Source organism: Vallitalea longa, assembly GCF_027923465.1.
Lineage (GTDB): Bacteria > Bacillota > Clostridia > Lachnospirales > Vallitaleaceae > Vallitalea > Vallitalea longa.
Map to the genome: position 1 here is coordinate 1 of NZ_BRLB01000014.1, position 57671 is coordinate 57671.

Here is a 57671-nt window from a genome sequence, read left to right on the forward strand (position 1 = left end):
AATATTAAAATATTACAGGGTAGGGCTTACCCGTAGAGCTTGGTAATAATAGTAACCATTAGGTTACTACGTCCCAAGAAGCCCCCTCAAAACCGTTTTATAGGTTTAGTGGGGGAGCATGTCACTAGAACGAGGATGGAGATAATTACTTAGAACGGAGAATAATATGAAATCAAGACAAAAAACAATTGCATTCATAGCTATAATTCTAATCGTAGGTTTTATAATGTTTATTATTAAACCTAAAATAATTGAAATGAAATTTGATAGGTATGATAAACAATATTTACAATCTTACATAACAATATTAGATTCATGTGATATAGACAATATACAGGAAACTTTATTAACAACTACTAATAAAGACATTATGGATAAGATGAAAGTTGCACTAAATGAAATGAATAGACTAAATCCAAAAAGCAGATTCTTTGCTTTACTATCTGATAACAGTGATTATGAGGATTTAAAATGGTGTTATGATTCCTTAGAAAAAAATCCAGATAAAGAGACACTAGGTAGCATTGAATCAGTAATAAGCGGATTGAAATCATTAGCAGAACTAACTATAAAGAGACCAGATTATTTCAGATGATAAAAACCAAATTGCATAAGTTATAATCTCAAAATCTTGAGTGATTACATAGCCCAACTAGGTAAATGACTTATAATCTTTAATAATATTTATGGATTCACAGATTAATATTTAAGAAAGGAGAATATTGGCAATCTATGATGTTGTTGAGGATTCTTCTTATAGAGCATTCGAGATTAAATTTATAGCATATGATTATTTTGTCATTGTTTTCAATTATGATGTTGATATAATGGATGTTCAATTGAACAAGGTAAGGTTACATATATACCATTAATTAAAGGACAAAATTGTTTTTCAGATGTAGTTTTAGGAGATTACTTTAAACCCTTTAAACAACAAATAGAGTTACGTATTCCTGATAAGTTTTTAGATAATTACTTAGAACGGAGAATAATATGAAATCAAGACAAAAAACAATTGCATTCATAGCTATAATTTTAATCGTAGGTTTTATAATATTTATTATTAAACCTAAAATAATTGAAATGAAATTTGATAGGTATGAAAAACAATATTTACAATCTTACATAACAATATTAGATTCTTGTGATATAGACAATATACAGGAAACTTTATTAACGACTTCTAATGAAGACAATATGAATAAGATTCTGTTAGCGTTAAATGAAATGAATAGATTAAATCCAAAAGATAAATTCTTTCATTTAGTATCTGCTAACAATAATTATGAAGATTTGAAATGGTGTTATGATTCTTTAGAAGAAAATCCAGACAAAGAAAGTCTAGGTAACATTGAATTAGTAATTAGCGGTAAGAAATCATTAGCAGAATTAACTATAAAGAAGCGATTTAAAATAATTAATCAATGATAAAAAAACAAAATACATAAGTTGTGTAGGAGGATAAAATGAAAAAATACATTATAATTTTTATCATACTAATTATAATATCATTACCAATCTGCATTAAATACACTAACTTATTCCATAAAATAATACCTAGCTACAACACGCTAGAAGACGCTAAAAATGACAACTGTGTTGTTTTAGAAAATTTGGACATAACTTCAGGCCAATCTATTTGGCAGAACTTCATTAAAGATACAGAAGAACAAAAAACAGGTACCGTCAGATTAGTAAATTATCTTACGCTTGGAGATCCATCAGGATATTCAAAAGAGTGCTATGAAGAGATGAAGGATAAATATCCAGTCCTTTATGTTAAAGATTTACACTATGATAGTGAAAAATATACTCTATCTTGCTACGAGGATGATACTGAAATAAAATATGAATACAAGTATTTACTTAGATATACTGGTAAACCTAGAAAAGGAGCCACATTCTCTGAATATGAATATTATGTATTGATAAATGAGGATTCATATACATGGAAAGAAATTGAGCATGGCATGTTCAGTTCTAATATGAACGATTATATTGATTTCAAGCTAGTGTATTCAGACTTAACCTTTGAGAAAGAAGAATAATATAAAATAAATACTAAAAAAATCTTATGCTTCTATAACATCTCCTATCGTGTTTATTGTTCGGATAGGGGATTTTTATATATAAAATTGTACTTATTAGACCACGAAATTATCAATTTTTTCTAAATAAAAATAACTCCTCTTGTAATAATTACAAATAAAGTATAAAATAAAACTATCGTATTAGAATTACTATTTGTAATTATGTGATATAGGAGTGAATTTCGTGGGGATACATGAAATAAATAAAAGTGAATTTAATATAGAAAAAGAATTGACAATATACCATAAAGGGTATCAGAATTGCTCAAAAGGAAGTAATTTTGGACCATTTATCAGGGACCATTACATAATTCATTTTGTAATAGAAGGTAAAGGAATATTCAGAACAAATGATACTATATATAACTTGCACGAGAAGCAGGCTTTTTTAATATGCCCAAATGTATTAACATATTATGAAGCTGATAAGAAAGCTCCATGGAATTATTATTGGATAGGTTTTCATGGAGAAAATGTGAAAGGTGTACTTGATGCCTGTAACTTATCTTATGAAAATCCTATACTATCATTCGATAAAAATAAAATCATAGAAATAATCGTAAAATCAATATACAATCTGGAAAATACCAGAATCAATTTTGAATTAAGGAGTAAAGGATTATTGTACTTACTAATGGATGAATTAACAAATATCAGCGATAAAAAAATCCCAACCATGAATGATAATACAAGTGAAGTCTATGTCCAGAATGCTATAAGCTATATCAAAAGAAATTATAGTGAAGATATTAAGATAAAAGACATAGCTAACTTTCTTAATCTCGATAGAAGCTATCTAACTAGAATTTTCAAAGAAGTATTATGTATGACACCTCAAGATTATCTTATACATTTTCGCATAGAGAAGGCAAAAGGTCTATTAAGATCAACAGATCTTTCAGTAAGCGCTGTAGGAAGATCGGTAGGTTATCCGGATCCATACTATTTCTCTAAGATATTCAAGAAAATGGTAAATCTAACACCTAAAAGTTATGGAAGAATCTAATATATCTGTGTAACTGATATTTCAGTTATACAGATAAAATTTTATCATTACGCATAAATATGGAAAAAACATTATTTATATGCTATAATTCACACAAGAATCAAAGGAAAGTTGAAAGGAATGTAATAAATGGGGAAGAAATTAGTACTGGCAGAGAAACCTTCAGTAGCGAGAGATATAGCTAAGGTTTTGAAATGCAGTTTGAAAAGAGATGGATATATAGAAGGAGAAAATTACATAATAACATGGGCTGTAGGTCATTTGATAACACTAGCAGAACCAGACGATTATGATGAGAAATTCAAGAAATGGAGATATAACCAGCTGCCCATAATTCCAGAAAACATTCAGCTAAAACCTTATCCGAATACAGAAAAACAATTAAAGATTATACAGAAACTATTAGGTAGAAACGATGTAGAATCTATAATATGTGCAACAGATAGTGGAAGAGAAGGAGAGCTGATTTTTAGATATATATATGACTATATTGGATGTAAAAAAGATTTCTCAAGGTTATGGATATCAAGTATGACGGATGTAGCCATTAATGAGGGATTCAGTAAATTAAAGGATGGTCACGAATACGATAATCTATATTACAGTGCCAAATGTCGTTCAGAAGCAGATTGGCTTGTTGGAATTAATGCTACCAGGGCTTATACGACAGTCAATAATGTATTACTTAGTATTGGACGAGTTCAGACGCCTACATTAGCTCTTATAGTCAATAGAAATAATGAGATAGATAATTTTGTACCAAAAGATTATGTAGAAGTATATGCGGTTTTTGAAGATAATTTTCGAGCAATATGGTTTAATGAAAAACCATCAGATACAAAAATATTCGATAAACAAAAAGCAGAACAGATAGTTAATAAAATAGTTGATAAAGATGGTGTAGTAAAAGAAGTAAATAAAAAATTAAAGAAAATGCCACCACCTTTATTATATGACTTGACAGAACTACAAAGGGATGGAAACAAAAAATACGGTTATACCGCTAAGAAAGTACTAGATATTGCTCAGAACTTATATGAAAAGAGAAAACTAGTTACATATCCAAGAACAGACAGCAGATATCTTAGTGATGATATGAAACAAAAAGTCAAGAGTACCATGAAAAAAATCAATATTCCACCTTATAATAAAGCTATTGAGCCACTACTTGCAAAAGGCCAATTGAAGTTCAATAAAAGGATTATCAATAATAGTAAAGTAACCGATCACCATGCTATTATCCCAACAGATGTGGTGCCAAGAATAAATAATCTTTCAAAAGATGAACTCAATATATATAATTTAATCGTTAAAAGGTTTATTTCTGTATTTTATGATTATTATAAGTATGAAACAACTGAAATAATATTTGATATAGAAGGTGAAAGCTTCATTTCTTCGGGTAAAGTAATTGTTGATAAAGGTTGGAAGGCACTATATACAGCTACTAAAGATGATAAAGAGCAGATAATGCCTAAGTTAAAAAAAGGTGATATCAAAAAGGTAGTGGACACAGAGAAATTGAATAAACAAACTACTCCACCAAAACCATATACAGAGAGTTCATTACTTAGTGCTATGGAAAATGCTGGTAGATTCACTGATGATGAAGTATTGAAAGAACACTTGAAAGAATCTGGTTTCGGAACACCTGCGACAAGAGCGGGGATAATAGAAAGACTCATACAAGTTGAATACATAAAGCGAAAAGGAAAGACATTAATTCCTACTAAAAAAGGATGTCAGCTCATTAAGATCATTCCAGAAGAATTAAAATCTCCAGAAACAACTGGAAAGTGGGAGAAAGGTTTGACTAGCATCAATAAAGGCAACATGGAATCTAATCGTTTTATGGGTAGTATTAAAAGATTCGTAGTGTATCTTGTTAATTCAGCTAGTAAAAGCAAAGGAAAGGTTGCATTTGAACAAAAGCCTATTCCAGAAAACAAGAAAGTCAAATTAAAAGGATTAGGGACATGTCCAGTATGTAAAAAGGGTAAAATACTGGAGAATAGTAAAGCTTATTATTGTAGCGATTGGAGAAATAATTGTAAATACAAAATATGGAAGAATACGTTAGAACGATATGGTAAAAAAGATATTACGAAAGAATGTATAGAGCAGTTAATGAAAGAAGGAAAGATTGAGAACTTTAATGTCACTCTTCCCCAGACTGGAGAGAAATGTATAGCTACTTTGGTGATTAATAATAATACAGGTCTGGAACTTCAAAATATAAAACGTATAAGTCAAGAGTAAGGATGATTATATGCATTTAAAAGACTATTTAAAAAACAAGATTCTAATTGCAGATGGTGCTATGGGTACCTATTATTCTAAGAAAACCAATAAAAATACAACAGTGTCTGAATTCGCTAATATTAATGATAAGAAAATTATTGAAGCTATTCATAATGAATATATTGATGCAGGAGCTAAATTAATTAGAACTAATACTTTTTCAGCTAATACTGTTAGTTTGAAGTGCAACAGGAATGAGTTAAGGGAAATTATTACAGAAGGTTATAATATTGCCATGAATTGTACTATGGATAAAGATGTATTTGTAGGAGCATCCATAGGTCCCATTCCTGAAAAATTAGATTCTGAAAAAGAAAGTATTCTAGATGAATATTATTTTATAATTGATACTTTAATTAGTCTAGGTGCGGATATATTTATTTTTGAAACTTTCTCAAATATTAATTACATCAAAATCTTAACAGAATATATATTATCCAAGAATCAACAGGCGGAAATTATAGCTCAGTTCAAAGTCAATTCTTTTGGATATTCCAAGGATGGAATAAGTGCCAGACGCTTAATTGAAGAAGCAAGAAAAATTAAAGGGCTTGTTGCTTATGGATTCAATTGTGGAATTGGTGTCAGACATCTGTACAAAGTCATAAGGCTATTAGACATAGAAAATGAAAATATCGTAGCTATACCTAACGCAGGTTATCCTGATAAGATATACGAAAGAACGGTTTATAGAGATAATGCGAAATATTTTGGAGAAGCTATTATCGATATAAAAAAATTAGGAGTCAAAGTTATTGGTGGATGTTGCGGAACGACACCAGATCATATAAAAGAAATTGTCAATTCATTAGATGGAGATTATGAACCTTCATCTATATCCCATAGGAATGCTATAAAGAAGACAAGAAATATAAATGCTGTACCTAACAGATTTTATAAGAAATTACAGGAGGATAGATTTGTTGTTGCAGTAGAATTAGACCCTCCTCATAATGGAAATGCTCAGAAAATCATGGAGTGTGCACATCGTTTGAAAGCAGAAGGAGTAGATATAATTACTATAGCAGATTCCCCACTTTCAAGACCTAGAGCAGATTCTATTATAATGGCTAATAAAATAGCGAAAGAGGTTGGTATTGATGTAATGCCACATATCTGCTGTAGAGATAAAAATGTTATAGCGTTAAAATCAGTTATCATGGGTGCACATATAGAAAAGATCAGAAACCTATTGTTAGTTACAGGTGATCCTATTCCAAGTGAAGAAAGAATTGAGACTTCTAGTGTTTTCAATGTCAATTCCATCAAGCTGATGGAATTAGTGAAAGAATTGAATGTTGATTATGACAAAGATGATTCAATCATATATGGAGGAGCACTTAATCCTAATTTGACTCATGTGGATAAAATTATCAAAAGGATAAAAAGAAAACAAGAAGCAGGAGCAAAATATTTATTGACACAGCCTGTATATAATGAAAAAGCAATCAATAATCTGAAAATGATAAAAGAAAATACTGATATAAAAATATTAGGTGGTATTATGCCTATTGTAAGTTACAGGAATGCACAGTTCCTTAATAATGAAATAGCGGGTATAGAGATTCCTGATGATATCTGCAATATGTTCAGTAAAGACATGACTAGGGAAGAAGCGGAGAATGTTGGTGTAAGAGTTGCCGTAGATATGGCGATGAATATAAAAGACATCGTAGATGGAATATATTTAATGACACCTTTTAATAGAGTGGAAATGGTTAGTAAAATAGTAAAATGTATAAGATGAGTTTTTTTACCTGCATCTGATTGAAGGTGGGAAAGTTTAATGATAATAACTTACGTATAAATTTTGAAAGGTTTGATTTCACATGACAAAAAAAGCATTTAGAGAGTATCTGAAAAATAATATATTAATACTAGATGGAGCTACTGGTACAGAATTACAGAAAAAAGGTATGCCTAGAGGGGTATGCCCTGAAAAATGGGTTATAGAGAATAAAGAAGTCATTATGGATATTCAAAGAGGATATGCTGAAGCTGGTTCAAAAGTAGTGTATGCTTGTACTTTTGGCTGTAACTCAATAAAATTATCGGAATTTGATTTGCAAGATGAATTAGAGAAGATGAATAAAGAGTTAGTCAGAATATCGAGAGAGGCTGTTGGTAATGATGTATGGGTTGCAGGAGACTTAAGCCCAACAGGAGCACAGATATTTCCTCTAAGCAACTATCATTTTGAAGATATCGTCAATGCTTACAAACCTCAAGTGAAAGCTTTAGTAGAAGCAGGTGTGGACCTGTTCGTTATAGAAACTATGATGAATGTAAATGAGGCTAGGGCTGCACTAATAGCTATAAAAGAGACATGTGATTTACCAGTAATGGTCAGTATGACATATGAAAAAAACGGATATACACTCAATGGAACAGACCCAGTGACTGCATTAATTACATTACAGAATCTAGGAGCTGATGCAGTAGGTTGCAATTGTTCAACAGGACCTGACGATATGACCAACATTGTAAAAGCAATGAAGCCATATGCAAAAGTACCATTGATTGTCAAGCCTAATGCTGGATTGCCGAAATATGAAAAAGGCGAAACAGTTTTTGATATGGATGAAGAAGAATTTTCTGATTATGGAACATTATTAGTAGAAGCAGGAGCAAACATCATTGGAGGTTGTTGCGGTACAACTAAAGCATTTATAAGTAAGCTGAAAAACAAAGTAGAAGATTGTGAAATTAAGCTATGGAATGAAAAACAAGGAAGTGTACTTACTTCAGAACGTAAACGTGTTTTTATAGGTGAAGATAATCCTACTATCATTGTAGGTGAAAGAATTAATCCAACAGGCAAGAAGAAATTACAAGAAAATCTACGCAATGGAAATATGGATTATGTAGTTTCTTTAGCTTATGAACAGATTGAAAAAGGTGCTACTGTACTTGATGTGAATGTAGGGATGAATGGAATTGATGAAGTAGGTATAATGAGGCAAGCTGTAGAGCAATTATCAACTTATGTAAAAGTTCCTCTGTGCATCGATTCTTCTACTATAGAAGCTATAGAAGCAGCTTTAAGGATATATCCTGGTAGAGCTTTAGTGAATTCTATATCCCTTGAAAAGCATAAAATAGATAGATTACTACCTATTGCAAAAAAATATGGAGCCATGTTCATTCTATTACCACTTAGTGACAGCGGTCTACCAAAAGATATAGATGAGAAACATAATATAATAAACGAAATATATTCACATGCAGAAAAACTAGGTTATCAAAAGGAAGATATCATAGTTGATGGATTAGTTACTACGATAGCTTCTAATGGTAATGCAGCAGAATCAACTCTGGAAACCATAAGATGGTGTTCTGATGATTTCGGTACGGGAACTATTGTTGGATTATCCAATATTTCTTTTGGTTTACCAGAGAGAAAATTGATTAATACAGCTTTCTTGGCTATGGCTATTGGAAAAGGCTTGACAATGGCTATTGCTAATCCTTCTGATGAGTTATTGATGAATATAAAAAAAGCATCAGACGTATTAGCTATGAGGGATAAAGATAGCCTTACGTATATTGATTCATTTGGTAAGCAAGATAAAATTAAGGTAAAAAAAGAAATAGGTCAAACAAAATCTGAAATGAATAATGGTAATGAGATTGACGTTAAGCAAACCATATACGAAATGGTTGTGAATGGTGAAAAGGAGACAATAGTAGATTACGTCAAGAAATCTCTTGATTGTGGAGATATACCCCAGGTTATAATTAAAGAATACCTCATTCCTGCTATAGCAAAAGTAGGAGAATTGTTTGAAGACAAGACATATTTCTTACCTCAATTAATTATGAGTGCTGAAGCAATGAAGGTAGCAATGGATTATTTGGACCCATTACTAGAAAAGGGAAAAGACAATAATATAGAACAAAAGAAAAAGATAGTTATTGCTACGGTAAAAGGTGATATTCATGATATAGGTAAAAATTTAGTGGCATTGATGTTAAAAAACTATGGGTTCGATGTTATTGACTTAGGTAAAGATGTACCGAAAGAAGTAATTGTAGATAAAGCAAAAGAAGTGGATGCAGATATCATCGCTCTATCGGCTCTTATGACCACTACCATGTTAGAAATGGAAAATGTCATTAAACTGGTAAAGGAAGAGAATCTAAGAGCGAAAGTTATTATAGGCGGAGCAGTAATAACTGATGAATATGCGAAGGAAATAGGAGCAGATGGTTACAGTGAAGATGCCAATATGGCGGTAAAATTGGCTAAGAAATTAACTAGAGATTAAGAAACAAGACATCTTTTTTCTTGATGATATATCAGGAAATGAGGTGTCTTTTTATATTATTATTCTATAACCAAGTTAAACGAATTTCATTATGAGTTTAATTTGGTTTCCCATTCATGTTTTCCATAATCCGTTTTTGTCATAAATATCATTATCATGAATAATTCTTATGAAAACAAGTCATACTTATTTTAGTATAAACTTATAAGTTTATATTATGTCATAGTAGCAAGAAGGTAGGGAAAAATGTATGAATAACCTTATCCCATTAATAATTATAGGTATTTTTTTTATAGGAATTATTATAATAGGAAAAATTGCCAGTATGAAAGTGAAGAATTCTGACGATTATTTAGTTGCAGGAAGAAGTGCACCTCTAGCGCTTATCGTAGGTACGTTATTCGCCACTTTTTGGGGCGGTGGTACTATTATCGGTGCTACAGGTGCGGCTTATAACGAAGGTGTTTTTGGAGTTATAGAAGATCCTTTTGCAGCTGGACTTGCTTTAATAATTATAGGAATATTTTTTGTTAAAATTTTAAGAAGACTGAATATTAAATCTATTGGAGAATTATATACAATGCGATTCGGAAAAGCTACAGGCTATCTAGCATCTTCTCTAATGATTCCCACCTATATCATATGGACAGCAGTACAATTACTAGCTATTGGTAAAATACTTAATATATTATTTGATATAAATTTCAATATAGCTTTTTTGATAGCGACAGCAGTTGTGGTTTTATTTACTTATATGGGAGGACTGGTAGCTGTAGTATGGACGGATACAATTCAAATGATAATCATTTTTATTGGTCTTATAACCATCTTAGTAATCGGTTTCAGAACTTCTGGAGGTATTGACAACGTGTTTGCGAATGCACCTGAAGGATTTTGGAATTTCTTACCAAGGGGTAAAGGCATAGTTCCTTGGATAAGTTATCTTGCAATGTGGGCAGGAATGGCATTAGGTAATGTTCCAAGTCCTGATATTGCACAGAGAGCTTTTATGGCAAAAGATGAGAATACTGCAAAAAAAGGTATGATAATGGCTGGAGTGTTATATTGGATAATTGGTTTTATACCTATTATCATTGCACTGATTGCTATTACTATGGTAAATACGGGAATTATTGATCATAGTCTTTTTCAGGGAGATAGCGAATTACTTATACCTTATTTGGCAAAAGAACTATTGAATCCTGTAGGATTAGGTTTTTTTGTTGCATCATTGTTAGCGGCTATTTTATCTAGTGCAAGTACGTCACTTTTTGCTACAGCTGTATTATTCTCTAATGACATATACCAGCCTTTATCTGCAAATAGAAGGAAATACAAAAAAATTAAAGATGAAGATAAAATGATTCTAAGGATAACTAAAATATTTGTAGTTGTCGTTGGGTTATTGTCAGCTATAGTTGGCTTAACCAGTACTGATATTTATGATTTGACGATATTTGCTTTTACTTTACAGTTTGGAGTTCTATTCTTTCCTTTTGTATTAGCCTTGAAAGCCAGATGGGTTAACACATATGGTGTTATTTCTGGAATGCTGAGTGGTTTAATGGTTAACCTCATCGGTTGTATAACACAATTATCTATAATACCTGAACCATGGGAATTCTTTACTCTTGTACCAGCTCTAGTAAATCTAACCGTTACAGTAATAGTTTCTTATTGTACTAGAAAAAAAATTAATAACAATGGATTATTAACAGATAATAATTATGAAAAGTAATAGGTATTAGATTAAAAATAAATATTAAGAAATGAAAAGGAGTGTATTATTATGAAACAACCATCATCAAGTGCAACTAATTTGAACAAGACAAACCTAAAACATTTTCTTACAACACAGGATTACACCAAAAAGGAACTTGAAGATATACTTTCACTAATGGGAATGTTAAAAGAAGCTAGAAAAGATAATGCAATACCACAATTGTTTAAAGGAAAATCAGTGGCTATGATTTTTGAACAACCTTCAACAAGGACAAGGGTTTCTTTTGAAACGGCGGCATCATTATTAGGAGGACATGCACTTTTCTTGTCACCAAAAGATATTCATCTTGGAGCGAAAGAAAGCTTAGAAGATACAGCTCGTGTTTTAGCTAGAATGGTAGATGTCATCATGGCAAGAGTCAATCTACATGAAACAGTAGCAACTCTAGCAAAATATTCTTCAGTACCAGTAATTAATGGACTCTGTGACTGGTTGCATCCAACTCAGATCATGGCGGACTTATTTACTATGATGGAACATTTACCAGAAGGTAAAAAGTTATCTGACTTGACAGTAGCTTTTGTTGGTGACGCTACTAATGTAAATTCATCACTTATGTTTGCTTGTACTAAATTCGGTATGCATTACAAACATATAGGTCCAGAGAAATTCCAAGCACCACAATCATGGCAAGATATAGCTAACAAAAATATTAAAGAATCAGGTGGCAAACTTACTGTAACTGATGATATAGAAGAGGTAAAAGGTTGTGATATTATCATTGCAGATAGCTTTTATTGGTTTGGTCAAGAAGAAGAAAAAGAAATTAGACTGAAAACATTTATTCCTAAATATGTGATAACAGAAGAATTGATGGAAAAAGCAGGAAAAGATGCTATATTCATGCATTGTCTACCAGCTAATGACCAAAGGGAAGTAACTAGAGAAGTAATGGAAGGCGATAGATCGGTAATTTTTGATGAAGCTGAAAATAGATTAACTGCTCAGATGGCTCTTTTAGTATATCTTACTTTCAGATTTAATGAAGAACCTACACAAGAAAAGATAAAATGTCATGACGATAAAATAAGAAATTTCTTAAAATCAATCTAACAATGGACTATATTGAAGGATTACACAGATAAGGAGGAAAATATGGCTAAAAAGATAGATAGTACACCAAAAAAAGACGGATTCAGGATGCCAGGTGAATTTGAACCACATAAAGGATGTTGGATGGTTTGGCCAGAAAGAACTGATAACTGGAGACTAGGTGCGAAACCTGCTCAAAAAGCTTACGCTGATGTAGCTGAAGCTATTGCTAAGTATGAAAAGGTAACAATGTGTGTATCAGAGAGACAGTATAGCTCAGCTAGAGAAGTTCTTAGTGATAATATCAGAGTTGTCGAAATGTCTAATGACGATGCTTGGATGAGAGATATAGGACCGACTTTCGTTGTTAATGATGAAGGAGTTGTACGAGGGATAGATTGGCGATTTAATGCATGGGGAGGTCTGGTTGATGGATTATATTTCCCGTGGGATAAAGATGATGAAGTAGCTGGAAAAGTGTGTGAAATAGAAGAATTGGACTATTATAGCTTGGATGATTTCATATTAGAAGGTGGTTCAATCCATACAGATGGTGATGGAACAGCTATTGTTACTGAGATATGTTTGCTTCATGAGAGTAGAAATCCTCATCTGTCAAAAGAAGAAATAACTAATGTTCTAAAAGAATATCTAGGTGTAGAAAAAGTGTTATGGATTCCATATGGTATTTATCTTGATGAGACAAACGGGCATGTGGATAATATTGTTCACTATTGTGCACCTGGTGTTATTGTATTAGCTTGGACAGATGATAAAGAAGACCCTCAGTATGAATTATCAAAAGCAGCTTATGATCGTTTAGTTAATGAAGTAGATGCGAAAGGTAGAAAATTGGAGATTCATAAATTGCATATACCGGATGAAGTTTTGATTACGAAAGAAGAGAGTGAAGGTGTTGATAGTGTAGATGGTACATTACCAAGAGAAGAGGGAGATAGACAAGCTGCTTCATATGCTAATTTTTATATAGGTAATGACTCGATAATTTTACCTCTGTTTGGTGACAAGGTTCATGATGATATGGCAATGGAGACTTTACAGAAAGTGTTTCCTGATAGAAAAATAGAAGGAATATATGCAAGAGAAATAATATTAGGTGGAGGAAATATTCACTGTATTACGCAACAACAACCGTTATAAATAAAATAGGGGTAAAGCAATTCTATCCCTTTAATAAAAGGAGCGGAGATTATGGCAGAAAAGAAAGTTAGTTTGTTTAAAATGGTTTCATTTACAGTATGTGGAATAGTTGTTCTAGATACATTTGTAGCTCCAGCTGCAATGGGAGTTTCATCTATAACAATATGGATACTGACGGCTATTCTATTTTTCATTCCATATGGGCTTATTAACGCTGAATTAGGAGCGGCATATCCAGAAGATGGAGGTATCTTCGCATGGGTAAGGAGAGCTTATGGAGATTTTCAAGCAACACTTGTGGCTTGGTATTATTGGGTTAATGTTGCTTTTTGGATGCCAGCGGTTTTTATAGCTTTCAGTACTTGGTTTTCAATGGCATATGTACCTAATATGGATTTGTGGATATTGGCGGCTTTAGCTATCATCATGTGTTGGATTATCGTATATATCGGTATAAGAGGTGTTGATTTCAGTATAAAAGTAACTAATATTGCGGCTATTTTAAAAGTTGCTGTGCTAATTGTTTTCGGTGTTTTAGGTGCTGTATATGGAGTACAAAAAGGTTTTGCTAATGATTTTTCTATTTCCAATTTTGCACTTGAATTTGATTTCAATACAATTTCATTCAGCTCAGCAATAGTATATAATCTATTAGGTTTCGAGTTGATTAGTTCTGTGGCTTCCAGTATAGAGAATCCAGAGAGGAACATACCTAAGATGACAATCTTAGCAGGAATACTGATAACAGCATTATATGTGATTGGTACTTTTGGTGTGTTAGCAGCTATTCCAGCAGGAGATATACAACCTCTTGATGGCTTCATTCTAGCTATAAAAGAGTTATGTAGTATTTTTGGAAATGCACAGACAGCGGTATTCAATGTTATTGTTGCTGTGGCATTATTTACTCTTGTCTCTAACATGATTTCGTGGACTCTAGGTGGAGTGGAAGTTCTGGACCAAGCTGAATTTACTAAGAAGACAAAGTTATTAGGTCACAGACATAGAAAATATAATACACCAGACTACTCATATGTATTGATGGGTGTCATTTCTACAGTTTTAATTGTATTGAACTTCTTATTATCAGGAAGTGCCAATGATGCATTTTGGACAATACTATCCTTTAGTTTTTTGATATTCTTCTTGCCATATTTATGGTTATTCCCATCAGCTGTAAAACTAAGAAACAAGGATACTGATGTAGAAAGACCATACAAAGTGCCTTTAGGGAAATTTGGTTTGTATCTTTCAAGTATACTTGGATTTTTATTTATTGCTCTAGGGGTAATATTGTTGTTTGTAACAGGTGAAGGATGGGATTCATTATATCATCTGACACTAATCATCGGATTTATCCTGACAACATTATTTGGTGTATATCTCTATAGAAAAAGCTTGGATTAGAAATCACAGTTGAAAGTGAGTTGAATTAGAATGCATTATAAAAATGCTTTACACAGAATAGTAATTGCGCTGGGTGGAAATGCTCTAGGAACTACACCAGAAGAGCAGCAAGAGAAAATAAGTAAAGCTGCGGAAGCTCTAGTGGAATTGATTGCTCAAGGGAATGAGATAATTATCAGTCATGGTAATGGACCACAGGTGGGAATGATCAATCTAGCATTTGAAGAAGCATCTAAAGTCAATGACAAAGTAGTACCTGTTAAACTTCCAGAGTGTACTGCTATGAGTCAGGGATATATAGGATATCATCTTCAAAAAGGTATTAAAAAAGAGTTGACTAAAAAGAAGATGCCTTGGCATGTTGCTACAGTTGTGACACAGATTATAGTTGATAAAGATGATGAAGCTTTCAATAATCCCACTAAACCTATAGGTGGTTATTATACTAAAGAAGAAGCTACAGAATTGATGGAAAAGGATAAAGACCTTATTATAAAAGAAGATGCTGGTAGAGGTTATAGAAAAATGGTAGCTTCTCCAAAACCAGTTGATTTGGTTGAAAAGGAATCAATAATAAATATGTTGGATAATGAATTCATAGTAATTGCTTGTGGAGGAGGAGGCATACCTGTAGTTAAAGATGGTGAAGGTGATTTTAAAGGTGTAGAGGCTGTCATTGATAAAGATTATGCTTCTGCAAAATTGGCTGATACCGTTGATGCTGATTATCTCTTCATATTGACTGCTGTTGATAACGTATGTCTCAATTATGGAAAACCTAATGAAAAATCCCTGAGTGATGTATACGTAGAAGAAGCAGAGAAATATATAGAAGAAGGACATTTTTCAGCAGGAAGTATGCTACCAAAAGTAAAAGCAGCTATGGAATTCGTAAAAGGTAAAGAAGAAAGGCGTGCAGTAATAGCTTCACTAAAAAATGCTCCTTATGTTATAAAAGGTGAAAGTGGAACTGTCATACACAGTTAAAAATAGGAGCTTGTTTATAAATATTCACTAGCGTGCATAAAATTACCATAATTGTAATTAAAAATAAATATAGAAAAAACATCAATTAAAGCTTGACATGGATAGTTTATCTTGGTATAATACTATCAATCAAAAGAAATTGTCAGATAAATGCAGTGATAGAGACGTATAATTTGCATATGTGGTTTCAGAGAACTGATGGTTGGTGAGAATCAGTACTACTGTAAAAATATACATCGCTCTTGAGCAGGACCATTGAAAATAGTAGGTGGTTACCGGGGAGCCCCGTTATAGGCTAGGGTTTGTTAGAACCTGTATAGAGTGGTCTTTGATTGTAAAGACAATTAGGGTGGTATCGCGTGGTTTCCTCGTCCCTACAGTTTAGTCTGTAGGGGCGTTTTTATATATAAAATTAGGCTACATATCAATAACAATGAAACTTACGGGTACGAAACTTTCACTGAAAAAGGTAGTAGTTTAATTTGATTATTTAGCACAATAACTTAATAAACCAACAAACTAATTATTTGGTTGATTTAGTAGACATTGGAAGGAGGAATATTTATGAATAGACACGTATTATCAGTTTTAGTTACTAACCATTCTGGGGTCCTGAGTCGAGTCGCTGGATTGTTTAGCAGAAGAGGATACAATATTGACAGTTTGTCTGTTGGAGTAACTGAAAACCCTGAGTTTTCCAGAATGACGATTGTAGCTAGAGGAAATGACTTGATTATAGAGCAGATAACAAAACAGCTAAATAAATTAGTTGATGTTTATAATATAATAGAGCTGAAACCAGGAAATTCCGTATATAGAGAATTAGCTTTGGTAAAAATATCAGCAGAAGATAAAAACAGAGCAGCTATCATTGAAATAGCTGGAATATTTAGAGCTAACATAATAGATGTTTCAAGTGAAACACTTACTGTTGAAATAACAGGAGACCAGAATAAAGTAGAAGCATTTCTTAATCTAGTAGAACCTTATGGAGTTAAAGAAATTGCTAGAACTGGACTTACTGCACTTGGACGTGGTAGCAAAGAAATAAAACAATACATTGATTAGCTAAGGTAAAGGCTAAAATATCATTTATTATATATTGACAGATGTCCCAATAGAACATATGTATTAGATATAAGTTAAGTTATATTTTAACCATCCCTAACTCAAATATAAGAAGAAAAAATAGGAGGAAATTAAAATGGCAAAAATGTTTTATGAAAACGATTGTAACTTATCATTATTAGAAGGAAAGACTGTAGCAGTTATTGGATATGGAAGTCAAGGTCATGCACATGCACTTAATCTTCATGAGTCAGGTGTGGATGTAGTAGTTGGTTTATATGAAGGAAGCAAATCATGGAAAAAAGCTGAAGAAGCTGGTCTAAAAGTAGCAGTAGCAGCAGAAGCAACTAAACAAGCAGATGTAATCATGATTTTGGTTAACGATGAAAAACAAAGTCAATTATATAAAGAAAGCATAGAACCTAATTTAGAAGCTGGAAACTCTTTAGTATTTGCTCATGGTTTCAATATTCATTATGGACAAATCGTTCCTCCAGCAGATGTTAATGTTTTCATGGTTGCTCCAAAAGGACCAGGACATACAGTTAGAAGTCAATACTTAGAAGGTAAAGGAGTTCCTTGTTTGATAGCAGTATATCAAGATGCTAATGGTGCCAAAGATCTATCACTTGCATATGCAGCTGGTATCGGTGGAGCAAGAGCAGGTATTCTTGAAACAACTTTCAAAGAAGAAACTGAAACAGATTTATTCGGAGAACAAGCAGTACTTTGTGGTGGAGTATCAGAACTTATCAAAGTTGGATTCGAAACACTTGTTGAAGCTGGTTACCAACCAGAAAGTGCATATTTCGAATGCTGCCATGAAATGAAACTTATCGTTGATTTAATTAATCAAGGTGGTTTATCATATATGAGATATTCAATTAGTGATACTGCTGAATATGGAGATTATGAAGTAGGTAAGAGAATTATTACAGACGAGACTAAGAAAGAAATGAAAAAAGTACTTGGAGAAATTCAAGATGGTACATTCGCAAGAAATTGGATTTTAGAAAATAAAGCTAATCGCCCAGCATTTTTAGCAACAAGAAGAATGCAGGCTGATCATCAAATTGAAAAAGTTGGAAAAGAACTTAGAAAAATGATGAGCTGGATGAAATAAGTAATAAAAACTTATATGGTCGGTTTATTAACCGACCTTTTTATTAAAAAAAATCAGTGTAGAATTGTACAAAACTAACAATAAATACCGAAAAAAGTTTGATGAAAATGTTGAAATGTACTAAGATGATTTATTTGAAATATGCATTAAGTTGTCTATTATATAGGAGGGAATATCAGTTGGAAAAAAATATAAAAATCTACGATTCTACCCTTAGAGATGGTGCTCAAGCTGAGGGAATATCGTTTTCAGTAGAGGATAAATTGAAAATTGTAAAAGCTCTTGACGAACTTGGTGTTTCCTACATTGAAGCAGGCAACCCCGGTTCAAACCCTAAGGATTTGGAATTTTTTAAACGTGTCAAAGAAATTGCATTAAATAACACTAAATTAACTGCTTTTGGAAGTACAAGACGAAGAAATATAAAAGTCCAAGATGATGCTAATGTAAAATCACTACTTCTAGCTGACTCACCAGTGGTTGCTATTTTCGGTAAGAGCTGGGATTTTCATGTAAAAGATATCATAAATACTACATTAGAAGAAAATCTTAACATGATTAAGGATACGGTAGCATTCTTCAAAGAAAAAGGAAAAGAAGTCGTGTATGATGCTGAACATTTCTTTGATGGTTATAAAGCCAATCAAAAGTATGCTATGAAAACATTAGAAGCAGCTGTTGATGGTGGAGCGGACAGTATAGTTCTCTGTGATACTAATGGCGGTTGTATGCCTAATGAAATATACGAAATCACTAAATCAGTTGTAGATACTTGTAAAAAAGAAGTAGGAATTCATTGCCATAATGACTGTGGTATGGCTGTTGCTAATACTGTAATGGCAGTACTGGCAGGAGCAAAGCAGGTTCAAGGAACTTATATTGGTTTTGGAGAAAGATGTGGTAATGCTAATCTATCAACTGTAATTGCTAATCTACAGATAAAAAAAGATTATCATTGCATTAGCAAAGAAAAATTAGAATTATTGACAGGGGTAGCCAGAAAAGTAGCTGAAATAGCTAATGTTTCCTTAGATGCTAAAGAACCTTATGTAGGTAGAGCAGCTTTCACTCACAAAGGTGGTATGCATATTGACGGTGTCAACAAATCATCTAAGTCTTTTGAACACATTAATCCTGAGATTGTTGGAAATGAAAGAAGATTCCTAATGTCAGAGGTAGCAGGAAGAAGTACTATACTTAAAAAAATACAGAAGGTTGCTCCTGACGTCAAAAAGGATTCACCTGAAACAATGCTGATTATGGATAGACTAAAAGAGTTGGAACATGAAGGTTATCAATTTGAAGGTGCAGAAAGTACATTTGAATTAATTATAAGAAAAAATCTAGGCAAATACAAACCATTTTTTATATTGGAAAATTTCAAAACAATCGGTGAAAAACCTAATGAAACAGGCAAATTAACTGCTTTTGCAATGGTAAAAGTTAATGTGGATGATAAGATAAAAATGGTAGCTGCTGAAGGTGATGGACCAGTAAATGCATTAGATAAAGCTCTTAGACAAGCTTTAGAAATGTTTTATCCAGAGCTTAAAAAAGTTCATCTAACAGATTATAAAGTTAGAGTACTTGATACAAAAGAAGCTACTGCCGCAAAAGTTAGAGTTCTTATCACTTCTACAGATGGTGTACATCAATGGTCTACAGTTGGTGTTTCAACAGACATTATTAATGCAAGTTTAATAGCTCTTATAGATTCGATAGAAGTCAAATTACTGAGAGAGCTTACCAATAAAATGAAAGCTTATATATAAAAATAATTAATAAAGAGTTATAACATAGGAACATTAAACAAATAATAATTAGAACAGAATTAGTTTAGATATTAAAAGGAGGACACATATATGGGAATGACAATGACTCAAAAGATATTAGCTGCTCATGCCGGATTAAAAGAAGTAAAGGCAGGGCAATTAATTGAGGCTGATCTTGATTTAGTACTTGGAAATGATATAACAACACCAGTTGCGATAAATGAATTTAAAAAAATAGGAGTAAATAAGGTTTTTGATAAAAGTAAAGTCGCTATAGTACCTGACCATTTTACACCTAATAAAGATATAAAAGCAGCTGAACAATGTAAATGTGTAAGAGAATTCGCTCTTGATAAAGAAGTGGAGAATTATTTTGAAGTTGGAGAAATGGGAATTGAACATGCTCTTATCCCTGAAAAAGGATTAGTTGTTCCAGGAAACGTTGTAATCGGTGCAGATTCACATACATGTACTTACGGAGCATTAGGAGCTTTCTCTACTGGAATCGGAAGTACTGATATGGCTGCAGGAATGGCTACAGGAAAATGTTGGTTCAAAGTTCCTTCAGCATTGAAATTTAATTTGACTGGTAAACCAGCCAAATGGGTAAGTGGAAAAGATGTTATCCTACACATCATCGGTCTAATCGGTGTAGATGGTGCATTATACAAATCAATGGAATTCGTTGGAGATGGGCTTAATTATCTTTCAATGGACGATAGATTTACTATGGCTAACATGGCTATAGAAGCAGGAGGAAAGAACGGAATCTTCCCAGTGGACGAAAAAACATTAGAATATGTAAAAGACCATTCAACTAAAGAACATACAGTATATGTAGCAGATGAAGATGCTGAATATGATGCTGTTTATGAAATAAAATTGGATGAACTTAGACCTACAGTAGCTTTTCCTCATCTTCCAGATAATACACGTACAATTGATGAAGTTGGAGATGTGAAGATCGACCAAGTTGTCATTGGATCATGTACTAATGGTAGAATTGAAGACCTACGAGCTGCGGCAAGCCTTTTGAAAGGTAGAAAAGTTAAAAAGGGAGTTAGAACTATTGTATTTCCAGCTACACAAACAATATACCTTCAAGCAATGGAAGAAGGATTACTCAGAACATTCATAGAAGCTGGAGCTATAGTTAGTACTCCAACTTGTGGACCATGTCTTGGTGGTCATATGGGTATTCTTGCAAAAGGTGAAAGAGCAGTGGCTACAACTAACAGAAACTTCGTTGGTAGAATGGGTCATGTTGAATCAGAAGTATATCTTGCGAGTCCTGTTGTAGCGGCAGCATCAGCTGTATTAGGAAAAATTGCAGGACCAGAAGATTTATAAATATATGTAATTAAATAAAATCTATTATGTGAATAGTAAAGAGTGTAATAATAAAAATTCGTAGAGGTGATTAGATGAAGGCTAGAGGTAAAGTTTTTAAATACGGCGATAATGTAGATACAGATGTAATAATTCCTGCAAGATATCTAAATACAACTGAGCCAAAAGAATTAGCGGCGCATTGTATGGAAGATATTGATGGAGATTTTGTTAAGAATGTTAAAGAAGGCGACATAATGGTTGCTAACAAGAATTTCGGATGCGGTTCTTCAAGAGAGCATGCTCCTATATCTATTAAAGCGGCAGGAATATCTTGTGTAATAGCTAGCACTTTCGCAAGAATATTCTATAGAAATGCTATTAATATCGGACTTCCTATTCTTGAATGTGATGAGGCTGTTAAAGGAATTGAAGCAGGAGACGAAGTTGAGGTTGATTTTGATACAGGTGTTATAACTAATGTAACCAAGGATAAAACTTATCAAGGTGAAGCATTCCCAGAATTTATGCAAAAAATAATTAAAGCTGATGGGTTAATTAATTATATTAAGAAGTAGAGGGTCAGGGTAAAGTGAGTAATTTTATGTAAGTGATATTTAATTTATGTAATTGATAGAGACAATATATTTCAGAATTATTATATAGATAGACATTTTATATGAAAGGAATGGAAACTTAAGATGAATTTTAATATAGCAGTTATTCCTGGAGACGGGATCGGACCAGATATTGTTGAACAAGGTAAATTAGTTCTTGATAAAGTAGGAGAGAAATTCGGACATAGTTTTGAATATAAAGAAGTATTAGCAGGTGGAGTGGCTATAGATAATGTAGGAGAACCTTTGCCACAAGATACTATAGATGTATGTAAGAAAAGTGATTCCGTACTTTTAGGTGCAGTAGGTGGACCTAAGTGGGATAATCTTTCAGGAGATGAAAGACCAGAAAAAGCATTATTAGGACTTAGAAGTGAATTAGAGTTATTCGCTAATATTAGACCAGCGACTATGTTTAAACAATTAAGAGACGCATGTCCATTAAAAGATGAAATAATTGGTGATGGAGGACTTGATCTTGTTGTTGTTAGAGAATTGACAGGTGGTATCTACTTTGGTAAAAGAGGTAGAGAAGGAGAACAAGCCTATGACACTATGATGTATAGTGTTGATGAAATAAAGAGAATAGCAAAAGTTGGATTTGATACTGCTATGAAACGTAACAAAAAAGTTACTAGCATTGATAAAGCTAACATATTAGAGAATTCAAGATTATGGAGATCAGTTGTTGAAGAGATGGCAAAAGATTATCCAGAGGTTGAAGTTAATCATTTATATGTAGATAACGGTTCTATGCAGTTGGTCATCAATCCTAAGCAGTTTGACGTTATCCTTACAGGAAACATGTTCGGAGATATTTTATCTGATGAAGCTAGTATGATTACAGGTTCTATCGGAATGCTTCCATCAGCAAGTCTAGGAAGTTCTAAACTTGGTATGTATGAACCTATTCATGGTTCAGCACCAGATATTGCAGGAATGGACAAAGCCAATCCAATAGCTACAATTCTATCTGTAGCAATGATGCTTAGATATTCTTTTGATTTAGAAAACGAAGCGAAATCTATAGAAAAAGCTGTTGAAGAAGTATTAGAAGACGGATATCGTACTGGTGATATCATGAGTAAAGGTATGAAATTAGTTGGAACAAAAGAAATGGGTAGTTTGATAGTAAATAAATTATAAGAAGATAGGGTGATATTTTATGAGAAGCGATAGTGTAAAAACTGGTATAGAAAGAGCCCCTCATCGATCTTTATTTAAAGCAATGGGATATACAGATGAAGAGATAAGGAGACCCTTAATAGGTATAGTTAATTCACAGAATGATATAGTTCCAGGTCATATACATCTAGATACTATAGTTGATGCAGCAAAAACAGGAGTATTAATGTCCGGTGGTACACCTATTGTTTTCCCTGCAATCGGAGTATGTGATGGTATAGCAATGGGACATGTAGGAATGCATTATTCTCTTGTAACAAGAGAGTTGATTGCAGATTCAATAGAAGCAATGACCATGGCACATGGATTTGATGCGCTTGTTATGGTTCCTAACTGTGATAAGATTGTTCCCGGTATGTTAATGGCAGCTGCTAGACTTAATATTCCAACTGTGGTAGTAAGTGGTGGTGCCATGATGTCAATAAATAAAAAAGGAAAAGACCTTGACCTTAATAGTGTTTTTGAAGCAGTAGGTTCATTCAAAGCAGGTTCAATGAGCGAAGACGAAGTATATGAATGTGAAAATAATGCATGTCCTAGTTGTGGTTCTTGTTCAGGTATGTTTACTGCCAACAGTATGAATTGTTTAACAGAAGTATTAGGACTTGGACTTCCTGGTAATGGAACTATACCAGCAACGTATGCTGAAAGAATAAGATTAGCAAAACTTGCTGGAATGGCAGTCATGAACTTATTGGAAAAAGATATCAAACCAAGAGATATCATGAATGAAAAAGCATTTTATAATGCATTGACAGTTGATATGGCTCTAGGATGCAGTACGAATAGTATGTTGCATCTGCCTGCTATAGCTCATGAAGCGGAAGTAGAACTTAATCTTGATATAGCTAATGAAATAAGCAGTAAAACTCCTAACTTATGTAAGTTAAGTCCAGCAGGACCTTATCATATACAAGACTTGTATAATGCTGGTGGTGTTCAGGCTGTAATGAAAGAATTGTCTAAGAAGAATCTATTAAATACAGATTTATTGACAGCTACTGGTAAAACAGTAGGTGAAAACATAGAAAAAGCTGTTAACAGAGATAATAATGTTATAAGACCTATAGATAATCCACACAGTACAACTGGTGGTATTGCAGTATTAAAAGGTAATATTGCTCCAGACGGTTGTGTTGTGAAGAGATCGGCAGTAGCTAAACAAATGTTACAGCATGAAGGTCCAGCAAGAGTGTTTGATTCTGAGGATGAAGCTATAAAAGCTATCTATGATGGACAAATCAATAAAGGTGATGTTGTAGTTATTCGTTATGAAGGACCAAAGGGTGGACCTGGTATGAGAGAAATGCTTTCACCAACTTCTGCTTTAGCGGGTATGGGACTTGATAAAGAAGTAGCACTCATTACTGATGGAAGATTCAGCGGAGCAACTAGAGGAGCGGCTATTGGTCATGTATCACCTGAAGCAGCTGACGGTGGTAATATAGGACTTGTAAAAGATAAAGATATAATAGAAATTGATATAGAAAAAGGTTTAATTAACCTTAAAGTATCTGATGAAGAGTTAGAATCAAGAAGAAAAGCTTTCGTACCGAAAGAACCAAAGATCAAAAAAGGTTACTTAGCTAGATATGCTAAATTAGTAAAATCAGCTAGTACAGGAGCAATATTAGAATAATAACCAACTCAAACCTATAACTCTTTATTTACCTGAATTAAATAAAGGGTGAGAAGTTGAGAATAATAAAATAGAAATCATAAATAAAAGATTTACATGAAGATGTAAGAAGGAGATGATAGAGTGAAATTAACAGGAGCGCAGATTGTAATTGAATGTTTAAAAGAGCAAAATGTTGATACAGTATTTGGATATCCAGGTGGTGCTGTTCTGAATATATATGATGAAATATATAAAAATATGGATAGTATTAAGCATATTCTTACATCTCATGAACAAGGTGCATCTCATGCAGCTGATGGCTATGCAAGATCAACTGGTAAAGTTGGAGTTGTTGTAGCTACTTCTGGACCAGGTGCAACTAATTTAGTTACAGGAATAGCTACTGCTTACATGGATTCCGTACCAATGGTTGCTATTACAGGTAATGTTCCTGTCTCTTTATTAGGAAGAGATAGTTTTCAAGAAGTTGATATAACTGGAGTGACAATGCCTATTACGAAACATAATTATATTGTAAAAGATGTAAAAGATTTGGCTGATATCATAAGAGAAGCTTTTTATACAGCTAAAGAAGGTCGTCCAGGTCCAGTTCTTATTGATATACCGAAAGATGTAACAGCGAATATGTGGGAATATGAAAAGAAAGAACCTAAGAAAGTAGGAAGATGTTCCAAAGATATTACAACTGAATCTATTGAAAAAGCTTTAGAGTTAATTAATAATTCTCAAAAGCCATATATTTATGCTGGTGGAGGAGTTATAATTTCAGAAGCCTCTAAAGAATTAGAAGAATTCGCTAATAAAGTTCAAGCACCTGTTACATGTAGTTTGATGGGAATAGGGGGATTTCCAACAACAGATAAACTATATACAGGCATGATTGGAATGCATGGTTCAAAAGCCAGTAATCTAGGTGTAACATCTTGTGATCTACTTATAGTAGTTGGAGCTAGGTTTAGTGATAGAGTAATTGGAAAACCTGATAAATTTGCCAATGGAGCTAGGGTACTTCAGATAGATGTTGATCCAGCAGAAGTTAATAAGAATATATTGACTCATCATTCTGTAATAGGTGATATCAAGAAAGTATTACAAAAATTAAATGATAATCTAGAGAATCAAAATCATACTGTTTGGCTTAATGAAATAAAGTATTTGAAAGAAAAATATCCACTAAAATATCCTGAAGGTTGTCTTAGTGCTCAATATGCAATTGAAAAATTAGATGAAATCACTAATGGTCAAGCAATTATCACAACAGAAGTAGGTCAGCATCAGATGTGGGCTGGACAATACTATAAGTTTTCAGAACCTAGAAAGTTCTTAACTTCTGGTGGTCTTGGAACTATGGGTTACGGATTTGGAGCTTGTATCGGAGCTAAAGTAGGTAATCCTGATAAGATAGTTGTAAATATTGCAGGTGATGGAAGTTTTCGCATGAATTTCAATGAACTACTAACGGCTGTTAGACACAATATTAAAATAATCGTCTTAGTCATCAATAATGGAGTTCTTGGTATGGTTAGACAATGGCAGACATTATTCTATGGAGAAAGATATTCATTCACTACTCTAAATCAAGATTTGGACTATGTTAAGTTAGCGGAATCTATGGGAGCTGTAGGATATGATATTACGGATAAAGATCAGGTAGAAGATGTTTTCAGAAAAGCTATTGATGAAACAAAACCTGTAATCATTAATTGTGTTATTGATAAAGATGACAAAGTTTTTCCTATGGTTGCACCAGGAAAACCTATTGAAGATGTAATTGTTGAATAATAGCATTTTAAATGGGGGAAATTTTATGGAAGTATATAACGAGAATGTCTTGAAAGATGGTCAGAAACTTATTATACGTAATGTATCAGAAGATGATGCTCAAGGTTTAATTGACTTACTAAAGACAGTTGATGATGAAACAAAATTCTTGGCACGTGAGCCCGGTGAATTTTGTTTCACATTGGAGCAAGAAAAAGAATTTATTAAGGGTATGATGAATGCTGATAATAATATATTGTTTATTGGGGAAATAGACGGTACAATCGTAGCCAATTGCTCAGTAGGGATTGTTACAAATAATAAAAGATATCTTCATAGAGCTGCAATGGGTATTTCCGTTAGAAAAAAATATTGGAGCAAGGGTATTGGTAGATTACTGATGAATGAATGTATCAATTGGTGTAAAGAAAAAGGTGTTGAACAACTGGAGCTAGAAGTTGTTACTGAAAATAGCAGAGCTATTTCAATGTATGAAAAATTTGGTTTTGAGAAATATGGAACTAAAAAACATGCATTAAAATACAGTGATGGAACTTATGCCGACGAATACTATATGATTTTATTTCTAGAGTAGTATATTAATGAAGTTACAGATTAAACTTTTCTAATATAGACAGTATTACTGTTGGTTTAGAAAAGTTTTTTGCTTTTTAGAGTTAGGGTTATCGCATGAGAAATATTTCATAAAATAACAAATAGTACAAGATAGTCGTAGGCAAATGGATATTAACGATATTAGAAAAGTAAAAGTCAAAAAATGTGTTAGCCGTTTTTTAAGAGCTGATAAATATTTAACAAATATTAAAAAATATGTTATAGTTATAATATTGCAGAAAAATAATTATTATATAATAAGAAATTTACTATAATACCATAAATTTTTAGCTTTGTGAAGGTATTTTTTCTTGACTAGTTAAGCTTTTTATAATATATTATATTTAGTGCATTAACATATTAAACTATAAAATATTAGATTTATGAGTTTATCATTTTTTTAACAAACAATTAACATTATTTAATGAATATATTATATCATTATAAATGAAATAGTTTGAATATTTTGTTTGAAGACAGACAATGATGTTTGTCTTGCAAAGACAATGAAATAAATAGTTGAATATGTTACATATAAAAATTTCGATTTGGAGTGATAAAAAATGAACAGAGTTTTCAATTTTTCAGCAGGACCATCTATGCTTCCTTTAGAAGTGCTTGAAAAAGCTTCTAAAGAAATGACTAATTATGATAATACGGGAATGTCAGTTATGGAGATGAGTCATAGATCCCCAGCATATCAAAACATCATAGATACAGCAGAGAAGACATTTAGGGAAATCATGAATATACCAGATAATTATAAAGTGCTATTTCTACAAGGCGGAGCTTCAACACAATTTGCTATGATACCACTTAATCTATTCAACGGTACCAAAAAAGCAGATTATGTCAATACAGGTGCTTGGTCTAAGAAGGCTATAGCAGAAGCTAAAAAATATGGTGAAGTTAATGTTGTAGCTTCATCAGAAGACAAAACTTTTACATATATTCCAAAACTTGATAAAGATAGCTTTACAAAAGATGCAGATTATTTTCATATAACATCCAACAATACAATTTATGGAACCAAATTCAATGAATTACCTGATACTGGAGATGTACCTATCGTAGCTGATATGTCATCAAATATATTATCTGAAGAAGTTGACGTAAGCAAATATGGAGTTATTTATGCTGGTGCACAGAAAAATATGGGACCAGCTGGTGTTACAGTTGTTATTATTAGAGAAGATCTAATTGGTGATAGCATGGACATTACACCTACAATGCTTCAATATAAAACACATTCAGATAAAGGTTCCATGTTTAACACACCTCCAACCTACAGTATATATGTAGCTGGAATGGTTTTCGAGTGGGTTAAAAATATAGGTGGAATCAAAGCTATCCAAAAAAGAAATGAAGAGAAATCAAAATTAATCTATGATTATCTTGATAGTAGTGAATTATTCAAAGGAACAGTAGTAAAAGAAGATCGTTCATTAATGAACATTCCATTTGTTTTACCTACAGATGAACTTAATGCTAAATTCATAAAAGAAGCAGCAGAACAAGGTATGGTTAACTTAAAAGGCCATAGAACTGTTGGTGGTATGAGAGCTAGTATTTACAATGCAATGCCTGTTGAAGGTGTTAAGAAATTAGTTGAGTTTATGAAAAAATTTGAAGATGATAATAAATAAATTTTTATCTATTATAATAGGAAGGGACTGAATACAATGTACAAGATTAAGACTCTCAATAATATTGCAAAAGAAGGCCTTGAATTATTTAGTGACAGATTTGAAATAGTTGATGATAAAGACGTTAACGGTATATTGCTAAGAAGCTATAAAATGCATGATATGGAATTGCCTAGTAGTTTAGAAGCTGTTGGACGTGCAGGTGCAGGTGTTAATAATATACCAATCGATAAATGTTCAGAAAAAGGTATAGTAGTATTTAATACGCCAGGTGCTAATGCTAATGCAGTCAAAGAATTGGTTATGGCAGGTCTATTGTTAGCATCAAGAAATATTGTTGGAGCTATTGATTGGGCTAAGACTTTAAAGGATAAAGGTGATGAAGTACCGAAACTCGTGGAAGCTGGTAAGTCTAATTTTGTTGGACCTGAAATCAAAGGCAAAACTTTGGGTGTAATAGGATTAGGTGCTATTGGTGTTTTGGTTGCTAATGCAGCAGAAGCTCTAGGTATGAAAGTATTAGGATATGATCCATTCATATCAGTTGAGTCCGCTTGGGAACTAGATCATAATATCAAAAAATCAGATACTCTTGATGATTTATTCATGAATTCAGATTACATCAGTATACATGTACCTCTTATGGATAATACAAAAGGTATGATTAATGATGAAAATATCTCTTTAATGAAAGATGGAGTAAGATTACTCAATTTCTCTAGAGCTGGTTTATGTGATGATAGTTCATTGGAAAAAGCATTAGAATCTGGTAAGATCGCTAGATACATAACTGATTTCCCATATGATAAAGTTCTCAACATGAAGAATGTTATATGCATACCTCATCTTGGAGCATCAACACCTGAATCAGAAATCAATTGTGCTGTTATGGCGGTTAATGAAGTAAAAGATTATATTGAAAATGGTAATATAACTAATTCAGTCAATTATCCTGAATGTAATATGGGAGTATGTCATGCAACATCAAGAATCGCAGTAAATCATAAAAATATTCCATATATGGTTAGTAATATTACAACTGCTTTGGCATCAAAAAATATTAACATCATTGATATGATCAATAAAAGCAAAAAAGATTGGGCATATACTTTGATTGATGTAGAAAGCAAGATTACAAGTGAGATTGTGGATGAATTAAAAGCTATCGATGGAATCGTTAAAGTAAGGGTCATAAAATAATCAATGGAATAGTTGAAATTAGAATTATAAAATAATGAATATAGGAACTATAATATATGAAGTGATTGTTTTTTATATTATAGTTCTTTATTTTAGGAGTGAAGAAAATGGCAGTAATCAGACCATTTCCAGGTATCAGACCTGCTGATAGGTATGTAGAAGATATAGCTGCGTTACCATATGATGTTTATAATAGACAAGAAGCTACGAAAGAGGTTGAAGGAAAGCCTTACTCTTTTCTTAGAATAGATAGAGCGGAAGTTGAACTGAACTCTGATATTGATATCTATGATAAAAAAGTTTATGAACATGCTAGAGAAAAGTTTGATGAGTTTATTAATAAAGGTTATTTTATTCAAGATAAGAAACCACTATTGTATTTGTATCAACTTGAGATGAATGGTAGGAAACAATTAGGAATCGTAACATGTACATCAGTAGATGATTATTTGAATAATAAAATCAAAAAACATGAATTGACTAGGGAAGTTAAAGAGCAAGATAGGATTAATCATGTTGACTATCTAGATGCTAATACAGGACCTATTTTCTTGACATACAAATCCAAAGAAAAAATAAACACTATTATTAATGATTTTGTTATCAATAATGAACCAGTTCATGATTTTAGATCTGATGATAACATTGGACATAAAATTTGGGTAATAGAAGATGATAATCTCATTGAATCATTGGTTGGGTATTTTAAACAGATTGATAGCTTTTATATTGCTGATGGACATCATAGAGCAGCATCAGCTGTTAAGGTAGCACTAAAGAGACGTAAGGATAATCCAAATTATAATGGTAATGAAGAATTTAATTATTTCTTGTCAGTTATATTTCCAGATGACCAATTATATATAATGGATTATAATAGAGTTGTTAAGGATTTGAACAATCTAAGTGTCGAAGATTTCATTAATGAAGTTGAAGAGAATTTTATTGTTGAAAAGATTGGCTTAAAACCTTTCAAACCAACTGAAAAATATAGTTTCGGTATGTATGTAGATGGTGATTGGTATAAACTTACAGCAAAGGAAGGGTTAAGATTAATTAATGATCCTGTTTTAAGCCTTGATGTCTCTATTCTCTATGATTATCTGTTGCAACCTATACTTGGTATAGCTGATGTTAGAGTAGATAAAAGAATAGATTTTGTTGGGGGAATTAGGGGACTGGATGAACTTAAGAGAAGAGCTGATACCGATATGGAAATAGCATTCTCCATGTATCCTACTAAGATAGAAGAACTTATAAATATAGCTGATGCAGGCAAATTGATGCCTCCAAAATCAACATGGTTCGAACCTAAGCTACGAAGTGGCTTATTCATTCATAAATTAAATTAATAATTACATATGGATTTTTATGTGTTATAATCAGTATACATTGTGTGTACTGATTTTTATTTTTGTTATAAAAATGAAAATAATCTTTTGATTTTATGAATAAGTCCTTTAATAATTTAACAATATTTATTGTTTATTTATATATTTAACAGTTTGTTCATAAAATTTTTTTGATAGTATGATATAATAATAACAATTTTAAGGAGGGAGTTTAACTATGAGTGATAACTTTAATAGTAATAAAGACGACGTCATAAACATTAAATTTAACAAAATAAAGAAAAACACTAAATTGTTGATTACTATAGGTGTAATAATTGCTTTAGCAGCTATTTTACTAGCTAATTGTTTTTACATGGTAGATAATAGGGAATCAGCAGTTATACTAAGATTTGGAGAGTTTGAGCAAGTTGTTGACACTGCAGGTATACATTTAAAAGTACCTATTGCAGATACAGTTAGAAAGGTACCAACAGAAAAAGTATTCAAAATGGAATATGGATTCAAAACAGCTCAAGAAGGGACAAAAACTACTAATCCAGAATATGCAATTCAAAATGATGAAGGAAGAGTTATTGTTGATGGAGCCAATAATAATGCATCATTAGTAATGCTTAATCTTGTTATTCAATATAAAATAGATAATTCAAGAAATTATTTATTTAAAGTAGACGATGTGGAAGGTACATTACGTTTAGCTCTTGAAGATGTAGTTAGAAATAGCTACCAAAAGTTTACATTAGATGATGCCAGAACTAATAAAGGAGCAATTGATGATGTTATTTTCCCAGAGCTGCAACAAAAATTAAGAGATTATGAGGCCGGAATTTTAATAAAAGCAGTAGAGACACAAAATGTTGAGCTATTACCTGCTGTAGCAGAAGCTTATAGGCAAAAAGAAAATTCTAACCAATATAAGAAGAGTAAGTTAGAAGAAGCTGAAAAATATAATAATACAGTAATTCCTCAAGCTGAAGCAGAAGCACAAGAAATAGAACAAGAAGCTTTTGGATATAAAGCAGAAGTTATTGCTAATGCTAAAGCTGCAGTGGCTGAATTTGAAGCACTGTATGGAGAATATAAGCTTAATCCTTCTATTGTAAAAGAAAAATATTATATTGAGTCAATGCGAGAATTTATAACTAACAATAATATTATAATGGATATTACCAATGATTCTAATATATATAAATTCTATAACCTAGAAAATGATGAAGTCGTTAAACAGCAAATAAGTTCTAAAGAACAGACAAGTTCTAAAGATAATTAGGGGGTGCTGAATATGAAGAAAAAACATATTGTTGCATTGATATTAGTGGTTGTAGGGATAATATTAATATCTTCAAGTGCATATATAATTAATGAAGATCAGGTAGCTGTAATTAAACAATTTGGTGAAATTAAGTCTACTATTATTAGCAACAAAGATTATGATAAAGTTAAACAGAATTTGTTAGATAATAAGCAATCCACTATTAATGTTATAAGAAGTAAAGGGTTACATTTTAAAGTACCATTTTTGCAAACAGTAGAGAAATATGATTCAAAGAATCTTACTTATACTTCACGTTCAGAAAAGATTAATACTAAAGATAGTAGATTTATAGATATTCAAATGTATGCACAATATAGAATAATGGACCCTGTCAAATTCAATGAATCTGTTATTGATGAAAACGGAGCCAATTCAGTTATGGACCAGAGACTTTATCCTGTTGTTATTCAATCAGTAAATAAATTAGTATTTAATGAATTTTTTGAGAGTGAAATACTTGAGTCTTATATAACTAAAGAATTAGATGAACTTAATCCAAAATTCCTCAAAGAGTTTGGTGTGTATGTAACAGATGTAGGTGTTCATAGAAGAACTTTCCCTAAAGATAATATTGAAAGTATTGAAAGTAAAATGACAATGCAGATAGAAAAGGAAAGCGAGAAACTTATTGCTGAAGGAGATTCTTCTTATAAAATAGCGAAAGCTAATACAGATCGTCAAAAAAGAGAAATTGTTGCTAAAGCAACTGAAACAGCAGCAATAACTAAAGCAGATGGAGATGCAGAAGCAATTAAAATCTACAAAGAGTCTCTTAATAAAGATTTGGAGTTCTATAAGTTCATTCAAAGAATGGATGTCTACAAGAACTTAAATGATACTACTATTTTCTTAGATAAAAACAATGATTTGTTAGATTATATTAATGGATATCAGTAAATAAGTGTATAAGCCAGTAATGATTAAATATCATTTACTGGCTTTATTTTTTTGTGGATTTTAACAGTAAATAATTATGCTTATAGTTATATTATGTGTAATCTCGAATATTTTTCACTTAACGATTTTATAGTAGATATGGCTATTTATTCTGAGATAATATATCGCATTCAATTAAACCTTTTGTTATTGAAATAGAATCAATAATATATTCTTTGTCAATACTATAAAAAGTATATTTATTGGTATAAATAATAAAAACAGTCATATAATGAATTTTGATTAGTAATCTATATGGGGTTAACTAATGGTAATATAAAAAGTGATAGGGTGGTATACATGAAAGACTATATAAATATAGATGAACTGAATATTCTTATTAATTCTGATCATAGAGATCCACATCATATTCTAGGAATTCACCAATACAAAAATAAATACTACATTAATGTATTTTGGCCATATGCCAAGGAAGTATTTTTAGTAAATAAAAGTAATAATCATAAAGTGAAAATGGATAAAATACATGAAGAAGGTTTTTACACTATAGTCATAAATAAAAAGATTGATTATAAATTACTTATGGTAAACGAAGAAGGAAATAGATGGGAGATGGAAGATCCATATAGATATGATAATAGAATGATAAGTGATGTAGATCTCTATCTTTTTGGGCAAGGTAATCATTATGAGATATATAATAAGTTAGGTGCACATACCGTTGAGCTTGAAAGTATAAAAGGTGTTAGATTTGCTGTATGGGCTCCAAATGCTGTGAGAGTTAGTGTTATAGGTGATTTTAACCACTGGGATGGAAGAATCAATCAAATGAGGGAGCTCGGCAATTCGGGAATATATGAAATATTCATCCCATCATTAGTTGTGGGCGAAAAATATAAATATGAAATAAAAACAAAAGAAAGCTATTTATTAAAGAAAAGTGACCCTTATGGTAATTATTCAGAACTTAGACCTAAGACAGCCTCTGTAATAGCTGATGTTGATTCATACAAATGGAATGATTCTGAATGGATGAAAAATAGAAAAAACGATAATCCTATTGACAAACCTATTTCTATATATGAAGTTCATCTTGGTTCATGGAGACGTAAAGATGACAATGGATTTTTAAGCTATAGAGAATTATCTGACCAGTTGATTGAATATGTAAAAGACATGGGCTATACTCATATAGAGCTGTTACCAATATCAGAACACCCTTATGATGCTTCATGGGGATATCAAGTTATCGGATATTATGCTATCACTAGCAGGTTTGGAACTGTAGAGGATTTCATGTATCTAGTGGATTGTTGTCATGATAATAATATAGGCGTAATACTGGACTGGGTGCCAGCTCACTTTCCTAAAGATGAGCATGGACTTATTAGATTTGACGGTACTGCTTTATACGAACATGATGACCCAAAAAGAGGGGAACATCCACATTGGGGTACTATGATATTCAATTACAGCAGAAATGAAGTTAGTAATTTCCTTATAGCTAATGCTTTATTTTGGTTTGATAAATTTCATATTGACGGGCTTAGAGTGGATGCTGTCGCATCAATGTTATATCTGGACTACGGAAAAGATTATGGTGAATGGATTCCTAACCAAGGTGGTGGAAGAGAAAATTATGAAGCAGTAGAATTCCTGAAACATCTTAATTCTATAGTGTATAGCAGATATCCGGGAATTATGATGATTGCAGAAGAATCTACGTCATGGACAGGAGTTTCCAGACCAACAAATCTTGGTGGACTTGGTTTCGGTATGAAATGGAATATGGGTTGGATGAACGATTGTCTGAGATATATGCAAAAAGAACCTATACACAGAAAATACCATCACAATGATTTGACTTTTAGTATGGTGTATGCTTATACGGAAAATTTTATCCTCGTATTATCACATGATGAAGTTGTGCATGGAAAAGGTTCTATGATCAATAAGATGCCAGGAGATTACTGGCAGAAATTTGCTAATTTAAGAGTTTTATATGGATTCATGTATGGTCATCCAGGAAAGAAACTTCAATTCATGGGTAATGAGTTTGCTCAATTTGATGAATGGTCAGAAAGTAAAAGTCTCGATTGGCATTTGCTATTGTATGATAGTCATAAGAGGTTACAAGAATATATTAGAGACCTAAACCATTTATATCGTGAGGAAAATGCTTTCTGGTATGATGATTTTACACAGAAAGGATTTGAATGGATCAATTGTTCTAATAATGAAGAAAGCATAATTACTTTCGTAAGAAAAGGAAATGAGAAAAAGAATACATTAATATTTGCTTGTAATTTTACACCAATTCCAAGAACTATGCATAGGATTGGTGTTCCATATAAAGGAACTTATAGAGAGGTTCTTAATAGTGATGATACTAAATATGGTGGTAGTGGTATAATAAATCAAGATAGTATGAATTCAATAAATATGCAATGGGATGGAAGGGATCAATCCATTCACATTAAGATACCACCACTAGGGATATCTATATTAAAATATACAGGAATAAATTAAAGTTAATTATAGTATGTGTATGCAACGAAAATATCTGTTAAGAAATATAAACACAGTTGGTGATTCAACTGTTATAATATATACTATAAGTATTACTAATGAAAAGGGAGAGAGAATATATGGTAAGTAAAAAGATAAAATTATCAAAAGAAAAAGAGGCTATTATTATAGGGTCAAGAGTACTTTTTGGAAGAAAGAGATGAAGAATTAGGAGATCTAGCTGCTATGCTCCTTATGGAATTTATTCTAGAAAAAATAGGACCGGAGATATATAATGAAGCTGTGAATGACTGTATAAAAGCAATGGGTGATAAAGTGGAAGAATTATATGCATTGGAAAAGTAAAGAAATAGCTGTTATTTGTTATTAGTACTCAAATGTATAATGGCTTATAAATACTAAATTTTAACATGATAATATAATCATAAAAATTTATATTAGGAGAGTGTTAAAATGAAAATAAAAAGATTCATATTGTTAATGATTATAGTTTGCTTAGTTGGTTGCCAAAAATCTAATAAAGAAGCAATTATACTTGAATATAATGTTGATGAAAAAAAATAAAAAATGTTATATTGCCTTAACGGCAATATAACATTTTTTTATTTGATTTTTCTTAACCTATAGATGTTATAGCTTTTCATTAGATTTGATGAATCATATTTACTGTGCAATTCATTTCTTAGATTCCTCCATATTCTTCTCTTGCCAATATAGAAGCTTATTCTATGTGTTATACAACAAGCTATAAATCCTAAACAAAAACCAGATAGAACATATAAAAAAGCATACATCATTTCACCTTCTATAGTTGATAATATAGTTACTGCAAATGGTTATAATATATATTATAGAGCCAAAAAGACACTTTGTCAATAATGTATGTGCATTATAGACTCTTTGTGTTTACTATAGGCTTCATTCGTATTATCATTACCTAAAAGAGGTGGGACAGTGAGTGATTTTGGTGCAATTTTAAAGAGAATGAGAGTAGCTAACAGCTTGACACAGAAACAGGTTGCTGATTATCTAGGTGTATCTAGAGCTACAGTTGGTGGCTATGAAACAAAGGGTAAGCAACCAGATTACGAAACATTAATATCTCTATCTAATTATTTTAAGGTTACAATAGATTATTTGTTAGGTAATGATAATAATTTTAATATGATTGAATTAAATAACGGTTTGACAATTATAGAAAAACTGGAAGACTTAATGAATGATATTGAAGCTACTGATAAAATCGTACTAAGAGGGAAAACTATAGATGATGTAACTAAAAATTATATTTTAGAGACATTAAAATATACAGAAAAAATAATTTCTTATTCACTTTATAATAATAATAATTAAATGTTAGAGCGCTGGTTAATTGATTAGTGTGTAAGATAGTTGAATTATATGGATGGGTGGCTGATTATGAAAAGAAAACTGCATATGTTATCCAATATTATATTTTATATTGCTATAGCGATTTCTATATATGCATTGGGAAAAACTTATTTCGAAAGAAGTAAACTTCCTGATGGTGTTTGCCCTGTTAATAATAATAGAAGTATATTGACTATAGCTATTGCAGTTATCATCATATACTTGATAATAACTTTTATAGAATGGTATATCAATAAAAAAAAATAATAAATAAAAATGTCATATTACCTTGATTGGCAATATGACATTTTTTTGTTTTTTAACTTATGATGTATTGTTGTATATACCCCAATCATCGTAACTAATAACAGTAAACCTTTTTTCACTATATTTCCTCCTCATCAACATCATAGTGACATTTTATACTATAGACATTAATTGCAAGTAAAAGAAATATTAAAGGTTAATTAAATGTGTATTAAATAATGTTAATGCTGTATATTTAAGTAGATAAAGTAGATTGATATGCATATATTGTATAAATATGAAATAAAACAGTACTAACGATTATTTGAATTCATACTTACATCACTTCTGTCATATATACATTAAAAGAGGTGATTATTTATGGGTAATAGTTTATCTTTTTTAATTAGCTTTATGACTGGTCTGGTAGGACTTTCATTAGGTGTTATTATTATATACAGAGCATCTAATAGAGGTAGAAGATTTGAAGGAGTCATGTTGGCATTTACTGCTGGACTTATGCTATCTATAGTATGTTTTGAATTATTGCCGAAGGCTTTTGAAACAGGGGGATTATACTTAGGATTAATTGGAATTTTTATAGGGATAATATTTGTATTATTATTAGAAGATTTTCTCAATAAAAATAAAAAATTGAAAAAAGATACTGATAATAGATATATAAAAAGTGCCATTCTACTATCAATCGCATTTATGATTCATAACATACCAGAAGGGATTGCAATTGGTTCAATAATGGGTATATCGAGTAGTGAGGGATTAAGATTCGCGTTTGCTATATTGGTTCATAACATACCAGAGGGAATGATAATTGCATTACCATTAATAAAAAGCAAAGTAAAATTATTATATATTTTACTAATTGTAAGTGTAGTAAGCCTTTCTATGGGTATCGGTGCTGTCATAGGTTTAACACTAAGCCACGTATCACAAAAAAGTATTTCCTTATCATTAGGTATTGCTGGTGGAATAATGTTGTACGTTACAACTGGTGAGATTATAGTTAAGTCAATGGTTAAATGGAAAGGAAGATCCATAACCATATCAATCATATTAGGTATTTTGTTAGGAGTACTTTTATCATATGATTAAATTTTAAATTAAATAAATACCTAGCTACATACTTGGGTATAATAATTTTATTATAAAGTTACGATAAAGAAGGACTTGACTATGGGAAAAAGATTTGAAAAATATTATGGAAAATTTCTAAGAAGGTTTCTAAAAATAATTAATCCTGTAAAAAAATTAGTAATAACAACTGATTGTGAAGTGCACAAATTCAATAACTATCATGCTTTGAAATTATTAAAACAATATGGATATGAGAATGATTATGAATTCTTGAAACCTTATATTGAAGATATCAATGCGGGATCAGTATGGGCGGACCAAGATTTCAGAAGTATAGCTCATTTTTATAATCCTAATATTGAAAGAGGATTGTTCGGTAACAATCATTCTCTAGCATTAACGAAAGATTACTATGATAATGCGTTAAAATATTGGAAGGAAGGTAGTAAAGATAAATCCATGTTCTATCTTGGAGCTTGTGTCCATATCATTCAAGATCTTACTATCAGCCAGCATGTTAAGATTAGATTGTTGGATGAACATAGGCAGTATGAAAATTATGTCAAATATACTCATGACTTGGTAAAAGAATATATTGCACATAAACCTCCAATTCTATTGGGTTCACCAGAAAAATATATAAGATATAATGCTATTAGGGCCATAAGGATAGATAAAAAAGTTAAAAACATACCAACAAGAAAACTTAGATTCTATAATAAGACATTATATTCTTTACCTTTGGCACAGAGAACCACAGCAGGATGTTATATATTATTCATAAAAGAACTAAAAAATAGCTGCCTCTATGAATGAGACAGCTTTTAAAAGGAGAAAAATTATATTTTATTAGCTATGGTGAAAGAATGAATCTTTCAAAATAGTACTAATCAAGTATATTAATAATATTAGCTAAATATTCTTCATTTATTATAATAACTTTTTCCATCATATCTTTGGAAGGACCTCCGATGACATTTCTTTTGTTCACACAAGTCTCTAATGAAATGGCTTCGTAGATATCATTCTCAAAGATAGGAGAAACGTTCTTATATTCATCTAGTGTCATATCTTCAAGAGACTTATTATTATTAACACAGTACAAGACCAATTTTCCAATTATTGCATGAGCATCTCTAAAAGGTATGTCTTTCTTCACTAAGTAATCAGCTGCATCTGTAGCGTTAGTGAAACCGCCACCAGCACCTTGATACATTTTCTTAGCATTGATTTTGATTGTTTTCAGCATATCAGTAAAGATAGGTAAACACATCTTTACAGTATCTATAGCGTCAAAGGTAGCTTCTTTATCTTCCTGCATATCTTTATTATATGCGAGAGGAAGTGATTTCATTGTTGTCAGAAGCCCTATTAATGAGCCATAGACTCTACCGGTTTTACCTCTTACAAGTTCTGCTATGTCAGGATTTTTTTTCTGAGGCATTATACTACTGCCAGTGCTATAAGCATCATCCAGCTCGATGAATTGGAATTCATTAGAACACCATAATATGATTTCTTCTGAAAATCTACTCAAGTGCATCATTAACATAGCTAGAGTATTGGTAAGTTCTATACAATAATCTCTGTCTGAAACAGCATCAATACTATTAAGACATATTTTATCAAAATCCAGTAATTCAGCGACATATTCTCTGTCTAGAGGATATGTAGTAGTAGCTAAAGCACCTGCTCCAAGTGGAAGAGAATCAGTTCTTTTATAAGTATCCATAAGCCTGTCTAAATCACGCTTTAACATTTCAAAATATGCCATGACATGATGAGCGAAAGTTATAGGCTGAGCTTTTTGGAGATGCGTATAGCCTGGCATAATTGTAGAAGTATTGTTTTTGGCTATATCTAGTAAAGTATTCATTAACTCAATTATCATTTTCTTGATTTCAATTATTTCTTCTTTTACATACATTCTCATATCAAGAGTTACTTGATCGTTCCTACTTCTTCCAGTATGCAGTTTCTTAGCGACTTCGCCTATTCTTTCAATGAGTAACTTTTCAATATTCATGTGAATATCTTCTGCTTTTATGTCAAATGCTATTTTGTTGTTTTCAATATCTGCAAGTAGTTCTTCAAGTCCTTTTTTTATGATATCAGCTTCATTTTTTTTAATGATATTTTGTTTCCCAAGCATCGTAACATGAGCCATACTACCTGTAATATCTTGCTTATATAATCTTTTATCAAAACGAATAGAAGAATTAAAATCATCTACCATAATGTTGGTATTTTTTTCGAATCGTCCGCCCCAAAGTTTCATTTTATCTCACTCCTCTTATATTGGACCACTGTAATATTTATATTAGATTAATGGTTGGAAAGTCATGTTTTAGTTTGTCTTATTATTATTAAGCATCATAGCTCTAACTTTTAGTGGAAGTCCAAATAAATTAATGAATCCTTCTGCATCTTTATGATTGTATAATTCACCAGTAGTGAAGCTAGCTATACTTTCGTTATATAGAGAATAAGGTGATTCAGCTCCAGCTGGAGTTATATTACCTTTGTATAATTTTAGTTTGACTTTTCCTGTAACCGTCTCTTGAGTAGAATTAACAAATGCTGACAAGGCTTCACGAAGTGGTGTAAACCATTCTCCACTATAAACAAGTTCAGCGAATTTAACTGAAACAGTATCTTTATAAGATAGAGTTTGTTTGTCAAGACATAAATATTCTAATTCTCTATGAGCATAGTATAGAATAGTTCCTCCTGGTGTTTCATATACTCCTCTTGATTTCATTCCTACAATACGATTTTCAACGATATCAATAACTCCAATACCATTTTTTCCACCTATTTTATTGAGTTTAGTTAGAATACTAGTACAACTCATAGATACATCGTTTAATTTAACAGGAGTACCTTTATTGAATTCCATTTCAATATAAGTTGGTTCGTCAGGAGCTTTTTCAGGAGTTACTGACATCTGAAGAAGACTATCATAATTAGGTTCGTTTTCAGGTAACTCAAGGTCAAGTCCTTCATGGCTTATATGCCATAGGTTACGATCTCTACTGTAGCTGTTATCCTTTTTCATAGGTACTTCGAGGTTATATTTAGCACAGTAATCAAGTGCATCTTCACGAGAACTTATATCCCATATTCTCCAAGGAGCAATTATCTTTAATTGAGGAGCAAGTGCTTTGATTGATAGTTCAAAACGAACTTGGTCATTACCTTTTCCAGTAGCACCATGACATATTGCTTCAGCACCTTCTTTTAGAGCTATTTCAACTAACTTCTTGGAAATGATAGGTCTAGCCATTGAAGTTCCTAGTAAATATTTACCTTCGTATATGGCACCTGATTTTACAGTTTCAATTACATATTCATCAACAAAATCTTCAACAACATTTTCTATGTATAATTTACTAGCTCCAGATGATAATGCTCTTTCTTCTAGTCCATCTAGTTCTTTCCCTTGCCCTACATCAACACAAACAGCGATTACCTCATAGTCATAGTTTTGTTTTAACCAATGTATAATAACTGTTGTATCTAATCCACCTGAATATGCTAATACAACTTTTTTCTTGTTTTCATTTATATTATTCATTTTAATTGCCTCCTATACTTTATTTATTAATCAATTTTTTATAATTATACATTATAATTAATAATTATTCAATAGCTAAATGTAAAAATATTCACTATTGATGAATATTATACATATGATAACAAAAATTTATATGATATTTAGATATTTTAGCAATTTTATACAATGAATATAAATGGAAAGATGAAGAAGAAGGGAAAGTTGATAAATATAATAATAAAGAAAGCAACCACATAAAAGTATTAATGTTGTTACTTCCTCAATTATAATTGTTAATATACTTTATAGTTATAATATAGGTGAAAACAATCTTGAGATAGTCTCACGTGTTTTGATTCTTTGAGATCTATGTGTATATGATTCTTTAGTTATTTCGTTACATAATAAAAGATCTTTTGAAAATTGCCTTTCTAATTTTCTGGTAGTTTGTCTATCATATATGAAAGCATTAGCTTCAAAATTCAATTTAAAACTTCTAATATCAAAATTACAAGTTCCAACAGAAGATAATTTTCCGTCTACAGCTATCATTTTGGAATGTAAAAAACCATTTTCATAAGTAAAGGCACGAACACCATATTTTAATAAATCACCAATATAAGAATAAGTAGCCCAGTAAACAAACATATGGTCTGGTTTGTTAGGAATCATTATACGTACATCAACACCAGATACAGATGCGATCTTCAATGCTTCCAGGATACTTTCATCAGGTATAAAATAAGGAGTCTGTATGATAATAGATTTTTTGGCAGAAGATATCATCTTAATGAACCCATGTTTTATCTGTTCATTAATGGAATCTGGTCCACTGGATACTATCTGCATACCGATTTTACCAACTGATGGACTTGGAGATTTTTTGAAGTAATCCAGAGAAGATTCTAATGATTTTTTTGAAGCGTTTCTCCAATCAAGTAGAAATCGCATTTGTAATCCAACAACAGCATCACCTCTAATTTTTAAATGAGTATCTCTCCAATATCCAAAACGTTTGTTACGTCCTAGATATTCATCACCAACATTAAACCCGCCTAAAAAACCAACTTCGCCATCAATAACAACAATCTTACGATGATTCCTATAATTGGCTTTTGAATTAATAAGTTTAAATCTTGAGGGGAAAAAGAGTGCAACTTCAATTCCAGCTTCTTTTAACTCTTTATAGGTTTTGCTTTTTATGTGCCTGCAACCAATATGGTCACCTAGTAACCTGACTTTCACACCTTCTCGAGCTTTTTGTTTAAGAATATCATACAATTCATAGCTGATGGTATCGTTTTTCATAATATAGTAAGCTATGTGAATATGATTTTTAGCTTTTTTCAATTCCTCGAATAATACTTGGAATTTTTGTTTCCCATCTGTGATAATATCAATATCATTATTTTGTGAATAAAAAGATTCACTTAATTTATTATGAAAGAGTATCATATCAGTATAATTTGCCATGGACTTATCATTGAATTTAAATGAATGATTCTCAAATTCTTTTCTTTGTTCATTGAGAATGGATTTATATAATTTGCTTTCTTCTGATGTATATTTAAATATTTTCCTTTTAGATATATTCTGAGAGAAAATCAAGTAGAAAATAAATCCTATTCCAGGAACCATAATCATAAATAAAAGCCAGGCAAGTGTAGTAGTAGGTGATTTTCTTTCTAAAGTTATAATTAAAGCTGTAAAAATCAAATTAAATAAAAAGAAAAGGACATAATTATAACTTAACGTAATCACAAAATTTTCCATTAGAATTCCCCCTTATATCATTATAGTATATCATATTTTACAATTAAATATAGATAGAATCAATAGATTTCTTGGCTATGAAAGAAATTTTTGAATATTATTAAATTCTATTGCATAAATATAAATTATAATGTATAATTATTAAAAAGTTCAAGAGGTGATTTTATGATAAAGACAGGTATTATAGGAGCTACAGGTTATGCAGGGCAAGAATTAATGAGATTATTAATACAACATCCAGATTGTGAAGTTGAGGTGATTTCATCTAGAACATATAAAGATACTAATTATAACCAAGTGTATGGTAATTATATGGGTATAACATCAGATAAATTAGTTGACATAGAGATTGATGAAATATCTAAGAAAGTAGATGTACTGTTCATTGCATTACCCCATGGTATAGCATCTAACAAAATATCAGCAGAGATTCTACAGAAAACTAAAGTAATTGATTTAGGTGCAGATTATAGATTGAATGATTTATCTGTGTATGAGAAATGGTACGGCGTCTCTCATGGTAGTCCTCAACTAATTAATGAAGCTGTTTATGGATTATGTGAATTGAAAAGAAAAGAAATCAAGAAAGCTGATTTAATCGCTAATCCTGGTTGCTATACGACTTGTAGTATATTGTCGCTGATGCCGTTAGTCAAGAACAATATAATTGATAAGAATTCCATTATAGTGGATGCAAAATCAGGTGTTACTGGAGCAGGAAGAGCGCTCAATCTAGGAACTCATTTTACAGAATGTAATGACTCCATAAAAGCATATAAAATTGCATCACATAGACATACACCAGAAATTGAACAAGAACTTAGTATCGCAGGAGACAGTAATATTACAATTTCTTTTACTCCTCATCTCATTCCTATGAATAGAGGTATTCTTATAACGGCTTATGCTAGTCTTGACAAGAAATATACATATAAAGATATAAAAGAAGTGTATGAAGGGTGTTATAAGGATGAACAGTTCATCAGACTTCTACCAGAAGGAGTCTTTCCAGAAACTAAATGGGTAAAAGGTTCCAATTACTGTGATATCAATTTTCAGATAGATGAAAGAACTAATAGAATAATTGTGCTAGGCGCAATAGATAATCTAATAAAAGGTGCAGCTGGTCAAGCTGTTCAGAATATGAATATAATATTTGGACTTGAAGAAAATAAAGGACTTGAAATGATTCCCTCTTTCCCAATTTAATTAGAAATAGACATTTATGAAAGGTGATGACAATATGGAAATAATAAAAGGCGGTGTAACTGCAGCAAAAGGATATTTGGCAGGTGGAATACACTGTGGCGCTAAGAGAAAAAATAAGGATTTAGCTATAGTTCATACAGAAACCCCAGCCAATATGGCTGCAACATTTACAACAAATGTAGTTAAAGCAGCACCAGTACTCTGGAATAAAAAGATATATGAAGATGGTAACAAAGTCAAAGCAATCGTTGTTAACAGTGGAAATGCTAATGCTTGTACAGGTAAAATCGGTATGATTCATGCTAATACGATGGCTACGAAAACCGGACAAGCTCTTGGAATAAATGAGGATGAAGTTTTGGTAGCTTCTACAGGTGTTATAGGAGTGAAACTACCAATAGATAAAATATGTAACGGAATATCTGACCTATCAGATAAGATTAAACATACTGAAGAATCAGCAGATGATGCCGCTAATGCTATTAGGACTACAGATACATACAGTAAACAAATCGCAGTTACTGTTATGATAGATGGGAAAAAAGTGACTATCGGCGGTATGGCTAAGGGTTCAGGAATGATTCATCCTAATATGGCTACAATGCTTTCATTCATTACAACTGATATCAAGATATCTAAAACTCTACTTAGAAAAGCATTATCAGACAGTATAAAAGATTCTTATAACATGATATCCGTTGATGGTGACACAAGTACTAATGATATGGTTATTCTATTAGCCAATGGTGAAGCTGGTAATGAAGAAATAAATGAAGTTAACGATAATTATAAAATTTTCAAAGAAGCGTTAGATCATATAAATGTTTATCTAGCAAAACTGATTGTTTCTGATGGAGAAGGTGTAACTAAATTTATTGAGGTATCTGTAAAAGGAGCTAGAAATAAAGAAGATGCAAGGTTACTAAGTAAATCAGTCATAACTTCTAATCTAGTAAAAACAGCATTTTTTGGTGAAGATGCCAATTGGGGAAGAATACTATGCGCTATGGGTTATTCAAGTGCAGAATTCGACCCTAATCAGGTAAGTTTGCATTATGTAAGTGACAAAGGGAAGATTACTCTCGTAGAAAATGGATTACCTATAGATTTTGATGAAGATTACGCAGCATCTATTATCAGTGAAAGAGATATCATCGTAGAAATAGAAATGGAAGAAGGCAATGGTGAAGCAAAGGCTTGGGGATGTGACCTTAGTTATGAATACGTAAAAATCAATGGAGAATATAGAACTTGATTGGAGAGAAGGATAATGATGAAAAAATACATTCAAAGAGCTAAAGTATTGGTAGAAGCCTTACCTTATATTAAAAAATTCAATGGTGATATAGTAGTAATTAAGTATGGTGGTAGTGCCATGGTGGATGAAGCCATTAAAATTTCAGTCATACAAGATATCGTGTTAATGAAATTAGTGGGACTCAAGCCAGTTATAGTTCATGGTGGAGGAAAAGAAATAAGTAACATGTTAAGCAAGATAGGTAAAGAGAGTAAATTTATAGATGGACTTAGGGTTACAGATGATGAGACAGTTCAGGTTGCGGAGATGGTATTATCAGGAAAAGTTAATAAAGACATAGTACAGCTTATTGAAAATCATGATATCAACGCAGTTGGTATAAGTGGTAAAGATGGTAAAACCTTAAAGGTAGCAAAAAAAGAAGTTGCAGGTTATGATATTGGATATGTAGGTGAAATCACTAAAGTCAATACAGGACTAGTTGAAACTCTACTTGAAAATGAATACATACCAGTAATTGCACCTATTGGGACTGATGATAATGGTGATACATACAATATCAATGCTGATTATGCGGCAAGTTCAATAGCTGGAGCATTAAGTGCTGAAAAGTTGGTATTCCTAACAGATGTAGAAGGTATTCTTAGAGATATTGATGATAGTGCTTCTCTGATATCAAGGATAGATGTTTCAGAAGTACCAAATTACATTGATCAAGGAGTCATAAGCGGTGGAATGATTCCAAAAGCTGAATGCTGTGCATCGGGAATTCATAAAGGAGTAAAAAGTGTACACATACTTGATGGAAGAGTAGAACATAGCCTATTGTTAGAAATTTTTACAAAGAGCGGTGTAGGAACTATGTTTTATGGAGCTTAATACTATTTTAATGAAAGTGGTGGTGTCAAATGGAACAACTTATAAATAAAGGTAAAGAATTACTTATGAATACATATGCTCAGTTTCCTATTGTCATAGAAAAAGGAGAAGGAGTTAAAGTGTATGATAATAAGGGCAATGAATATTTAGATTTTGTTGCGGGTATAGCAGTTAATTGTCTTGGTTACAAGAATGATAAATTAATCGCGGCACTAAAACAACAATTGGAGAAATTAATCCATTGTTCTAATCTATATTGGAATGAACCAGCTATAGAAGCTGCGGAGTTGTTGGTAGAACATAGCAAACTTGACAAAGTGTTTTTCTGTAATAGTGGTGCTGAAGCTATTGAGGGCTCTCTGAAATTAGCAAGAAAATATGCTAAGAAAAATCTGGGTGACAATAAAAATGAAATCATCACAATGAAGAATTCTTTTCATGGTAGAACATATGGAGCAGTTACCGCTACAGGTCAGCTCAAATATCAAAAAGGACTGGACCCATTACTTCCAGGTGTCAAATATGCAGAGTTCAATAATATAGAATCCTTATTACAGGCAATAGATTATAATACATGTGCAGTATTGCTCGAACCAATTCAAGGTGAAGGAGGTATAAGACCTGCTAACAAGGAGTATTTAAAACAAGTTAGAGATATATGTGATATGAATAATCTCGTATTGATATTTGATGAGGTCCAATGTGGTATGGGACGAACAGGTGAAATGTTTGCATATCAATTATATGATGTGAAACCTGACATAGTAGCACTAGCGAAAGGTCTTGGCTCAGGAGTACCTATTGGAGCAGTTATAGCTAATGAAGAGATAGCCAAGGGGTTCAACCCTGGAGATCATGCAAGTACATTCGGTGGTAATCCTTTAGCATGTACAGCTGCAAAAGTCGTATTAGAAGAAATATCTAAAAATGACTTTCTAGATAATGTTAAGGAGCAAGGAAATTACTTGACCAAGAAATTAAATGAGTTAAAAGATAAATATGAGTTCATTACTGATGTCAGAGGACATGGATTGATGAAAGGGATGGAGATGAATATCCCTGTAAAAGATGTAATCAAAAAATGTATGGAAAAAGGATTACTATTAGTTGGTTCAGGTGAACGTATAATAAGGTTCGTGCCACCTCTTATCGTAAAAAAAGATGATATAGATTCTGCTATTGCAATACTTGGTAGTGTCCTGGAAGGAGAGATTTAATGTATGCTAAATTAATTCTTGAAGATGGGACAGTGCTAGAAGGAAAAGGTTTTGGAGCTGATACTACTGTTTGTGGTGAGTTGGTCTTCAATACTGGAATGACAGGATATACGGAAATATTGACAGACCCTTCTTATGCAGGGCAAGTGGTTACAATGACATATCCTTTGATTGGTAATTACGGTATAAATGATGAAGATATGGAATCGAGCTGTATTAGAGTTTCAGGATTTGTCGTTAAGGAATACTCAGTTAATCCTAACCATTGGCAGTGTGAAAAAGATATTGATACATATCTAAAAGAAAACAATATCCCTGGTATATATGATATTGATACAAGAATGTTAACTAAGAAGATAAGAGAAAAAGGAACTATGAAGTGTATTATAACTACTGAGAATGTAGATAGGGTATTAGAGAAATTAAATGATTATAGGTTCCCTAGTAATATTGTTGAACAGGTATCTAGAAAAGATATTAAACATATTGAAGGGTCAGGTAAAAAAATTGGTGTTGTTGATCTTGGAGTAAAATCAGGTATAATTGACCAGCTTGCAAGTCTTGACTGTGATATTTATATTTTTCCTTATGACATTAGTTCTAAGAAGATTATTGAATATGATTTAGATGGAGTACTATTTTCCAATGGACCTGGCGATCCTAAGGAAGCTAATATACCAATTGAAACTGTGAAAGAAATAATAGGTAAGTTACCTGTTTTCGGAATATGTCTTGGACATCAGATTATTGCACTTGCTCTTGGAGCAGATACTTATAAACTGAAATTCGGACATAGAGGGAGCAACCATCCTGTAATGAACATAAATACTGGTAAGGTATTTATATCATCCCAGAATCATGGATATGCAGTAAAAGAAAGTAGTTTTACTAAAAATATGGAAAAGACTTTTATCAATGTTAATGACAATACCATTGAAGGATTCAGTTCTTCTTATTACAATATAGAAACAGTACAGTTTCATCCAGAAGAAGGACCAGGACCAGAAGATTGCCATTATATTTTTAGAGATTGGATTAAAGCAATTAATATGTAAAAGGATAAAGAAAGGGTGATAAAATGCCTAAGAATATAGATGTAAAAAAAGTGCTGGTTATTGGTTCTGGACCTATTGTTATCGGTCAAGCAGCAGAATTTGATTATGCAGGAACTCAAGCTTGTAAGGCTTTAAGAGAAGAAGGTATAGAAGTAGTTTTGGTTAATAGTAATCCTGCAACGATAATGACAGATGATAATATCGCAGATAAAGTCTATATCCAACCTCTTACTGTCAAAGCACTAGATTATATTATAGAAAAAGAGCGACCTGACGGTATTTTACCTACATTAGGTGGTCAAACGGGACTTAATATGGCTGTTGAATTAAAAGAAGCGGGTATTTTAGATAAATATGATGTAACACTACTTGGCACTTCTCTTGAAACCATAAAAAAGGCTGAAGACAGAGAGAGCTTCAGAAATTTGATGATTGAAATCAATGAACCCATTCCAAAAAGTAAAATCATCTGTAATATAGAAGATGGAATAGAATTTTCCAAAGATATCGGATTTCCTATTATAGTAAGACCTGCATATACATTAGGTGGTCTTGGTGGTGGAATTGCTAATAATGAATCAGAATTGAGAGACATCTTACACACAGGCCTAATGCACAGTAGAATCAATCAAGTTCTAGTCGAGCAGTCAGTGGCAGGTTGGAAAGAAATTGAATATGAAGTTATGAGAGATAGTAATGATACATGCATCATTATCTGTAATATGGAAAATATTGATCCTGTAGGTATTCATACTGGAGATAGTATTGTTGTAGCACCATCTCAGACTTTAACTGACAACGAATATCATATGCTTAGAAGTTCTTCTATAAAGATAATCAAAGCACTAGAAATAGAGGGTGGCTGTAATGTGCAATTTGCTCTTAACCCTATGAGTAAAGAATATATTGTCATAGAAGTTAATCCTAGAGTTAGTCGTTCTTCGGCATTAGCTTCAAAAGCTGCAGGATATCCTATTGCTAAGATTGCAGCTAAGATAGCTATAGGACTTAATCTACATGAAATAGATAATGCAGTAACCAAGAAGACAAAGGCTTCATTTGAACCAGCTCTTGATTATGTAGTTACTAAGATTCCTAAATGGCCTTTTGACAAGTTTGACTACGCCAATAGAGAATTAGGTACAGCTATGAAAGCAACTGGTGAGGTAATGGCTATTGATAGGACATTTGAAAGTTCTTTATTAAAAGCGGTAATATCCCTAGAGGGAAAAGAAACGGGACTCAGAAAAGAAGACCTGGAGAAGTTGACGAAAGAAGAAATCTACAACAAATTAAAAGTTGTTGATGACCAACGTATTTTTGTTCTAGCAGAAGCGTTAAGAAAGAAAATATCGGTAGATACTATTAATGAAATAACATCAGTAGATAAATGGTTCTTATATAAAATAGAGAATATAATTTCTGTAGAAAAAGAATTGAAATCTCAATTACTTACTAAAGAACTATTAGAGAAAGCTGAGAAACTAGGATTTACAGATATTGAGATATTAGATTTGTCAAAACAGTCTTACGAAACACTAGATACATTAAGAAGAGCTTACAATATTTATCCAGTTTACAAGATGGTTGATACTTGTGCAGCTGAATTCGAATCCCATACACCATATTATTATTCCACATATGAGAATGAAAATGAAAATATAATAAGTAAAAATGAAAAGATAATTGTAATAGGTTCAGGACCTATTAGAATAGGGCAGGGAATAGAATTTGATTATTGCTCAGTTCATGCTGTGTGGTCTATTAGAAATCTGGGATATGAATCAATTATCATCAATAATAACCCTGAAACAGTGAGTACAGATTTCGATATATCCAATAAATTATATTTTGAACCTCTCTTCATAGAAGATGTTCTTAATGTGATAAGAAAAGAACAACCGAAAGGTGTAATAGTTCAATTTGGTGGACAAACAGCTATCAATCTCGCTCCAAAACTAGTTAAAAATGGGGTTCAGATACTTGGAACTTCTGTAGATTCTATTGATGTTGCAGAAGATAGAGAGAGATTTGATAAGTTATTGAATCAATTGAATATAAATAGACCTAAGGGAAGTTCTGTATCATCTGTTAAAGAAGCATTACAAGTAGCTAATGTAATAAATTATCCTGTTCTTATAAGACCTTCATATGTCATTGGTGGTAGAGCAATGATGGTTGTAAGAAATGATAATGATTTAAAACAATATTTGAATGAAGCTGCATCCATATCATCAGATTATCAAATACTTATAGACGAATATATAGAAGGTATAGAAGTTGAAGTAGATGCCATATCAGATGGAGAAGATATATTGATTCCTGGAATCATGGAACATATTGAAAGGACAGGTGTTCATTCAGGTGATAGTATATGTGTGTATCCTCCTCAGACTTTATCTGAAGAAGTGATGGATACCATAATAAGTTATACTAAGAAGATTGCAAAAGCATTAGAAGTCATTGGACTCATGAATATACAATTTGTTGTTAGAGATGAAGAAGTGTATATCATAGAGGTTAACCCAAGAGCATCGAGAACTGTACCTATACTTAGTAAAGTAACTAAGATACCTATGGTTCAGATAGCTATGGAAACTATATTAGGAGATAAATTAAAAGATATGCCTTATGGCATCAATCTTGCAAAGACAACTAATTTAGTTGCAGTAAAAGCTCCTGTATTTTCATTTGTCAAGTTAAATAATGTAGATGTTGCATTAACTCCAGAAATGAAATCTACAGGTGAGGTATTAGGTATTGATTCCAGTTATGAGAAAGCTCTATACAAGGCTTTTGTAGCAGCCGGATATAAATTTTATGATGAAGGCGATGTATTAATATCAATTAATGATGAAAGTAAGGAAGAAGCTCTTATCTATATTAGGAAGCTTGCGGAATTTGGGTTCAAAATACATTGTACAGACGGAACTAATAAGTATCTGAATGACATGGGAATCAATAGTACTGAATTATCTGATGATATAGATGTTGTAAGAGATAAAATGAAAAATGGTGAAATAATTATGGTATTCAATATTCCCACTAAAGGTAAAGATATAAACAGAGACGGTTTCAAACTTAGAACTTTTGCACAGCACTTAGGAATACCTTGCTTCACATGTATTGATACTCTTAGAGAATATCTTAATGTGATGGAATTCATCAATATAGAAAATACATTTACTTTTGAAACAATAGACTATTATCAATAACTTAATATTTCCTATATACAATTTAGCGATTTATACAATTAAATTAATAAAATCCTTTTTTTACTTAATAAAATAGTATATAATATGTTTTGACATATTGTATACTATAATTTTAATATAGTATTTTACCGTTTCTGACGGTTGATTATGTTATGCAACTTAGTGTAACTAGACATAAAAAAAGAAAGGATTAATTAATGAATAGAATAATATGTTTGTTGGTTGTTTTAGTTTTCTTGATGACAGGCTGCTCATTTGATGAAAATAACCAGAATGATAATGTAACTAAAGAAGAAGAGAACATAAATGGTACAGATAATGAAGTAATCGTAGATGAAAATGTAGGCGAAGATAAAGAAACTAAGGATATTGATACAATAGATAAAACTGACGACGAAAAGATAGATGATATAATTGATGGGATGACGTTAGAAGAAAAGATAGGACAAATGTTCATAATAGATGCTGATTCTCTTAATGGTAATACAGTTCTGACTGAGCTTGACGATTCTGGTAGAGAATTACTAGAAAAGTATAACTTGGGTGGAGTGATTTTCTTCAAAAACAATATAGATACCATAGCTCAAACTGAAAAGTTAATTGATGATATTCAAGAAGCATCAGAAATTCCACTTTTCATTTCAGTCGATGAAGAGGGAGGTATAGTATCAAGAATAGCTAAGAATCCTAATATGCATGCAACAATTTTACCTGATAATAAAGAAATAGGAGATACTAAAAAACCTGAAAATGCATATAAAATAGGAAAAATACTTGGAAGAGAAATATCATCTCTAGGATTTAACATGAATTTTGCTCCTGTGGCAGATGTAAATACTAATCCTGACAATACAGTTATAGGTGTTAGAGCTTATGGTAGTGATGAATATTTAGTTGGTGATATGGTATATAATTGTGTGAAAGGATTACAGGAAGAGAATGTTTCAGCTGTTGTTAAACATTTTCCAGGTCATGGAGATACGACTAATGATACTCACTTAGGTTCAGTAGTTATTAACCATGATATTGAAAGACTTAGAGAGATAGAATTTGTACCATTCAAAAAAGGAATTGAGGCTGATGTGGATGGAGTGATGTTAGCACATATTAAAGCACCCTTAATAGATGAAACCAATACAGAAGCATCGTTATCTAAGAAGATCGTAACTGATATCCTTAGAAAGGAATTAGGCTATGATGGGCTTGTTATCACTGATGCTCTTAATATGGGAGCAATAGTTAACCAATATGGAACAAAAGAAGTATGTTTAAAAGCAGTAGAAGCTGGTGTTGACATATTACTTATGCCTATACCATTTAAAGAAGGATATACTGGAATTTTAGAAGCTATTGATTCTGGAATTATATCTGAAGATAGAGTTGATAAATCCGTTAGAAGGATATTAAGAGTTAAGTTGAAAAGAGAACTATTCAGTAGAAGTAGTGCTAAGGATGCAGATGAAATTCTTGGAGGTAAAGAAAACCGAGAATTGTTGGATAGCATTTTCAAGTAAAAGAATTAGTCAACAACTGAAATTTCATTTATTATTATATAATAAATTATGATATAATTTAAAAAAGAGTTATAAGTTGAATTAAATGATTACAAAAGAAATCTCAATTATTTAGTTCTATTCAACTTATAGAATTAAGGAAAATATATTGAACTTATTGAATGAATATATATATATGTATAAGTTCAATATATATATAAGTTGAATTAAATAATTACAAAAGAAACTGCAATTATTTAGTTCTATTCAACTTATAGAATTAAGGAAAATATATTGAACTTATTGAATGAATATATATATGTATAAGTTCAATATATATAAATGAAATAATAGAATATAGAAATGAGGTAATTTAAGTGTACAAAATTGTAAAGAAGAAAACCATCAATAGTCAAGTTGAGTTAATGGTTGTAGAAGCTCCTTTTACCGCTAGAAAATGCGAGCCAGGACAATTTATTATTCTTAGAGTAAATGAAGATGGTGAAAGAATTCCACTAACTATTGCTGATTATGACAGAGAAGCTGGAACAGTAACAATTATATATCAAGTTGTTGGGTATTCAACTAAATTACTTAGTAAGAAGCAAGAAGGAGATTGTATTAATGATTTTGTTGGACCTCTAGGTCAGCCAACTGAACTTAAAAAATGTGACAGAGTATTAGGTATAGGTGGAGGCGTTGGAGCTGCTCCTCTTTATCCTCAAATAAAGAAATTAAAATCAATGGGTGTTAGTGTTGACGTTATCATTGGTGGACGTAGTGAAGAATACATAATTCTTGAAGATGAATTTAAAGAGGTTTGTGACAATATCTATTTTGCTACTAATGATGGAACTAAAGGTACAAAAGGATTTGTAACTGATGTTCTAAATGAGTTATTGGAAAAAGGGAATAAGTATGATGAAGTTATAGCTATAGGACCTTTGATTATGATGAAAGCTGTTGTTTCAGTTACTAAACCTCTTAATATACCAACTGGTGTATCACTTAATCCTATTATGATAGATGGAACTGGTATGTGTGGAGGCTGTCGTGTCACTGTAGGTGGAGAAACAAAATTTGCATGTGTTGATGGACCTGACTTTGACGGATTCTTAGTTGATTTTGATGAATGTATGAGAAGACAAAGCTATTACAAAGAAGAAGAAGACCATGTATGTAAATTGGATGGTGTCAAGAATAAAAAATAGTTCTAATACAAATGAAATTAGGAGTGAATGAAATGCCCAATATGAGTAAAGAAAAAGTTAAAATGAAGGAGCAGGATCCTTTAGTTAGAATAAAGAATTTTAATGAAGTTACTTGTGGTTACACTTTAGAAGAAGCTATGGAAGAAGCAGGAAGATGTTTACAATGTAAGACAAGACCATGTGTTGGTGGATGCCCTGTTAATGTTCCGATTCCTGAATTCATAAAAGAGGTTAGAGATGGAAATATAGAAGAAGCTTACAATATTATTTCCAAAGAAAATAGACTTCCAGCTATATGTGGAAGAGTCTGTCCTCAGGAATCCCAATGTGAAGGTAAATGTGTAAGAGGTAAAAAAGGTGAACCAGTAGCTATTGGTAGACTTGAACGTTTTGTTGCTGATTATCATATGAAAAATAATAAAAAAGATGTGGTAAAACCAGAATCCAACAATAAGAAAGTTGCAGTCGTAGGTGGTGGACCTGCAAGTATGACATGTGCTGCTGATTTAGCTAAAAAAGGTTACCAAGTAACTATTTTTGAAGCACTTCATCAACTTGGAGGGGTACTCATGTATGGTATACCTGAGTTCCGTTTGCCAAAAGATTTAGTTCAGACAGAGTTGAAAAGTGTTACTGATCTAGGTGTAAAAGTTGAAAAAAATGTAATTGTAGGTAAATCAATCACTATTGACGAATTATTTGAAGAAGAAGGATTTCAAGCTGTATTCGTAGGTAGTGGTGCAGGACTTCCAAGATTCATGAATATAGAAGGTGAAAATCTTAATGGAGTATACTCAGCTAATGAGTTCCTTACAAGAGTCAACCTTATGAAAGCTTATGATTTCCCTAACAGTCCTACACCAGTGAAGATAGGTGAGAGAGTTGCTGTCATAGGTGGTGGTAATGTTGCTATGGATGCAGCCAGAACCGCTAAAAGACTTGGAGCTAAAGAAGTTAAGATAGTGTATAGAAGAAGTAAAGAGGAACTACCTGCAAGAATTGAAGAAGTACATCATGCAGAACAAGAACAGATTATATTTGATCTACTAAAAAATCCAGTAGAGATACTTGGTGAAGATGGACATGTTACTGGCATGAAATGCATTAAAATGGAGTTGGGTGAACCAGATGAAAGTGGTAGAAGAAGACCACAGCCAATAGAAGGTAGCGAAGAAGTTATGGATGTAGATATTGTTGTTGTAGCTATTGGTCAAACACCTAATCCTTTACTTAGGAATACAACAGAAGGACTTGATGTTAACAAAAGAGGTTGTATTATAGTTAATGAAGATACTATGGAAACTACTATAGATAATGTATATGCAGGTGGAGATGCTGTTACAGGAGCCGCAACTGTTATTCTTGCAATGGGAGCAGGAAAAAAAGCGGCTAAAGCTATTGATAAAAAATTAAGTGAAAATTAGATATAATGATATTCTTGAGCTGTTGTACTAAGTTATAAGTGCAATAGCTCATTTTATATTAAATTAGGAAAGTTCTACTTTCTCTTTTGAATATAAATACCAATCAGTGTAATAATAAATCTAAAAGCTCTTGAAGAGTAATTTTCATGAGAAAGGTGATAAATGATGGGTATTATATTAGCTATAGTTGCAGGGGCACTTATGAGTGTCCAAGGTGTTTTTGATACTAGAGTTACGGAGAGTTCCTCAATATGGGTAACCAACTCATTTGTACAGATAACAGGATTTTTGGTTTGTATATCAGCATGGTTCTTTACTGGGAGACAAAGCTTTGCAGATTTATTGAAGGTAGATAGCAAATGGTACCTTACCGGTGGTATTTTGGGAGCTTTCATAATATTTGGAGTCGTAAAAGGTATGTCTGCATTAGGTCCTGCCTATGCTGTTATGCTGATACTGATAGCTCAATTGATAATTGCTTATTTGATTGAATTATTAGGTATTTTTGGAACTGATCAAGTAGCTTTTCAATGGAGAAAAATGATTGCTGTAGCTATTATGATAGGGGGTATAATTTTATTCA

General features: G+C 31.9%; 45 protein-coding genes and 1 other annotated feature (1 of these 46 running past the window's edge). Of the genes, 42 read left to right on the top strand and 3 right to left on the bottom strand.

Annotation, left to right across the window (positions count from 1 at the left end; translation table 11 throughout):
• Positions 1–166: 166 nt before the first annotated feature.
• From QMG30_RS18035 to QMG30_RS18190, 32 genes are all read left to right on the top strand, one after another.
• The gene (locus QMG30_RS18035; protein WP_281817774.1) at positions 167–595 is read left to right on the top strand and encodes a hypothetical protein; all 429 of its coding nucleotides are present in this window, start codon (positions 167–169) and stop codon (positions 593–595) included.
• Positions 596–993: 398 nt separating this feature from the next.
• Positions 994–1428 (top strand): hypothetical protein, encoded by a 435-nt coding sequence (locus QMG30_RS18040; RefSeq protein ID WP_281817776.1) that lies wholly within the window; start codon positions 994–996, stop codon positions 1426–1428.
• 38 nt (positions 1429–1466) lie between these two features.
• A complete protein-coding gene (locus QMG30_RS18045) occupies positions 1467–2048 on the top strand; it encodes a hypothetical protein (protein WP_281817778.1) in 582 nt (193 codons plus the stop codon).
• Between the two features lie 226 nt (positions 2049–2274).
• Positions 2275–3096 carry an AraC family transcriptional regulator gene (locus tag QMG30_RS18050; RefSeq protein WP_281817780.1) on the top strand — a complete coding sequence of 274 codons (822 nt, stop codon included), beginning with the start codon at positions 2275–2277 and terminating at the stop codon, positions 3094–3096.
• Positions 3097–3225: 129 nt separating this feature from the next.
• Positions 3226–5355 (top strand): DNA topoisomerase III, encoded by a 2130-nt coding sequence (locus tag QMG30_RS18055; RefSeq protein WP_281817781.1) that lies wholly within the window; start codon positions 3226–3228, stop codon positions 5353–5355.
• Between the two features lie 10 nt (positions 5356–5365).
• The gene (locus QMG30_RS18060) at positions 5366–7144 is read left to right on the top strand and encodes a bifunctional homocysteine S-methyltransferase/methylenetetrahydrofolate reductase (RefSeq protein WP_281817783.1); all 1779 of its coding nucleotides are present in this window, start codon (positions 5366–5368) and stop codon (positions 7142–7144) included.
• 82 nt (positions 7145–7226) lie between these two features.
• Positions 7227–9665 carry a homocysteine S-methyltransferase family protein gene (locus QMG30_RS18065; protein ID WP_281817786.1) on the top strand — a complete coding sequence of 813 codons (2439 nt, stop codon included), beginning with the start codon at positions 7227–7229 and terminating at the stop codon, positions 9663–9665.
• Between the two features lie 325 nt (positions 9666–9990).
• Positions 9991–11403 (top strand): sodium:solute symporter family protein, encoded by a 1413-nt coding sequence (locus QMG30_RS18070; protein ID WP_281817788.1) that lies wholly within the window; start codon positions 9991–9993, stop codon positions 11401–11403.
• 51 nt (positions 11404–11454) lie between these two features.
• On the top strand, positions 11455–12501 hold the full coding sequence (gene ptcA, locus QMG30_RS18075) for a putrescine carbamoyltransferase (protein ID WP_281817791.1): 1047 nt from the start codon (positions 11455–11457) through the stop codon (positions 12499–12501).
• Positions 12502–12543: 42 nt separating this feature from the next.
• Complete coding sequence (gene aguA, locus QMG30_RS18080; protein WP_281817793.1) at positions 12544–13641, top strand: agmatine deiminase; 1098 nt, start codon at positions 12544–12546, stop codon at positions 13639–13641.
• A gap of 51 nt (positions 13642–13692) precedes the next feature.
• Positions 13693–15048 carry an APC family permease gene (locus QMG30_RS18085; protein WP_281817796.1) on the top strand — a complete coding sequence of 452 codons (1356 nt, stop codon included), beginning with the start codon at positions 13693–13695 and terminating at the stop codon, positions 15046–15048.
• A 30-nt stretch (positions 15049–15078) separates the two neighbouring features.
• Complete coding sequence (gene arcC, locus QMG30_RS18090; protein WP_281817798.1) at positions 15079–16035, top strand: carbamate kinase; 957 nt, start codon at positions 15079–15081, stop codon at positions 16033–16035.
• Positions 16036–16181: 146 nt separating this feature from the next.
• Positions 16182–16414, top strand: a binding site (T-box leader).
• Positions 16415–16599: 185 nt separating this feature from the next.
• Positions 16600–17103 (top strand): acetolactate synthase small subunit, encoded by a 504-nt coding sequence (gene ilvN, locus QMG30_RS18095; protein ID WP_281817801.1) that lies wholly within the window; start codon positions 16600–16602, stop codon positions 17101–17103.
• Positions 17104–17239: 136 nt separating this feature from the next.
• Positions 17240–18226 carry a ketol-acid reductoisomerase gene (gene ilvC / locus QMG30_RS18100; RefSeq protein WP_281817803.1) on the top strand — a complete coding sequence of 329 codons (987 nt, stop codon included), beginning with the start codon at positions 17240–17242 and terminating at the stop codon, positions 18224–18226.
• A gap of 179 nt (positions 18227–18405) precedes the next feature.
• On the top strand, positions 18406–19998 hold the full coding sequence (gene cimA / locus QMG30_RS18105) for a citramalate synthase (RefSeq protein ID WP_281817804.1): 1593 nt from the start codon (positions 18406–18408) through the stop codon (positions 19996–19998).
• Positions 19999–20088: 90 nt separating this feature from the next.
• Positions 20089–21348 carry a 3-isopropylmalate dehydratase large subunit gene (gene leuC / locus QMG30_RS18110; protein ID WP_281817807.1) on the top strand — a complete coding sequence of 420 codons (1260 nt, stop codon included), beginning with the start codon at positions 20089–20091 and terminating at the stop codon, positions 21346–21348.
• A 74-nt stretch (positions 21349–21422) separates the two neighbouring features.
• Positions 21423–21905 (top strand): 3-isopropylmalate dehydratase small subunit, encoded by a 483-nt coding sequence (gene leuD / locus QMG30_RS18115; protein ID WP_281817809.1) that lies wholly within the window; start codon positions 21423–21425, stop codon positions 21903–21905.
• Positions 21906–22028: 123 nt separating this feature from the next.
• Entirely contained in the window at positions 22029–23090 is a 1062-nt protein-coding gene (gene leuB, locus QMG30_RS18120) for a 3-isopropylmalate dehydrogenase (RefSeq protein ID WP_281817811.1), read from the top strand.
• 19 nt (positions 23091–23109) lie between these two features.
• Complete coding sequence (gene ilvD, locus QMG30_RS18125; protein WP_281817812.1) at positions 23110–24768, top strand: dihydroxy-acid dehydratase; 1659 nt, start codon at positions 23110–23112, stop codon at positions 24766–24768.
• A gap of 123 nt (positions 24769–24891) precedes the next feature.
• Positions 24892–26553, top strand: coding sequence for a biosynthetic-type acetolactate synthase large subunit (gene ilvB, locus QMG30_RS18130; RefSeq protein ID WP_281817814.1), 1662 nt, complete (start codon positions 24892–24894; stop codon positions 26551–26553).
• Positions 26554–26578: 25 nt separating this feature from the next.
• Positions 26579–27127, top strand: coding sequence for a GNAT family N-acetyltransferase (locus tag QMG30_RS18135; protein WP_281817817.1), 549 nt, complete (start codon positions 26579–26581; stop codon positions 27125–27127).
• 583 nt (positions 27128–27710) lie between these two features.
• Entirely contained in the window at positions 27711–28793 is a 1083-nt protein-coding gene (gene serC / locus QMG30_RS18140; RefSeq protein ID WP_281817820.1) for a 3-phosphoserine/phosphohydroxythreonine transaminase, read from the top strand.
• A 36-nt stretch (positions 28794–28829) separates the two neighbouring features.
• Positions 28830–29993: a phosphoglycerate dehydrogenase gene (locus tag QMG30_RS18145; RefSeq protein ID WP_281817823.1), complete on the top strand. Its 1164-nt coding sequence runs from the start codon at positions 28830–28832 to the stop codon at positions 29991–29993.
• 107 nt (positions 29994–30100) lie between these two features.
• Positions 30101–31345 (top strand): DUF1015 domain-containing protein, encoded by a 1245-nt coding sequence (locus QMG30_RS18150; RefSeq protein WP_281817826.1) that lies wholly within the window; start codon positions 30101–30103, stop codon positions 31343–31345.
• A 217-nt stretch (positions 31346–31562) separates the two neighbouring features.
• On the top strand, positions 31563–32615 hold the full coding sequence (locus QMG30_RS18155; protein ID WP_281817829.1) for an SPFH domain-containing protein: 1053 nt from the start codon (positions 31563–31565) through the stop codon (positions 32613–32615).
• A gap of 12 nt (positions 32616–32627) precedes the next feature.
• Positions 32628–33557: a protease modulator HflC gene (gene hflC / locus QMG30_RS18160; protein WP_281817831.1), complete on the top strand. Its 930-nt coding sequence runs from the start codon at positions 32628–32630 to the stop codon at positions 33555–33557.
• Between the two features lie 339 nt (positions 33558–33896).
• Positions 33897–36086, top strand: coding sequence for a 1,4-alpha-glucan branching protein GlgB (gene glgB, locus QMG30_RS18165; protein WP_281817833.1), 2190 nt, complete (start codon positions 33897–33899; stop codon positions 36084–36086).
• Between the two features lie 186 nt (positions 36087–36272).
• Positions 36273–36431, top strand: coding sequence for a DUF2164 family protein (locus tag QMG30_RS18170; RefSeq protein ID WP_281817835.1), 159 nt, complete (start codon positions 36273–36275; stop codon positions 36429–36431).
• A 609-nt stretch (positions 36432–37040) separates the two neighbouring features.
• Positions 37041–37439, top strand: a complete 399-nt coding sequence (locus tag QMG30_RS18175; RefSeq protein WP_281817836.1) for a helix-turn-helix domain-containing protein — start codon at positions 37041–37043, stop codon at positions 37437–37439.
• A 66-nt stretch (positions 37440–37505) separates the two neighbouring features.
• On the top strand, positions 37506–37724 hold the full coding sequence (locus QMG30_RS18180) for a hypothetical protein (protein WP_281817838.1): 219 nt from the start codon (positions 37506–37508) through the stop codon (positions 37722–37724).
• Between the two features lie 360 nt (positions 37725–38084).
• Positions 38085–38816, top strand: a complete 732-nt coding sequence (locus tag QMG30_RS18185) for a ZIP family metal transporter (protein ID WP_281817840.1) — start codon at positions 38085–38087, stop codon at positions 38814–38816.
• A gap of 81 nt (positions 38817–38897) precedes the next feature.
• Positions 38898–39614, top strand: coding sequence for a zinc dependent phospholipase C family protein (locus tag QMG30_RS18190; RefSeq protein WP_281817843.1), 717 nt, complete (start codon positions 38898–38900; stop codon positions 39612–39614).
• A 70-nt stretch (positions 39615–39684) separates the two neighbouring features.
• Here QMG30_RS18190 and argH read toward each other — a convergent pair whose 3' ends face one another.
• The 3 genes from argH to cls form a co-directional block, all read right to left on the bottom strand.
• Positions 39685–41076: an argininosuccinate lyase gene (gene argH, locus QMG30_RS18195; protein ID WP_281817846.1), complete on the bottom strand. Its 1392-nt coding sequence runs from the start codon at positions 41074–41076 to the stop codon at positions 39685–39687.
• Positions 41077–41145: 69 nt separating this feature from the next.
• The gene (locus QMG30_RS18200) at positions 41146–42375 is read right to left on the bottom strand and encodes an argininosuccinate synthase (protein ID WP_281817848.1); all 1230 of its coding nucleotides are present in this window, start codon (positions 42373–42375) and stop codon (positions 41146–41148) included.
• Positions 42376–42663: 288 nt separating this feature from the next.
• Positions 42664–44127: a cardiolipin synthase gene (cls, locus tag QMG30_RS18205; RefSeq protein ID WP_281817851.1), complete on the bottom strand. Its 1464-nt coding sequence runs from the start codon at positions 44125–44127 to the stop codon at positions 42664–42666.
• Between the two features lie 165 nt (positions 44128–44292).
• Here cls and argC point away from each other — a divergent pair, with 165 nt between their 5' ends.
• From argC to QMG30_RS18255, 10 genes are all read left to right on the top strand, one after another.
• Complete coding sequence (gene argC, locus QMG30_RS18210; protein WP_281817853.1) at positions 44293–45336, top strand: N-acetyl-gamma-glutamyl-phosphate reductase; 1044 nt, start codon at positions 44293–44295, stop codon at positions 45334–45336.
• 34 nt (positions 45337–45370) lie between these two features.
• Entirely contained in the window at positions 45371–46591 is a 1221-nt protein-coding gene (argJ, locus tag QMG30_RS18215; RefSeq protein WP_281817856.1) for a bifunctional ornithine acetyltransferase/N-acetylglutamate synthase, read from the top strand.
• 18 nt (positions 46592–46609) lie between these two features.
• Entirely contained in the window at positions 46610–47473 is an 864-nt protein-coding gene (gene argB / locus QMG30_RS18220) for an acetylglutamate kinase (protein WP_281817857.1), read from the top strand.
• 29 nt (positions 47474–47502) lie between these two features.
• Entirely contained in the window at positions 47503–48690 is a 1188-nt protein-coding gene (locus QMG30_RS18225) for an aspartate aminotransferase family protein (protein WP_281817858.1), read from the top strand.
• The gene (gene carA / locus QMG30_RS18230; protein WP_281817860.1) at positions 48690–49745 is read left to right on the top strand and encodes a glutamine-hydrolyzing carbamoyl-phosphate synthase small subunit; all 1056 of its coding nucleotides are present in this window, start codon (positions 48690–48692) and stop codon (positions 49743–49745) included. The genes QMG30_RS18225 and carA overlap by 1 nt, the downstream gene beginning before the upstream one ends.
• Positions 49746–49768: 23 nt before the next feature.
• Positions 49769–52960, top strand: a complete 3192-nt coding sequence (carB, locus tag QMG30_RS18235) for a carbamoyl-phosphate synthase (glutamine-hydrolyzing) large subunit (protein ID WP_281817862.1) — start codon at positions 49769–49771, stop codon at positions 52958–52960.
• 197 nt (positions 52961–53157) lie between these two features.
• A complete protein-coding gene (locus QMG30_RS18240) occupies positions 53158–54474 on the top strand; it encodes a glycoside hydrolase family 3 protein (RefSeq protein WP_281817864.1) in 1317 nt (438 codons plus the stop codon).
• 356 nt (positions 54475–54830) lie between these two features.
• Entirely contained in the window at positions 54831–55664 is an 834-nt protein-coding gene (locus QMG30_RS18245) for a sulfide/dihydroorotate dehydrogenase-like FAD/NAD-binding protein (protein ID WP_281817866.1), read from the top strand.
• A 32-nt stretch (positions 55665–55696) separates the two neighbouring features.
• Positions 55697–57088, top strand: a complete 1392-nt coding sequence (gene gltA / locus QMG30_RS18250) for an NADPH-dependent glutamate synthase (protein ID WP_281817868.1) — start codon at positions 55697–55699, stop codon at positions 57086–57088.
• Positions 57089–57253: 165 nt separating this feature from the next.
• Positions 57254–57671: the 5' portion of a DMT family transporter gene (locus QMG30_RS18255; RefSeq protein ID WP_309298655.1), read on the top strand. It continues 11 nt past the right edge of the window; the window shows 418 of its 429 coding nt (coding positions 1–418); it begins with the start codon at positions 57254–57256; the stop codon falls past the right edge of the window.

Bases quoted from the DNA above. Each gene is read 5' to 3' on its own strand.
- QMG30_RS18150 (WP_281817826.1), top strand. From the start codon at position 30,101: ATGGCAGTAATCAGACCATTTCCAGGTATCAGACCTGCTGATAGGTAT.
- QMG30_RS18240 (WP_281817864.1), top strand. From the start codon at position 53,158: ATGAATAGAATAATATGTTTGTTGGTTGTTTTAGTTTTCTTGATGACA.
- aguA (WP_281817793.1), top strand. From the start codon at position 12,544: ATGGCTAAAAAGATAGATAGTACACCAAAAAAAGACGGATTCAGGATG.
- QMG30_RS18085 (WP_281817796.1), top strand. From the start codon at position 13,693: ATGGCAGAAAAGAAAGTTAGTTTGTTTAAAATGGTTTCATTTACAGTA.
- ilvC (WP_281817803.1), top strand. From the start codon at position 17,240: ATGGCAAAAATGTTTTATGAAAACGATTGTAACTTATCATTATTAGAA.
- arcC (WP_281817798.1), top strand. From the start codon at position 15,079: ATGCATTATAAAAATGCTTTACACAGAATAGTAATTGCGCTGGGTGGA.
- argH (WP_281817846.1), bottom strand. From the start codon at position 41,076: ATGAAACTTTGGGGCGGACGATTCGAAAAAAATACCAACATTATGGTA.
- QMG30_RS18225 (WP_281817858.1), top strand. From the start codon at position 47,503: ATGGAACAACTTATAAATAAAGGTAAAGAATTACTTATGAATACATAT.
- hflC (WP_281817831.1), top strand. From the start codon at position 32,628: ATGAAGAAAAAACATATTGTTGCATTGATATTAGTGGTTGTAGGGATA.
- argJ (WP_281817856.1), top strand. From the start codon at position 45,371: ATGGAAATAATAAAAGGCGGTGTAACTGCAGCAAAAGGATATTTGGCA.
- ilvN (WP_281817801.1), top strand. From the start codon at position 16,600: ATGAATAGACACGTATTATCAGTTTTAGTTACTAACCATTCTGGGGTC.
- ptcA (WP_281817791.1), top strand. From the start codon at position 11,455: ATGAAACAACCATCATCAAGTGCAACTAATTTGAACAAGACAAACCTA.
- QMG30_RS18200 (WP_281817848.1), bottom strand. From the start codon at position 42,375: ATGAATAATATAAATGAAAACAAGAAAAAAGTTGTATTAGCATATTCA.
- leuC (WP_281817807.1), top strand. From the start codon at position 20,089: ATGGGAATGACAATGACTCAAAAGATATTAGCTGCTCATGCCGGATTA.
- QMG30_RS18145 (WP_281817823.1), top strand. From the start codon at position 28,830: ATGTACAAGATTAAGACTCTCAATAATATTGCAAAAGAAGGCCTTGAA.
- QMG30_RS18055 (WP_281817781.1), top strand. From the start codon at position 3,226: ATGGGGAAGAAATTAGTACTGGCAGAGAAACCTTCAGTAGCGAGAGAT.
- QMG30_RS18070 (WP_281817788.1), top strand. From the start codon at position 9,991: ATGAAAGTGAAGAATTCTGACGATTATTTAGTTGCAGGAAGAAGTGCA.
- cls (WP_281817851.1), bottom strand. From the start codon at position 44,127: ATGGAAAATTTTGTGATTACGTTAAGTTATAATTATGTCCTTTTCTTT.
- argB (WP_281817857.1), top strand. From the start codon at position 46,610: ATGAAAAAATACATTCAAAGAGCTAAAGTATTGGTAGAAGCCTTACCT.
- leuD (WP_281817809.1), top strand. From the start codon at position 21,423: ATGAAGGCTAGAGGTAAAGTTTTTAAATACGGCGATAATGTAGATACA.
- gltA (WP_281817868.1), top strand. From the start codon at position 55,697: ATGCCCAATATGAGTAAAGAAAAAGTTAAAATGAAGGAGCAGGATCCT.
- QMG30_RS18040 (WP_281817776.1), top strand. From the start codon at position 994: ATGAAATCAAGACAAAAAACAATTGCATTCATAGCTATAATTTTAATC.
- ilvD (WP_281817812.1), top strand. From the start codon at position 23,110: ATGAGAAGCGATAGTGTAAAAACTGGTATAGAAAGAGCCCCTCATCGA.
- glgB (WP_281817833.1), top strand. From the start codon at position 33,897: ATGAAAGACTATATAAATATAGATGAACTGAATATTCTTATTAATTCT.
- argC (WP_281817853.1), top strand. From the start codon at position 44,293: ATGATAAAGACAGGTATTATAGGAGCTACAGGTTATGCAGGGCAAGAA.
- QMG30_RS18060 (WP_281817783.1), top strand. From the start codon at position 5,366: ATGCATTTAAAAGACTATTTAAAAAACAAGATTCTAATTGCAGATGGT.
- serC (WP_281817820.1), top strand. From the start codon at position 27,711: ATGAACAGAGTTTTCAATTTTTCAGCAGGACCATCTATGCTTCCTTTA.
- QMG30_RS18185 (WP_281817840.1), top strand. From the start codon at position 38,085: ATGGGTAATAGTTTATCTTTTTTAATTAGCTTTATGACTGGTCTGGTA.
- QMG30_RS18065 (WP_281817786.1), top strand. From the start codon at position 7,227: ATGACAAAAAAAGCATTTAGAGAGTATCTGAAAAATAATATATTAATA.
- QMG30_RS18035 (WP_281817774.1), top strand. From the start codon at position 167: ATGAAATCAAGACAAAAAACAATTGCATTCATAGCTATAATTCTAATC.
- QMG30_RS18045 (WP_281817778.1), top strand. From the start codon at position 1,467: ATGAAAAAATACATTATAATTTTTATCATACTAATTATAATATCATTA.
- leuB (WP_281817811.1), top strand. From the start codon at position 22,029: ATGAATTTTAATATAGCAGTTATTCCTGGAGACGGGATCGGACCAGAT.
- QMG30_RS18180 (WP_281817838.1), top strand. From the start codon at position 37,506: ATGAAAAGAAAACTGCATATGTTATCCAATATTATATTTTATATTGCT.
- QMG30_RS18155 (WP_281817829.1), top strand. From the start codon at position 31,563: ATGAGTGATAACTTTAATAGTAATAAAGACGACGTCATAAACATTAAA.
- carB (WP_281817862.1), top strand. From the start codon at position 49,769: ATGCCTAAGAATATAGATGTAAAAAAAGTGCTGGTTATTGGTTCTGGA.
- QMG30_RS18190 (WP_281817843.1), top strand. From the start codon at position 38,898: ATGGGAAAAAGATTTGAAAAATATTATGGAAAATTTCTAAGAAGGTTT.
- carA (WP_281817860.1), top strand. From the start codon at position 48,690: ATGTATGCTAAATTAATTCTTGAAGATGGGACAGTGCTAGAAGGAAAA.
- QMG30_RS18135 (WP_281817817.1), top strand. From the start codon at position 26,579: ATGGAAGTATATAACGAGAATGTCTTGAAAGATGGTCAGAAACTTATT.